54 protein-coding genes and 6 pseudogenes (1 of these 60 only partly in view) are annotated in these 57671 nt (G+C 43.4%); 29 read left to right on the forward strand and 31 right to left on the reverse strand.

Annotated features, from left to right (window positions below; translation table 11 throughout):
• Window positions 1-30: 30 nt before the first annotated feature.
• Complete coding sequence (gene rlmH, locus ACWGOO_RS14865; protein ID WP_452484607.1) at window positions 31-510, forward strand: 23S rRNA (pseudouridine(1915)-N(3))-methyltransferase RlmH; 480 nt, start codon at window positions 31-33, stop codon at window positions 508-510.
• A 281-nt stretch (window positions 511-791) separates the two neighbouring features.
• Here rlmH and ACWGOO_RS14870 read toward each other — a convergent pair whose 3' ends face one another.
• The 4 genes from ACWGOO_RS14870 to ACWGOO_RS14885 form a co-directional block, all read right to left on the reverse strand.
• The gene (locus ACWGOO_RS14870) at window positions 792-1166 is read right to left on the reverse strand and encodes a hypothetical protein (protein WP_452484609.1); all 375 of its coding nucleotides are present in this window, start codon (window positions 1164-1166) and stop codon (window positions 792-794) included.
• Between the two features lie 249 nt (window positions 1167-1415).
• Entirely contained in the window at window positions 1416-1802 is a 387-nt protein-coding gene (locus tag ACWGOO_RS14875; protein WP_452484611.1) for a hypothetical protein, read from the reverse strand.
• A 26-nt stretch (window positions 1803-1828) separates the two neighbouring features.
• Window positions 1829-2074 (reverse strand): hypothetical protein, encoded by a 246-nt coding sequence (locus tag ACWGOO_RS14880; protein ID WP_452484613.1) that lies wholly within the window; start codon window positions 2072-2074, stop codon window positions 1829-1831.
• A 64-nt stretch (window positions 2075-2138) separates the two neighbouring features.
• On the reverse strand, window positions 2139-2663 hold the full coding sequence (locus tag ACWGOO_RS14885; RefSeq protein ID WP_452484615.1) for a hypothetical protein: 525 nt from the start codon (window positions 2661-2663) through the stop codon (window positions 2139-2141).
• Window positions 2664-3014: 351 nt separating this feature from the next.
• Between ACWGOO_RS14885 and ACWGOO_RS14890 the strand changes: the two genes are divergently transcribed.
• The 6 genes from ACWGOO_RS14890 to ACWGOO_RS14915 all read left to right on the forward strand — a co-directional run bounded on the left by ACWGOO_RS14890 (window position 3015) and on the right by ACWGOO_RS14915 (window position 12072).
• Complete coding sequence (locus tag ACWGOO_RS14890; protein WP_452484617.1) at window positions 3015-5921, forward strand: ATP-dependent DNA helicase; 2907 nt, start codon at window positions 3015-3017, stop codon at window positions 5919-5921.
• On the forward strand, window positions 5911-7095 hold the full coding sequence (locus tag ACWGOO_RS14895) for a DNA cytosine methyltransferase (protein WP_452484619.1): 1185 nt from the start codon (window positions 5911-5913) through the stop codon (window positions 7093-7095). The genes ACWGOO_RS14890 and ACWGOO_RS14895 overlap by 11 nt, the downstream gene beginning before the upstream one ends.
• Window positions 7096-7521: 426 nt before the next feature.
• The gene (locus tag ACWGOO_RS14900; RefSeq protein WP_452484621.1) at window positions 7522-8859 is read left to right on the forward strand and encodes a DUF4062 domain-containing protein; all 1338 of its coding nucleotides are present in this window, start codon (window positions 7522-7524) and stop codon (window positions 8857-8859) included.
• A gap of 889 nt (window positions 8860-9748) precedes the next feature.
• Window positions 9749-11017 carry a hypothetical protein gene (locus ACWGOO_RS14905; protein WP_452484623.1) on the forward strand — a complete coding sequence of 423 codons (1269 nt, stop codon included), beginning with the start codon at window positions 9749-9751 and terminating at the stop codon, window positions 11015-11017.
• 37 nt (window positions 11018-11054) lie between these two features.
• Window positions 11055-11294 (forward strand): hypothetical protein, encoded by a 240-nt coding sequence (locus ACWGOO_RS14910; protein WP_452484625.1) that lies wholly within the window; start codon window positions 11055-11057, stop codon window positions 11292-11294.
• A complete protein-coding gene (locus ACWGOO_RS14915) occupies window positions 11284-12072 on the forward strand; it encodes a hypothetical protein (RefSeq protein ID WP_452484627.1) in 789 nt (262 codons plus the stop codon). The genes ACWGOO_RS14910 and ACWGOO_RS14915 overlap by 11 nt, the downstream gene beginning before the upstream one ends.
• A 471-nt stretch (window positions 12073-12543) precedes the next feature.
• Here the strand turns inward: ACWGOO_RS14915 and ACWGOO_RS14920 are convergent, their stop codons facing one another.
• Entirely contained in the window at window positions 12544-14175 is a 1632-nt protein-coding gene (locus tag ACWGOO_RS14920; protein ID WP_452484629.1) for a DUF2075 domain-containing protein, read from the reverse strand.
• A gap of 292 nt (window positions 14176-14467) precedes the next feature.
• Here ACWGOO_RS14920 and ACWGOO_RS14925 point away from each other — a divergent pair, with 292 nt between their 5' ends.
• The gene (locus tag ACWGOO_RS14925; RefSeq protein WP_452484631.1) at window positions 14468-15847 is read left to right on the forward strand and encodes an FAD-binding oxidoreductase; all 1380 of its coding nucleotides are present in this window, start codon (window positions 14468-14470) and stop codon (window positions 15845-15847) included.
• Window positions 15848-16137: 290 nt separating this feature from the next.
• Window positions 16138-16578, forward strand: a pseudogene (locus ACWGOO_RS14930) (Crp/Fnr family transcriptional regulator); the annotation flags it as partial.
• 282 nt (window positions 16579-16860) lie between these two features.
• Here ACWGOO_RS14930 and ACWGOO_RS14935 read toward each other — a convergent pair.
• A complete protein-coding gene (locus ACWGOO_RS14935; RefSeq protein ID WP_452484633.1) occupies window positions 16861-17286 on the reverse strand; it encodes an exosporium protein C in 426 nt (141 codons plus the stop codon).
• A 283-nt stretch (window positions 17287-17569) separates the two neighbouring features.
• A complete protein-coding gene (locus ACWGOO_RS14940) occupies window positions 17570-18262 on the reverse strand; it encodes a YetF domain-containing protein (RefSeq protein WP_452484635.1) in 693 nt (230 codons plus the stop codon).
• Between the two features lie 108 nt (window positions 18263-18370).
• Between ACWGOO_RS14940 and ACWGOO_RS14945 the strand changes: the two genes are divergently transcribed.
• From ACWGOO_RS14945 to ACWGOO_RS14955, 3 genes and pseudogenes are all read left to right on the forward strand, one after another.
• The gene (locus ACWGOO_RS14945) at window positions 18371-18535 is read left to right on the forward strand and encodes a hypothetical protein (protein ID WP_452484637.1); all 165 of its coding nucleotides are present in this window, start codon (window positions 18371-18373) and stop codon (window positions 18533-18535) included.
• Between the two features lie 19 nt (window positions 18536-18554).
• Window positions 18555-18818, forward strand: a pseudogene (locus tag ACWGOO_RS14950) (hypothetical protein); the annotation flags it as partial.
• A gap of 230 nt (window positions 18819-19048) precedes the next feature.
• Window positions 19049-19555, forward strand: coding sequence for a hypothetical protein (locus ACWGOO_RS14955; RefSeq protein WP_452484639.1), 507 nt, complete (start codon window positions 19049-19051; stop codon window positions 19553-19555).
• 67 nt (window positions 19556-19622) lie between these two features.
• Here the strand turns inward: ACWGOO_RS14955 and ACWGOO_RS14960 are convergent, their stop codons facing one another.
• The gene (locus tag ACWGOO_RS14960) at window positions 19623-19877 is read right to left on the reverse strand and encodes a hypothetical protein (RefSeq protein ID WP_452484641.1); all 255 of its coding nucleotides are present in this window, start codon (window positions 19875-19877) and stop codon (window positions 19623-19625) included.
• Window positions 19878-20054: 177 nt separating this feature from the next.
• Between ACWGOO_RS14960 and ACWGOO_RS14965 the strand changes: the two are divergent.
• Both ACWGOO_RS14965 and ACWGOO_RS14970 read left to right on the forward strand, forming a co-directional pair.
• Window positions 20055-21390, forward strand: a pseudogene (locus tag ACWGOO_RS14965) (SMI1/KNR4 family protein).
• Window positions 21391-21468: 78 nt separating this feature from the next.
• Window positions 21469-22071: a class I SAM-dependent methyltransferase gene (locus ACWGOO_RS14970; protein ID WP_452484642.1), complete on the forward strand. Its 603-nt coding sequence runs from the start codon at window positions 21469-21471 to the stop codon at window positions 22069-22071.
• A gap of 136 nt (window positions 22072-22207) precedes the next feature.
• Here ACWGOO_RS14970 and ACWGOO_RS14975 read toward each other — a convergent pair whose 3' ends face one another.
• Window positions 22208-23629: an MDR family MFS transporter gene (locus tag ACWGOO_RS14975; protein ID WP_452484644.1), complete on the reverse strand. Its 1422-nt coding sequence runs from the start codon at window positions 23627-23629 to the stop codon at window positions 22208-22210.
• Between the two features lie 315 nt (window positions 23630-23944).
• Window positions 23945-24184 carry a hypothetical protein gene (locus ACWGOO_RS14980; RefSeq protein WP_452484646.1) on the reverse strand — a complete coding sequence of 80 codons (240 nt, stop codon included), beginning with the start codon at window positions 24182-24184 and terminating at the stop codon, window positions 23945-23947.
• Window positions 24185-24595: 411 nt separating this feature from the next.
• Here ACWGOO_RS14980 and ACWGOO_RS14985 point away from each other — a divergent pair, with 411 nt between their 5' ends.
• On the forward strand, window positions 24596-24745 hold the full coding sequence (locus ACWGOO_RS14985; protein ID WP_452484648.1) for a hypothetical protein: 150 nt from the start codon (window positions 24596-24598) through the stop codon (window positions 24743-24745).
• Between the two features lie 402 nt (window positions 24746-25147).
• Here ACWGOO_RS14985 and ACWGOO_RS14990 read toward each other — a convergent pair whose 3' ends face one another.
• Together ACWGOO_RS14990 and ACWGOO_RS14995 are read right to left on the reverse strand one after the other, a co-directional pair.
• Complete coding sequence (locus ACWGOO_RS14990) at window positions 25148-25366, reverse strand: hypothetical protein (protein ID WP_452484649.1); 219 nt, start codon at window positions 25364-25366, stop codon at window positions 25148-25150.
• 73 nt (window positions 25367-25439) lie between these two features.
• Window positions 25440-25973, reverse strand: a complete 534-nt coding sequence (locus tag ACWGOO_RS14995) for a TetR/AcrR family transcriptional regulator (protein ID WP_025716458.1) — start codon at window positions 25971-25973, stop codon at window positions 25440-25442.
• A 117-nt stretch (window positions 25974-26090) separates the two neighbouring features.
• Here ACWGOO_RS14995 and ACWGOO_RS15000 point away from each other — a divergent pair, with 117 nt between their 5' ends.
• Window positions 26091-27146 (forward strand): SDR family oxidoreductase, encoded by a 1056-nt coding sequence (locus ACWGOO_RS15000; RefSeq protein WP_452484652.1) that lies wholly within the window; start codon window positions 26091-26093, stop codon window positions 27144-27146.
• 107 nt (window positions 27147-27253) lie between these two features.
• On the opposite strand, the gene ACWGOO_RS15005 is transcribed toward ACWGOO_RS15000, so the two are convergent.
• Window positions 27254-28297, reverse strand: a complete 1044-nt coding sequence (locus ACWGOO_RS15005) for a zinc-binding alcohol dehydrogenase family protein (protein ID WP_452484654.1) — start codon at window positions 28295-28297, stop codon at window positions 27254-27256.
• Between the two features lie 126 nt (window positions 28298-28423).
• Here ACWGOO_RS15005 and ACWGOO_RS15010 point away from each other — a divergent pair, with 126 nt between their 5' ends.
• Entirely contained in the window at window positions 28424-28801 is a 378-nt protein-coding gene (locus ACWGOO_RS15010; RefSeq protein WP_452484656.1) for a winged helix-turn-helix transcriptional regulator, read from the forward strand.
• A gap of 473 nt (window positions 28802-29274) precedes the next feature.
• Window positions 29275-30693 carry an anion permease gene (locus ACWGOO_RS15015; protein WP_452484913.1) on the forward strand — a complete coding sequence of 473 codons (1419 nt, stop codon included), beginning with the start codon at window positions 29275-29277 and terminating at the stop codon, window positions 30691-30693.
• A gap of 37 nt (window positions 30694-30730) precedes the next feature.
• Here ACWGOO_RS15015 and ACWGOO_RS15020 read toward each other — a convergent pair.
• From ACWGOO_RS15020 to ACWGOO_RS15035, 4 genes and pseudogenes are all read right to left on the reverse strand, one after another.
• Window positions 30731-30853, reverse strand: a pseudogene (locus ACWGOO_RS15020) (malic enzyme-like NAD(P)-binding protein); the annotation flags it as partial.
• Window positions 30854-31176: 323 nt separating this feature from the next.
• On the reverse strand, window positions 31177-32067 hold the full coding sequence (locus ACWGOO_RS15025; RefSeq protein WP_377880627.1) for an alpha/beta hydrolase family protein: 891 nt from the start codon (window positions 32065-32067) through the stop codon (window positions 31177-31179).
• Window positions 32068-32103: 36 nt separating this feature from the next.
• Window positions 32104-32976: an AraC family transcriptional regulator gene (locus ACWGOO_RS15030; protein ID WP_452484658.1), complete on the reverse strand. Its 873-nt coding sequence runs from the start codon at window positions 32974-32976 to the stop codon at window positions 32104-32106.
• Window positions 32977-33240: 264 nt separating this feature from the next.
• A pseudogene (locus tag ACWGOO_RS15035) lies at window positions 33241-33666 on the reverse strand (NAD-dependent malic enzyme); the annotation flags it as partial.
• A gap of 923 nt (window positions 33667-34589) precedes the next feature.
• Between ACWGOO_RS15035 and ACWGOO_RS15040 the strand changes: the two are divergent.
• Window positions 34590-36089: a malate:quinone oxidoreductase gene (locus tag ACWGOO_RS15040; protein WP_452484660.1), complete on the forward strand. Its 1500-nt coding sequence runs from the start codon at window positions 34590-34592 to the stop codon at window positions 36087-36089.
• 339 nt (window positions 36090-36428) lie between these two features.
• Here ACWGOO_RS15040 and ACWGOO_RS15045 read toward each other — a convergent pair whose 3' ends face one another.
• Together ACWGOO_RS15045 and ACWGOO_RS15050 are read right to left on the reverse strand one after the other, a co-directional pair.
• Window positions 36429-37757 carry an ArsB/NhaD family transporter gene (locus ACWGOO_RS15045; protein WP_452484662.1) on the reverse strand — a complete coding sequence of 443 codons (1329 nt, stop codon included), beginning with the start codon at window positions 37755-37757 and terminating at the stop codon, window positions 36429-36431.
• Between the two features lie 279 nt (window positions 37758-38036).
• Window positions 38037-38198 (reverse strand): hypothetical protein, encoded by a 162-nt coding sequence (locus ACWGOO_RS15050; RefSeq protein WP_452484664.1) that lies wholly within the window; start codon window positions 38196-38198, stop codon window positions 38037-38039.
• Between the two features lie 337 nt (window positions 38199-38535).
• Between ACWGOO_RS15050 and ACWGOO_RS15055 the strand changes: the two genes are divergently transcribed.
• Window positions 38536-38946 (forward strand): YjdF family protein, encoded by a 411-nt coding sequence (locus ACWGOO_RS15055; RefSeq protein ID WP_452484666.1) that lies wholly within the window; start codon window positions 38536-38538, stop codon window positions 38944-38946.
• Window positions 38947-39476: 530 nt separating this feature from the next.
• On the opposite strand, the gene ACWGOO_RS15060 is transcribed toward ACWGOO_RS15055, so the two are convergent.
• Together ACWGOO_RS15060 and ACWGOO_RS15065 are read right to left on the reverse strand one after the other, a co-directional pair.
• On the reverse strand, window positions 39477-40922 hold the full coding sequence (locus tag ACWGOO_RS15060; RefSeq protein WP_452484668.1) for a DEAD/DEAH box helicase: 1446 nt from the start codon (window positions 40920-40922) through the stop codon (window positions 39477-39479).
• Between the two features lie 363 nt (window positions 40923-41285).
• The gene (locus tag ACWGOO_RS15065; protein WP_452484670.1) at window positions 41286-41624 is read right to left on the reverse strand and encodes a DNA cytosine methyltransferase; all 339 of its coding nucleotides are present in this window, start codon (window positions 41622-41624) and stop codon (window positions 41286-41288) included.
• Between the two features lie 38 nt (window positions 41625-41662).
• Between ACWGOO_RS15065 and ACWGOO_RS15070 the strand changes: the two genes are divergently transcribed.
• A complete protein-coding gene (locus tag ACWGOO_RS15070) occupies window positions 41663-41881 on the forward strand; it encodes a hypothetical protein (RefSeq protein ID WP_452484672.1) in 219 nt (72 codons plus the stop codon).
• A gap of 233 nt (window positions 41882-42114) precedes the next feature.
• Here ACWGOO_RS15070 and ACWGOO_RS15075 read toward each other — a convergent pair whose 3' ends face one another.
• Window positions 42115-42621, reverse strand: a complete 507-nt coding sequence (locus ACWGOO_RS15075) for a hypothetical protein (protein ID WP_452484674.1) — start codon at window positions 42619-42621, stop codon at window positions 42115-42117.
• 605 nt (window positions 42622-43226) lie between these two features.
• Here ACWGOO_RS15075 and ACWGOO_RS15080 point away from each other — a divergent pair.
• The 3 genes and pseudogenes from ACWGOO_RS15080 (at window position 43227) to ACWGOO_RS15090 (ending at window position 45091) form a co-directional block, all read left to right on the forward strand.
• Window positions 43227-43457, forward strand: a complete 231-nt coding sequence (locus ACWGOO_RS15080) for a hypothetical protein (RefSeq protein WP_452484676.1) — start codon at window positions 43227-43229, stop codon at window positions 43455-43457.
• Between the two features lie 238 nt (window positions 43458-43695).
• Window positions 43696-43927: pseudogene (locus tag ACWGOO_RS15085) on the forward strand (GntP family permease); the annotation flags it as partial.
• A gap of 21 nt (window positions 43928-43948) precedes the next feature.
• Complete coding sequence (locus ACWGOO_RS15090) at window positions 43949-45091, forward strand: glycerate kinase family protein (protein ID WP_452484678.1); 1143 nt, start codon at window positions 43949-43951, stop codon at window positions 45089-45091.
• Between the two features lie 212 nt (window positions 45092-45303).
• On the opposite strand, the gene ACWGOO_RS15095 is transcribed toward ACWGOO_RS15090, so the two are convergent.
• On the reverse strand, window positions 45304-45933 hold the full coding sequence (locus ACWGOO_RS15095) for a DMT family transporter (protein WP_452484680.1): 630 nt from the start codon (window positions 45931-45933) through the stop codon (window positions 45304-45306).
• Between the two features lie 35 nt (window positions 45934-45968).
• Between ACWGOO_RS15095 and ACWGOO_RS15100 the strand changes: the two genes are divergently transcribed.
• The 3 genes from ACWGOO_RS15100 to ACWGOO_RS15110 all read left to right on the forward strand — a co-directional run bounded on the left by ACWGOO_RS15100 (window position 45969) and on the right by ACWGOO_RS15110 (window position 47690).
• Window positions 45969-46145, forward strand: coding sequence for an aldo/keto reductase (locus tag ACWGOO_RS15100; RefSeq protein WP_452484915.1), 177 nt, complete (start codon window positions 45969-45971; stop codon window positions 46143-46145).
• An 87-nt stretch (window positions 46146-46232) separates the two neighbouring features.
• Window positions 46233-47099, forward strand: coding sequence for an SDR family oxidoreductase (locus ACWGOO_RS15105; protein ID WP_452484682.1), 867 nt, complete (start codon window positions 46233-46235; stop codon window positions 47097-47099).
• 249 nt (window positions 47100-47348) lie between these two features.
• Complete coding sequence (locus tag ACWGOO_RS15110) at window positions 47349-47690, forward strand: zinc ribbon domain-containing protein YjdM (RefSeq protein WP_452484684.1); 342 nt, start codon at window positions 47349-47351, stop codon at window positions 47688-47690.
• A gap of 152 nt (window positions 47691-47842) precedes the next feature.
• Here the strand turns inward: ACWGOO_RS15110 and ACWGOO_RS15115 are convergent, their stop codons facing one another.
• Complete coding sequence (locus ACWGOO_RS15115; RefSeq protein ID WP_452484686.1) at window positions 47843-48598, reverse strand: AIM24 family protein; 756 nt, start codon at window positions 48596-48598, stop codon at window positions 47843-47845.
• A 248-nt stretch (window positions 48599-48846) separates the two neighbouring features.
• Between ACWGOO_RS15115 and ACWGOO_RS15120 the strand changes: the two genes are divergently transcribed.
• Window positions 48847-49899 carry an LLM class flavin-dependent oxidoreductase gene (locus tag ACWGOO_RS15120; protein ID WP_452484688.1) on the forward strand — a complete coding sequence of 351 codons (1053 nt, stop codon included), beginning with the start codon at window positions 48847-48849 and terminating at the stop codon, window positions 49897-49899.
• A gap of 153 nt (window positions 49900-50052) precedes the next feature.
• On the opposite strand, the gene ACWGOO_RS15125 is transcribed toward ACWGOO_RS15120, so the two are convergent.
• From ACWGOO_RS15125 to ACWGOO_RS15140, 4 genes are all read right to left on the reverse strand, one after another.
• Window positions 50053-50583 carry a DUF1036 domain-containing protein gene (locus ACWGOO_RS15125; RefSeq protein ID WP_452484690.1) on the reverse strand — a complete coding sequence of 177 codons (531 nt, stop codon included), beginning with the start codon at window positions 50581-50583 and terminating at the stop codon, window positions 50053-50055.
• 60 nt (window positions 50584-50643) lie between these two features.
• Window positions 50644-52152, reverse strand: a complete 1509-nt coding sequence (locus ACWGOO_RS15130; RefSeq protein ID WP_452484692.1) for an aminotransferase class V-fold PLP-dependent enzyme — start codon at window positions 52150-52152, stop codon at window positions 50644-50646.
• Window positions 52153-52287: 135 nt separating this feature from the next.
• A complete protein-coding gene (locus tag ACWGOO_RS15135; RefSeq protein ID WP_025686194.1) occupies window positions 52288-52764 on the reverse strand; it encodes a DsrE/DsrF/DrsH-like family protein in 477 nt (158 codons plus the stop codon).
• A gap of 97 nt (window positions 52765-52861) precedes the next feature.
• The gene (locus tag ACWGOO_RS15140; RefSeq protein WP_137060870.1) at window positions 52862-53500 is read right to left on the reverse strand and encodes a histidine phosphatase family protein; all 639 of its coding nucleotides are present in this window, start codon (window positions 53498-53500) and stop codon (window positions 52862-52864) included.
• 276 nt (window positions 53501-53776) lie between these two features.
• Between ACWGOO_RS15140 and ACWGOO_RS15145 the strand changes: the two genes are divergently transcribed.
• Complete coding sequence (locus ACWGOO_RS15145; RefSeq protein WP_452484694.1) at window positions 53777-54736, forward strand: radical SAM protein; 960 nt, start codon at window positions 53777-53779, stop codon at window positions 54734-54736.
• A 137-nt stretch (window positions 54737-54873) separates the two neighbouring features.
• On the opposite strand, the gene ACWGOO_RS15150 is transcribed toward ACWGOO_RS15145, so the two are convergent.
• The 3 genes from ACWGOO_RS15150 to ACWGOO_RS15160 form a co-directional block, all read right to left on the reverse strand.
• Window positions 54874-56814 (reverse strand): FtsX-like permease family protein, encoded by a 1941-nt coding sequence (locus ACWGOO_RS15150; protein WP_452484696.1) that lies wholly within the window; start codon window positions 56812-56814, stop codon window positions 54874-54876.
• A complete protein-coding gene (locus ACWGOO_RS15155; protein ID WP_452484698.1) occupies window positions 56804-57565 on the reverse strand; it encodes an ABC transporter ATP-binding protein in 762 nt (253 codons plus the stop codon). The genes ACWGOO_RS15150 and ACWGOO_RS15155 overlap by 11 nt, the downstream gene beginning before the upstream one ends.
• A 102-nt stretch (window positions 57566-57667) precedes the next feature.
• Window positions 57668-57671, reverse strand: the end of a protein-coding gene (locus ACWGOO_RS15160) for a sensor histidine kinase (protein WP_452484700.1). The gene runs 1001 nt beyond the window's last position; the window shows 4 of its 1005 coding nt (coding positions 1002-1005); its start codon lies off the right edge, out of view; it ends in the stop codon at window positions 57668-57670.

The following is a 57671-nucleotide window of genomic DNA, read 5'->3' on the forward strand; positions in this document are numbered from 1 at the left end:
TATCATTCGACATAGATAGGGGTATGGAATTTGTTTATTCAGCTTATAGGTGTTGGCAAGTTAAAAGAGAAGTATTTGGTCATGGGAATTCAGGAATACGCTAAACGGCTGGGGCCATACATCAAGTTTCAAATGATCGAAGTAGCCGATGAAAAGGCTCCCGATACACTGAGCGAGGTGGAGGTTCGACAGGTCAAGGAGCGAGAGGGCGAGCGTATTCTTGCCCATGTGAAAAGTGAAGCACATGTCATTGTGCTCGCCATCGACGGCAAACTCTGGAGCTCGGAAGAACTCGCAGAGGAATTGGACAAGCTCGGCACTTACGGCACAAGCCATGTTGTCTTTGTCATTGGCGGCAGCCACGGCCTCTCTGACGAAGTCCTCCGCCGCGCCCAGCAGAAGCTGAGCTTCGGAAGAATGACTTTGCCACATCAGCTGATGCGATTGGTGCTGGTGGAACAGATTTATCGGGCGGTGAAGATTAATCGAGGTGAACCGTACCATAAGTAGGGCGAAAATTTAGCATCAGTTGGAGTAAGTGATAGGAGCACTGTTTTTCGTAGTACATTGCATCAGTATTAGTAATCTGTATTGATTAAAATAAGGCGTAGCCAGTTATGATACAGATTACGCCTTACTTCAAGTTAAAGCCTTGTTTTTATATGATACTTACTAATATTTAAAATAATTACTTCAAGGGCTTTCTTGATGGATTCGATATATTGAGATATTGTAAAAAAGTGTTCCACTTCTCGAGCTCTATATATGTTATAGGTGGTGAAATATTGTTTTTATATCTCTTTCATAAATATACTTTGCACTTGATACAAGAGAGAATCTTTTAGATATCCTTGAACGAGTGTTTGCAATCTACTGAGATCATTTGGATGAATGTCAGCTTCTTGAGGTATGACCAGTGTCACGTATTCCCCTATTCTTTGTACGGCATTGTAAATCGGATCAGTTCTGTATAAAGAAAATGAAATTTCCTCAGGGTAATTAGCGTAGACCCTAGCATTGGTTTGGTGAATTAATTTGTATCTGAAAATACGGCAGTTAATGATAGCATCAATTGTTGTGAAGAAGAAGTACCTGTCAGACTTATTACCAAATTGCCTAGGGTTTTCATGACATAATATCAGATTATCCCACTGAGCCAGGGCCATCTTGTGATGCTCTTCAAAGAAGAACTGAGTCAATACTTTAACAACAGGATGATCTTCGAAAAAATGAAGTTGGAAAGGACTAACTGGAGAGACTCCTTTAATGATGTCCTGAATGGTGAATTGTTCAGGATTTCAGGCTGACTATCCAGCGCCAGCAGGAGGCAAGCGAACAGTCGATCTGCATCTGCTCTTTCGGTAATCAGATTTAGTTGAATTGTTGGTTGTTTGCTGTTTCCCAGTCCAGCGCCGTTATAATTGGTTCGGGTGATTCGGTGAACTTTCGGCCACTTTGCTGAGGACATCCCGGTATCCGTAGGCAAACAAAAAGCGACCGAGCTTCAAGGAAGCCTGACCGCCAAGGATGGATTGTATCTTTGGTAGGAGCTGATGGTGAAAGTCAGTGTATCGATCTACAGATGCAGCAACGTCTTCAAGCTCTACGCATTCATCTGGCAGCTCAGCTTCTGTGAGCAGGTCGTTCATGCCCTTAACTCGGTGCGAATCGGTAAGTTTGATTTGCTCGGAACATAGAAGATGAGTAAGAAAGGTGACCGTGTTGAAGGCGTACTCACCTTTTCCAAGCAATCCCGTCCAGTAGGAGATGACTAATGGCGGTTCAGGTTTATACTGTTCCACAAAGTTCTTCCAGTGGCTAATGACCGTCAGATGGCGATTTTTTTTTGTGGAAAAGTTGCGTTACTACGCTGCCAGAAGCCGCCGCGCCAGGACAGCGCAGCGCGAAGCGTCTCCGGGCTGACTGCCTCGGGGTCGGCGAACTGCTCGCGCCACCAGTCGAGCGGCTCTGCTGGGTACTTGGCGTAAGGGAAGTGGGACATGTGCTCATCGAAGTGGTCGTTGATGTAGGTGACGATGGCTTTCTTCTTGTTCTCACTGATGGTCAGGGACATTCGGTTAGTTCCTCCTTGTTAGGGGTTGTGGCGTCAGTGACGAAAGTGACGCAATTCTGTGTGGCTAGAAGAGGCCGTCGAAGTCGTCATTGGTTAGGTGTTTGGCGTCGTCCTTTTTGGTCGGCTGTTCCTGTGCCGATTTCATGTAGTCCTCGTCATGGCCGTTCAGGGCGATCCGCTGCTCGGGCGTAAGGAACGGGTCTTTGAGCTGGACGTAGAACGGCTCAGCGAGCTCTCGTACCCAGCGGAGCGTGTCGGGGACGGCGCCACCATGAAAAATGGGAGGCTCCTCTGCCCAGAGGTCCTCCCATACGAATTCTGGGGTCCTGGTGCCGCTGTCTATCCTTACATAAATGTCCGTTCCATCAACGTATTCGTTGGTTCCGGCTTCGTCAGTTGTACAAAGGAAGAGGCGAATGGTGAGGGTTGGCGGTTCCTCGTCTCCAGGTATGGGCGTAACATATTTCTCAACGTAAGGCATAATTGCTAGCGCCATTATCCATACATTTTGCTGGTAGGCACCTCGAAGATCATTGATTTCGAATCTGTTCTTGAGCGTTGGTAATATAACGTTTTGAAAGTGAGCCATAGCAATTCTCCTTTTGGTTACCCGATTAGTTTTATCGGAAGAAATCACGAGTGGGAAAATATACCCAAACATAGTAAGATGGATAGAGAACAACTAGAGCGAGGTTTGGTTAAGTGCGGTTTGATTCTCGGAATCTTTAACGAGTACGATTTTGGTTTCTATAAAAATTTTATACAATAGAAGTAAGAGCATATGCACTTTCATTTTAGGTGTAACCTTCCGAATGTGGAGAAGCCGCTTAACTGTGTTAAAACCGACATTATGGAGATTGAGCAAGAAAAGACGCTCGATGGAGAATTAACAATAACTCTATGGATGATTCGCTGCTTACATTAACAATAGGAGGTCACTATGACCACAGAAGAAATTCTTCGTGCCAATTTAACTGATGAGCAGTACGAGGCTGTTGTGGATGAGTCACGGCACATTTTATGTTTGGCTTGTGCTGGTTCGGGCAAGTCTCGGACGCTGGCTTACAAAATCGCCTACTTGGTATCCAGAGGTGAAGCACCCGAAGGTATTATAGCCTTCACCTTTACGGAAAAGGCTGCGGAATCTATTAAGCGCAGAGTTGCCGAAGCTCTGCGAAAATTCGGATTTCCCGAAAACTATATCGGAGCAATGTTCATTGGAACTCTGGACTCTTTCTGCCAAAAGCTACTCGGCGACATTAATGCCAAGTACCGGCAATACGATATCCTTGATAAGAACGGATTAATACTGTTTTTGATGTCAAGGTTTCGTCAAATTGGGCTGCGTTACGGAGAAGGACGTTACTTCAAAGGGAATATTCTCCCACTTGTCGACGCATGGCAAACGATGAATAACGAGAATATCGATTTGGCTAATATCGAGCAATACGATGCAATGCTATTCAATCGCTTGACTAAACTTGGTGAAATACTTGACGGCGACGGCTATATGGACTTTTCTTTCGCTATCCGATTAGGTGTGCAGGAGTTAAAGAGGATAACGGATAAGGCGAACTCATGCATTGCGAAATTCAAGTACCTACTAGTAGACGAGTACCAAGACATTAACCCCATTCAAGAGGACTTCATCAGGACGCTGGCAAGCCACCTTGATATGCTTCTCGTGGTGGGCGATGACGACCAGTCTATCTATGGATGGCGTGGTGCAAATGTGCAAAACATTTTGACTTTTAACAGACGCTATTCGGATGTTGCCGTTCATAGGCTTCTGGTCAATTTTCGAAGTACTGATGCCATAGTTAGTGGAGGAAACAACTTCGTGCAACGCACGATAAGTCTTGTTCGCTTGAGTAAAGAAATCAAGTCACATTCCGACGGCAATATCCAGGACTTGCGTAAGCTGTGGTTTGACGACCGAGTAGAAGAAGCCGAATGGGTGGCTCAGCGCATCGAAAGCCTTATTGGGACAAAATATGTAGAGGGAATTAACCCGGACGGTACGGAAAAATACCGAGGTCTTACCTACGGTGATTTCGCCATTTTGTTGCGAAGCATACATAATAGCAATGGTGATAACAGGGATAAGCAATTTGCCGATGCACTGACAAGACGCGGGATACCGTTCAAGAGTTCTGGGGAAGGTGGCATCTTTGACCGCCCGTATGCCATCTGTGTTCAGCAGTCAATGGAGTTATTACGCGAAGCTGGTTTGCCACGCGAGGAAGCGTTAAAATTCTTCGCTTCGAGCGTGCTTCCGGTATTTCCTAATGCCAATGAGAACAAGTTTATTACCATTCTGAATAAGTGGCATCAAAACATCCATGCATCGACTTCCGCTGCACGGCGAAAAGTTTATCCTCAGGCGTTTTTGCACGACTTAATCGATGTTTTCAACGTGAGAGATTTTGAGGATGAGACCGCGCTTCGTGACCTCGGATTGTTCAGCAAGATTATCCTTGACGTCGAAAAGACCTATACGAGCATCGACTCTTCTTTCAGGTACGCTGAGATGCTTAACTTTATAGGTAACATTGCCATAAACAGTTATGAATTGGAGTCAATCGATTACCTTGTTAAGGGAAATTCGGTGGATATTTCAACGATACACAAGGTCAAAGGGCTTGAGTACCCAGTTGTTTTTGTGGTCGACTTAATTGCGAGTAGGTTTCCGCACAAGAAAGCCACATATAACGGGGAATTGCCGCATGAATTAATGGTTGATGCAATAAACCGAGGAGCATATGGAACGCGACTTGAGGACGAAGCGCGTCTTTTCTACACAGCTATTACTCGCGCCGAGAGGGTTCTTTACCTTACGGGAAGTACGAACCACCAGGACTTGAAGCGTGCTTGCAAGCGTTCTACATTCATAGCCGACTACACAAGCCCCAAGATGCGCGAGGACAAAGCATTTGATGATTTGGCGGAGAAAGTCGAGCCGCAACCGCGCTTTGACGAGAGCCAATTCCCGACGGATTTTTCGTCGGTGAAAAGTTATCTGACATGCCCATACTCATATAAGTTGGCCACGATTTATGGTTACAACGCGGCGGTTCCAGAACTCTTTGGTTTTGGAAAAACAAGCCACACCATACTGGAGCGTATGCATCAGCAGTTTAAGGATAAGGCTCCATCGGCAGAGGAAGTGGCTGAGATTGTCGAGTCCACTTTTATGCTAAAACATGTCTTTCCAAGTAATGACCCGATTAACCGCCCCGGTTCGTATGAACGTGCGAAATGGCTTGTACAGAGGATCTTGACGGAATATTCTCAACAGTATGCTGCCGACTTTGGTCGTCTGCGGCAAGACGAGGCCCGTTTTGAAATTTCAGTTAAGGATGCTTTGATAACTGGCGCAATCGACTTGCTTCTACTTGAAGACTTGCAACGAGGAATCACTACAGCGGACGTTATTGATTTCAAATCAATGGAAACGCCAGAGGATGTCGCCGCTTATGACTGGCGGGATATGTCGATTCAGGTTCAGTTGTATTCGCAAGCCGCCAAAGAGGTTATTGGCGAAAATGTGGAGACAGGCTATATCCACACACTTAAGGATAACCGCAGAACGGCGATATCGGTGGATAAGCAATCGGTGGACAATGCCATTGGTGTTATCGAGTGGGCTGTAAGAGGCATTCTCGACGGCGATTTCCCTATGCGCGCTTGCCCGAAAAGCTGCGATGTCTGCGATTTCAAAGCCATGTGTGCACAAAAAAGACAATCCTTCAAAAACGAAACCTTGCCGCCTCAAATCAACACACCTGCTGGATTAAAAACCTTAGCCGCTTTTGAAGACGATGGAGGCAGCACGAATGAGATTTAAATTCGAAGCAATTGACATATTTTCGGGTTGTGGTGGGGTTTCATGCGGTCTGACCTTGGCAGGGTTCAAGGTTAAAGGTGCCGTGGAGATTGAGGATAGTGCTGTCGATACGTACCTTAGCTATCCGCCGCTCTCAAAAGTTAACGTCTTGCGCGGCGTTCCGAAAGGCGACATCTGCAATCTGAGTGGCGAAGCTATTCTGAAGGCCGCCGGGATTAAGAAGGATGATATTTACCTATTCGCGGGTTGCCCACCCTGCCAGAATTTTTCGAGGCAGAATCCCGAAAACAAAAACAAGTCACTTGCGGAGCGTAAGATGCTGTTGTTCGAGTTTTTGCGGGTCATCGAGGAGATACTACCGCCGTTCATCCTCATGGAGAACGTGCCGGGTATAAAGACCGAGTACAACAAGGTAATCCTCGACGAATTTCTTGAGCGCCTGAAAAAGCAGTATGTGGTCGTTGAAGGCATCCTCAACTCCGCTGACTACGGCGTTCCGCAGAAACGAAAGCGATTTGTGCTGCACGCCGTTCGAAAGGACATCTACGATGAATTGACGGCGGATAGCTATTCATTCCAACTACCAAAACCGACGCATGACAAAGCTGAAAAGAACGGGCTCAAGCCATGGAAAACGGTAAGGGAAGCCATCGGCGATTTACCGGCAATCAAAGCTGGTGAGGCATACCCCGACGACGGGGAAATACACAATCATAAGTGTGAGAATTTATCACCTAAAAATATCCTGCGTATGCAAATTATCCGTCAAAATGGAGGGTCTCGGACGGGCTTGCCAGATGATTTAGTTTTGGAGTGCCACAAGAAGAAAGATGAGAATGGCAATGTGTTCTCAGGGCATAAGGACGTTTATGGGATCATGGATGCAGACAAACCTTCACCGACCATGACAGGAGGATGCCTCCGCTATTCAAAGGGACGATACGGACACTACGAACAAGATAGAACTATTTCCATTCGGGAGGCGGCCCGGCTACAAACCTTTCCAGACGATTTTATATTTAGCGACTCGCTTACGGCGGCGGCTTTGCAAATCGGTAACGCAGTACCAATTGATCTTGTGAAGGCAAGCGGGACTGTGATAAAACAGGCGATGTATATTATAAAGGCAAAGAGGAACAACAATAAAAAAATTGTTGGTGGAAACTCATACTAGGAGATGAAGTGTATCTTCGGCAAGCGTTTATCTGGCAGATCATGGTTCGTGTATCAGCAAGCCTTGAAAAAGAAGCCGTTAATCTACATTATTAAGCATCCTAAAATACCCGGTTGTTTATTCGATTCGCTGATCTCGCTATAATTCAGTCGTTCTATTTGGAAAATTGCATCAATCAAGTACTTGACGCGACGGCGAACCGAGGATTTGAACTCCCACGGTTCACCGTTACCAATCCCCGTCCCAACTACCGAAGGCACCCAAATGGGTGCCTTTCAATTACGCTCTACTATTATTTATGATACGGAGAATCGTATCATAAATAATAGTAGAGCGGGTACTTAGGGGAATGTACACTCATTTATTAGATAAATTTGTTAAACTATAAGTAAGCAATATTACACAATACCTTGTTGAGGTGGAATGATGACCGAAAAGAAGTATCAAGTGTTTATTAGTTCAACTTACACCGATTTAATAGATGCAAGACGAGCGGTGTATGACACGGTATTAAGCCTCTACCACTTTCCTGTAGGCATGGAGATGTTCGGCTCAGATGATGACGAGCAATGGAAAATAATTGAGGATACTATTCGAGAGAGCGACTACTATCTTCTGATTATAGGTCATCGCTACGGTAGTATTAGTACTGAGGGTACTAGCTATACTGAGAAGGAATTTGATTTGGCTAAGAGTCTTGGCATTCCTATAATTTCTTTTATTCAAAATCGTGATGTTGCTACTACTCCTGACAAGAGAGAAATTGATGCTGAGCTAGTAACAAAGCTCAATATGTTTGTAGATAAGGCCAAAAACGGTAAGCTGGTATCTTTCTGGGACACTGTCTCTAAGCTTGAAGCGGAAGTTGCAAAGTCTCTTCCAAAAACAATGTCTAGGCACCCAAGAATGGGGTGGATAAGAGCAGATAAGGCTACCAGTCCAGAAGTAATGAATGAATTTGCAAAGGTAAACTCAGAGAATAGAGAATTGCGCGAGGAACTGGAAAAACTAAGGGCCTTGCAGGGGAACAGACCGTCTTTAGGTGTAAGTATTAACAACGATAATCCTTTAAAATTAGAGTTCAAACCCTGTTTCCTTAAATCAATAGAAGCTATAGACCTTGATGAAATTCCTGAACATCTTAATCCTTACCTATCACAAGATGAAGTTCATGCTTATAACAAGTTTATAGAAGAGAATCAGGGAGAAATAGCTAGGTTCAATAAAGAGACTTATGTAGCTGAGAGAATTAAGGGAAATAATTACGATATCAATATTGAAGTATTTAACAGAGGGAGAAGTGGTTCCAGTAATATATATGTTGATCTTCACTTCCCACCAGAATTAAAAATTATTGAGAAGGACGAAATAAACCAAGTTGTGGAAGAAATCGCAGGACTCCCTTCTAATCCTTTAGAAAAAGCTAGAAAAAATTATGAAAGCAAACTACTCAGAGACTTGCGTGTACCCTCTATAAGCTCTCTTTTTGCTGGTTCTTTACCCAATTCTATAAATGGTCTATCTAGTTGGAGTCTTTCGAACTCGGTATTAAAACATGCTACTTCCAGAACTAATTGGACCTCTTTGGAAGAAAATAAACTCTCTATTCATATTAATTCACTACTTCACACAAGGAAGATGGACTTTGGTGAGGAGTATGTAGTAGTACCATTGAAAAAAGGAGAGTTTCAGATACAAGGGACTATAGTTTGCCAAGAGTATACAGAATTAGAAAGCTTCCAGATTCCCGTAATCGTTTATTAAGAAATGAGTGGCGACATTTACTCTCATAATCAATTTTTACAAAGGAACTACGAAAAGCACTTTACTTGCAATTAGTATAATGGGATGAAAGTCCGTAGGTGATCTTGAACATTAGATCGGGGATCATAAGCAAGTTTAAGAATTTTGAGGCTGTATATAAGGCTAAGTATGAACAGAAGAAAGCGTTGATGAAGCCAATTATCCGAAAGTTGAGATGGAAACCTAACCGAAAGGAGATAAAGCGAATTTCCTTCTGATTCAATCATGTAAGTTATATTTTTGAAATGTGGATATCATAATACCTTATATGAAATACGAATAATTTGTATTTCTTGGTTTACTCACCACTTTATTCTAATTAAGGAATATATATAGTTCCCTCGGTTTTAAGGAGGGCGTAGCCCTCTCCCGCGTAGCGGGTAAGATTTAAAATAAGATTAGATATAAAGACCCCTCACGAGCTTTCATGGATAGCGTATGTGTATATCCAGATGAGCCGTAGAGGGGTTTTGCTTTTTCCACGTTTAACCTATGCAACAGTAGGTAAACGGGAATCAGCTTTCCAGTATCTGAGGAATAAATTGCCATTATTATCTCTTTGAATACCCGAAGTATCGTAAGAACTCCTTCTGTGTTTAGAATGAACCCACTCATTTAAATACTAGTAAATTCATCCTATTTCTGATATGCTTTTCACTAGGTAAACATAGGAAAATAAGAGTGAGATACTAGATTTTGTGGGTATATAGACCTTACGGTTTGGGTTTAGAATAAATAAATTCATTAAACGTATTGTTAGATAAGAGGGATTATACAATAAAAACAGGTGCTTTTTTCCATATAAATACGTATACTTATACTATAAATAGGGTAATCGGGGGTACATGAGGTGAATTGGGACAACATCGAAAAGATCTTGGGAATGTATACTCAATTTAAGCACTATCAGATCCTCTTTGACAAGTACAAGCTTCCAAAGAAGATATCTGGAAAAGAGATGTTTGCTTCATTAAAAGAGCAAGTGACAAACGCTGGTTTTCTAGAGCCAGTTATTTCTGAAGAAACTTTCAAGGAATGGTTATCCTATCATCAAATAGATGGGAATAATTACAGCTACGTTTACTATCTTGAAAAAAAGCCAAGAATCGAACTACTTGCAAATCTGCAATTTAAGCAAAGCGAGCTAGTAAAAATAAATCTATGGGATATTGATCCCAACAATGAATCAGAAAATATTGATGATGTTATGCCGAATTTGACAGATACTAACCTTATAGGTATTCATCATGATGACAAACTGAAAAAGTATATCTTCTCTTTTATTGCACCATGCGTGGTGACCGGGAAAGACAAGGATGGTCTAGTACGTTTATACAAAAAAATATTTTTTGCTCATTGTGTACTATTTGAAGAAAGCCACTATTGTAAGATAGTTTTCAACCCAACCACAAATTTGCTTAATGTGAACGGAGTTGAGAAAGAAAATAGAACTGATTGGTCGCCTATAGCCGATTTGTTTTTTAGTAAGTTGCAGAAATTGATTGGGAAACAAACTATAAAGTCTCCGAATTGGATTCCGCAGGGTTTACACAAGTTGGCGGAAGAAGCAACCAATCATAATAATCCTGTCATTGCAACACACTCTTTTAATGTGGAAAAAATGGTTTCGAAGTTTGCAAAAAAACTCCTTGAAGGTGCCGATATTGAAGTGGAAACAAATACAGCTCTTCACATTAAACTCACACAAGATATTCAGCAGTCTTTCGAAGCCCAATTAGTGGAAAAGTATGGGGTTATAGATGCTGAAAACTCCTTTAGTGCTTTTAGACAACGATCAGACGGAGTTACTCACTTAATTAATGTCGAATCAACATTTGGACTCCGTCAAGGTTTAGCAGCAGAAGCAGCTCGACGTTCAAGAACAGATAATGATATAGACTTGTTGGGCATAATACTGAAGACCGAAGACAGTATGTACAAATTTCTAGTTGAATGTGAATTACATGCATACTCAGTACGAGGAAAAAACACTTTTATTGAAGAGGAGGTTGTAAACATTGTCATCAGAAAACTTAACGAATATCGCGATGAAATACAATCTGCCCTCTTTAATAACAAAGAAAATTTCACAGGTGATCCAATCGCTTCGTCCCAGTGATATTTTAACTAAGCATACACTGGCACGTAAATCTGTTATGGATATAGAATTAGCAGAGAAGATCTTGATGAGTTTAGTTAATGAAGGAATTCTTGATGTGGTGATTGTTTTAGAATGTTCAAACGAGGAGTCTCCCCATCAAGTAGTACTTTTTTCACTTACAGAGTATTATCAGTATGATACACGTAATAACTGTTCTGAATGTGGAGAGAAAATAAAATTTAAAGAAGCTAAAGTAGGTTTTAGAAAAGGGGGGCAGATTGTAAGTGGAAATTAAAAATTTTTCAGATCTTTCAAAAGTGATTAATATGTTTAGTGACAACTATTTCTGGAAACCGATTTGGGAAGACTCAGAGGCCATTAAAAAGTTTGATACACATATCAAGACAATTGAAGAGTCAAAGGGCTGGGACAGAAGTAGAAATTATGAAAAAGGGAAAGTACTAGAAGATTTTGCAGTATTTCTTTTTGAGCGCTTTATAGATAGTAAAGTTACTAAAAACAGGCGACCTGCTGACAATGAAATGGATGTAGAAACAGTGCTTAGTGAAAAGGAAAGGCCAACTTTTATGAGTGATTATATGGCTCCGAAGGTTATCTGTGAGTGCAAAAATAAAAAGTCTGCACCCATCGATGTAGGAATGGTTGCAAAACTATATGAGTTATTAGGTTACAGAGGATCAAAATTCGGCGTTTTCATATCTTTGAATGGGATAAGTGGCTATGGATGGCGATTCGGAGAGGGTAAACGGAAAAAAATATTATTAAGATATGGAATACCTTTAATTTCTTTCAAAGTAGATGAATTAGAGAGTTTAAGCAGTGAGGGAAATTTCTATACAATGATTAAAGAGAAGGTGCACAGGTTGTATGATGAGGCAGACGACGAGACACCTGATTTCCCCAATCATGATCACCGTGAATTACCAATTAGGCTTTTTGAGATAGTAGGGCATTTCAAAAAGTTTGAATTAATTGGGGATAGCGAAGAGCACCAGTTAAGAGAAAGAATTACCATGAGGTATGGAACACTACAAGCAGAAAATGATGATTGAATAGAGACCTATTCCGAGTATACGGAAAGGTCTTTTAGTTTCTAAATGGAGATATATTCGGCCTACTACTTAATAAGTTACGGTGAACCGTACCATAAGTAGGCGAAATTTAATCTGGCAGATGAAGTGTTTAAATATATTTGGAATAATCAGCCTTATAAAGGTTTGCAGGTTATGTGAGCTTGTAAACCTGGCTATTTACAGGAGAAGTAAAGGATCATAGCAGCCAAAACACATTGAATAGTTTGTGCCGAAGTATTGCCACCCTCCCTTAACTCAGTGAGTGAGTTCAGATAGGATCCGAAAAGTTATTCAATAACTTTCCTGAGGCTCGAAGTCTTCAATATTACCCACAACTTGAATTACCCGTAGGGCAAGCAGAAGAGATAAAGGAACTAAGCAAGCTGCAAGGCAATAGCATAAGCGACGGCCTTTTATGAGACCACCGCTTATGCTTGGTGCATCGGCTCCTTACCTTTTAACCAAAGACAATAGCTTCTTTCTTAGTTTAGGGTCTGTAGCATAAATATAGAGTCCATGGATACCGCGCTTCATCAACACATTAATTGAATTTAAAATGATATCTTGTTTAGCTTGTTGTATTTCCTGCGCAGAGAGATCACTTCGTGAGTTAAAGGCGCCGACATCCTTATATTTAGTTGTATCAATAAGGATTTGGTCCGTATGTTCATCATACCCGACTGAAGGACCTAGTATAACACCTACATAATTTAAATCAAAGCCTTGGATGGTATAGATAGAACCTACTTCATGAATCGTATCCTCTTTCTCCGCCCAGGTCGTGCCGCTAACTGGAATATTCCAAGGCATTTTCAATCCGTCTGTCTCAACGTAGTATATCTGCCCGTCCTTTTTGTGTTCATAATCAAAGGTCGCAACTAGTCGGGACAAGCCAAACTTTTTGTTTTTATCCTCAATCGCTTTCTTCATTTCAAGAGCATTGCTGAAAATCTGTAAGTCATATGTATTTTGACTTACGTGTGGCACGCTAATCAGCTCCTTCGATACAAATTTGTTAATCCAATCAACAAACTTAGGATCGGCAGACATTCGGAACTGATCTTTTAAACGAAAGGTTTTAGGATGATACTTTTCAGTAATTTCTTCTAACATTTTGCTGTTCCAGTAGCTTTTAATTCTTAGAACCTGATTCGGGTCAAAAATGACGATCGTTACTTTGCTTTTCTTAATAATTTCCTCGAGATGATTATTCCCTTTGAAGTTGTTATATCGATCTTCCTTAGTTAAAAGCAAATGGGCTTCGTCTACTAAGACAATATTAGCTGACGTTATTTTTTGATCATTAATGAATGTTGTGGGCTTCATAACTTTGTTCTTTTTAATATTAGGAAGGCTTTTAGCCAGACTATGATAAGTCTTTAGCATCTCGCTATGGTTCACTAATAAGTAATTATTTGTACCATAGAGAACAGAGTCACTGTCATTGGCATAGTCCTGAATAGTATTGAACAGAGAACTTATTAGCACACTTTTTCCGGTTCCTGCTTCACCTTCAATAATTAATACTTGCGATTCCGTTTTTTGAATATTTTCCTTGCAGAAATTAAGGATTTGATTCTTAATCTCAAACTGCTGATCGGATAATTCTTTAAAGGGCGATATCTTATAGGTATCCCTATTCTTTAATTTTTCAAGAGGTTCTTTTACAATTTCTTCGTCTCTGAGTTTTCCCCATATTTCTGTAAAAACACCTTCATTGTAGTAATGCTTTCGATAGTAATTGTGTACCTCACTTTTTACCGTCTGGCTGACATTCTGAAGCCTGTATCGATTTTCTGCGATCAAATAGTTAATTAAATTAGTCTCAATATTATAGGTCGCAGACTGGTGGAATCGCTTATGTCCAATAAGTATGGTTTGCTTAAGGCCCTTGCGCTGGCGATTACCCAAATGCTCTTTTAAGCGCCGTTTAAATTGAACCGTTTCGCCAACATAAGCCTGGAGCGAGTGCTGATTATAAAGAATGTAGACAATGGGATGGTTGGTTATCAAATCTTCCTCTATTTGTTGCGCGTCATGTGAAGAAAAGCCTATTTTTTTAAAAATAAGTTTATTAGTCATGTTAGCCACCTGTAGAATCTAGGAAATTAGTAAAGACTACTACAGTATACTACATTTAGATTCTCTGTAAGATGTGCAGCTCTTAAATGGTTTTACTTAAAGGAGGTTTATTACAGGATTGATTGAGCAAAAGGTGGGCTACCTGATAAATGAAGAACTTATACACCTACCACGTCTTTGTTCTACTTTTACGATATAAACTGGGCGTTTGCCGTTACTAGGACAGGTGTCCCTACATAGAAATAGGTTGATGAGAAAGGCTTATGTCATAAGCAGGGATGGTGTAAAGTAGATGGCACAAAAGTTGCAAAAGAAAAGTACACGATTAACCGGAAGGATCGTAATTCCGGGCAATCCGTCATACAATACGGCCAGAATGGAGTTCAATAGGCGCTTTTCCAAATTTCCAAGGGTCATTGTTTTTTGCCAACGAACTCAGGATGTGATCAACGCAGTCAAATGGGCTCGTGAGCGGGGCATACGTCTGCGAGTGCGCAGCGGGCGGCATAGCTATGAAGGCTTCTCGGCTGTAAATGGCGGTATTATTATCGATGTGAGCGAGATGAATAAGGTTAAGGTTGATCGAAAAAATAGAGTGGCTATTGTACAAACGGGAAATCCACTTGCCCGTGTGTACAAAAAGCTGTGGGATAAGCGTGTGGCCATTCCGGCGGGGACTGCGCCCGACGTAGGCGTAGCTGGGCTTACCCTGGGAGGAGGCATTGGACTTCTTTCCCGCAAATATGGACTTACGTGCGATAACTTGAAACAAGTGAAGATGGTCGTAGCTTCGGGACGGTATGGGGCAAAGACGATTGTGGCAAACAGGAAGAAACATTCCGATCTGTTGTGGGCATCACGAGGCGGAGGGGGAGGGAACTTTGGTGTTGCTACAGAATATACATTTCGGGTTAGACCGATTTCATCGGTTTCTATATATAGTATTACGTGGAAATGGAGTGATCTTGAGAAGGTGTTCCCGGCTTGGCAGCGCTGGGCCCCGTCTGTCACGAACCGCTTAACCTCAACAATTGAGGTGGCTGCCAAGCAGGTGGGAACCATTGTATCTACCGGGCAATTGCTTGGCGGTGCAGAGGAGCTGCGTCGATTGATTAGACCGCTCTTGCGAGCAGGGACTCCGGTGAAGGTGATGGTGAAGACAGTACCTTTTATTGAAGCAACCAAATTTTTTGCCGAATCGGACCTGAATTTGGAACCGAAGTTTAAAATAACCGGGGCCTACGGGTTCCAAGCTTTGCCGCCTGGAGGAGTACGAATTATACGTGACTTTTTATCCAAAGCACCCAACAGGCATTCTAGCGTGTGGAGTCAAAGCTTAGGTGGTGCAGGAAGCGCGGTGAGTCGAGTATCGCCTACTGCAACGGCCCATCCTCATCGGAAGGCTGAGACAATCTACGAACTGTCAGCCCGCTGGAGAAACAACAGGGAGCAAGAGCGGAATATTAAGTGGGTGGAAAGGTTCCGTAGAGCGTTGCGTCCCTTTGTTAAAGGGGATTATGTGAATTTTCCCGATCTGCAGATTAAGAATTGGCCCAAGGCGTATTATGGCGTGAACTTTGGCAGATTGAAGCAGGTGAAACGAAAGTACGATCCTCATAATGTGTTTCGTTTTGCTCAGAGTATTCCAGTGGATAAACAGGTCAAAAAATGATAATACGCACACCAGATCGAATTAAAACAAGGAGCTGACGGCGGCAGCTCCTTTAGCAATTTCGCTGATAGCGACGTTAAGCTGAACCGTATCATAAGTAGGGCGAAATTTATGGTTTTGAACGTTTGCAGGGCAAGAAATGGATTTATTATACTAACAAGCAGATTATATCAATAATAACCTGATCAACAAAGATGTCTGTGTGTTTTAAAGGAGAAGGAAGTATTAGAATTCCATATTTGAAACGGAGGCACAGTCACTTGGAACTAAACAATATACTATTTAGCTACATGAGCAGGTTCACTTCTCTTAATGAAGCAGAGCAGCAGGCGATTATGAAGGAAATTTGCATAGAAGAGTTTAAAAAGGGGAGTGTGCTTTTTCGGCAAGGGGATGTCCCTACGAAATGTTATTTTGTTTTAAAGGGTTGTGTGAGGCAATATTCGATCGATGAGGGTGGAAGAGAGGTCACATCCAATTTCTATACAGAGGAGCAAGCAATCGCTTTATTTAATCATCATAAGGCTAATAAAGCCTCGGACTATACCTTTGCTTGTGTTGAGGATTCTGTCATGGTTGTTGGTGAGCTTCAGATGGAACAAGATATGTATGCTAAGTATACCCAGTTGGAATCCATGACTCGTCGCATGATTGGACAAAATTTTAGTGAGGTGCAGGAGGATTTTGCTGCTTTCATCGCATCTTCACCAGAAGAACGATATAAGGCGCTGGATAGACCCACCCAAATTAAAGAATTAGTATAAATAGAATCTACCACTATCTCACTTTATTTGTAAAAATTTAATGGGGGTTTCATGCGGCAATGTTTCCCCCATGTGGAAAAACTGAATATGGGCTAGTTAACGGTTATGAAGATGGTACATTTAGAATCGTATTCCTTTTAGGAAACCAGAGCACCTCCTAATTGAGGTGCTCTGGTTTTAGCAGCAGTGATTAGTTGTTTTGGACGTGAACTGCCTATTTGTGCGTGACATCGATGATAAGAGGCGATGTTAGTTTCTGGTTTTAACAGCTAACCCACTAAATGATATTGGTCCTACAACATCTACTCTTGTATTTGCAGTACGGTTTTCTGCTGTGACTGTGTAAGAATGAGTACCTGCTTTTACATTTCTATCTTCAGCTTGGAAGGTAACTATATAATTTTGCTCTGAACCCGTAGATTCGATACCCTGCTGTGTGTTGAAAATTTCTGTATTACCGCGGAAGACTCTAAAGCGAACTTGCCCAATGCCTTTGACACCTCTGACACCAACGGATGCTATCAATTCTACCCGGTTCGGTTGAGAATTCACTGGAATCCGTATTGCGATCGTTGCTATGCCAGATTTTTGTGGGGAACGTCGAATAGTAAACGATTTGGCCGGGTTAAAGCGACTAAGCGACTGTACGGCCGCTTTATCAAGGATACGTACCACAATATCAACTCCTCTTATGTGATGCTCCAATTTATGTGAGATTCAGAGAGAATGATTGGGCAAAACTAACATAAATTAATAGCTTGTTGTTTTCTTGACGATAAACGAGTTAAGCTGAACCGTATAAATAATTGCAGGTTTTGTGCGATAGCATGATGAGGTACCTAAAGAAGGGGCTTATGCTTGCAGAAGTAAAAGCCCCTCCGTTTTTTTTGGTTGGATGGGGCCAATTCTAAGGTTGTTGAAGGTTGGGTTGAACTCAAGTAGTCGCTACTGGGTCTTTTTATGGGATCGAATCCTGGTATTTGTCGATATACAGCGCCCCGTCCAATTGGAGCTCTGCGTAAAATACTTGATCCAAAGAATGAATGCTGGCTTTCTTTAATTGTTGGTTGAGCCAGGCAACGGAGACATCCATTTTTATAAGATTTTTTTCTACGATTTTGCCGTCAATGATAAGCTCAGTCGGGATTTTTAGAATAGGCGTAACGGTTGCTTTGATATCTTTTTTTGTTGCAGGCAGTAGTTCTTCTTTTCTCAACACACTGAGTTTACCGTCAGGTTCCAGAATTGCAAATTCGACTTCTTTAGGTGAGAAGACATCTTTGTTCCGAAGCAACATGACTAAATCGTCGATGTTGAGGTGCTGTTTAGCCAATGCCTTTTCCAAAATCTCTCCTTTTTTGATGAGAATCGTAGGCTGGCCGTCGAGAATCTCACGAGCTTTGACGGAGTACAATCCGATCAATGCGACGATGAACGCCAAGAGCGACCATAAGACCAAGCTAGATATTCCTTGCAGCAGCGTGATTTGTCTGTTGACGATAATCTCGGCAGTGGTGGAGCCGAAGGTGATCCCAGTTACATAATTGAAAAACGTTAGATGTCCGACTTGTTTTTTACCGAGCAGACGCGTCAAAACGAGTAGAGCAACGAAGGACGTTGCCGTACGAAATAGAATTTCTCCATATGTCATGTGCTGAACTCCTTGCATAACAGATAGTTTTAGATTGGACTTCATTTCCATCTCCTATACAAGGGTCCAGGTAAAAAGTAGGTAGATTTAGGACAAATAATCTTTATAGTGGAAATAAGATATATATTTTATAGGGCTAAGGGGCGATGGAGCTTCGATGATGTTAATGTCGAGGTCATGCCGCCGGATGAGATCAATACCGAAATCGCCCTGCGTTTGAATCGGGCGGAGTCTCCGGCTATGCAAGCATGGCTGGCGGAAGCGGCGGAGTAAGGGCATTCGCATTTAAGAAATTTTAACTTGTATTCTTTATTATGCCGAATCTGGCCTATCGAACGAACAGGGTGCAGGCTGGATCGGCGGGAATGCACTCGAATTTTTTGACGATCAATCAGACCTCATTCACGAAGGTAACCAAAAATATGTTTTTTACTTGAGCCTCGTCCATCCCTTTAAACCGGAGATCATGATTTCGATCTTCGTCCCTGAAGACTATGAGGAGTATTTGGAAAATAACATTTATCCTAATTGCTCGATCAAGGTGATTGAGCATCCCAGGTTTTTGGCAATTCTCTTAATTTAGCGTAGGGGCCCCTTTTTTAGTGAGATGTTTTCGGCTCAGAGACCCCAATAGTGTGGTTGTGGCTAGCAGTGTTATTCTTGGGAGGAATTGAACGGCGGCGATATCATCAAGCGATTTTTGGCGTGCGCATGCCCCATTCGCACAAGCAAGCAGCTCGCCCCTGGCGTAAACTGAGTTATAATCAGTGAGCGAGGTGAACTTCCATGGCACAATCGAAAGAGATGCGTGCACGGGCTAAGAAGTTTCAGGGCCGTCCGGTCTACGTCACCCTGCACAGCGGAGAGACCTACGTCGGCTACATCACAGACGTTAATCACGGCGGGTTGGTACTTGCCAGCGCTGGAGTCCCCTCACGCGCTTCTTCCGGGAAGCAAGACTCCCGATCTCTCAAACGCAGAGCTGGTGCGCATGCCCCGGGCGTCCGTCTCGGCAACCGGAAAAGCGGCGAGCGTAAGCAGTCTGGTCGTTCGCGCTCCCGCAAGCCGGACGCCAAGGTGTCGGCATTCCTGCCGATGATGGGCTCGCTGTTAGGCGGCCTGGGCGGGCTTGGCGGTATGCTCGGCGGCGGTTTGCGGCTGTTCGGCATGATCCAGAAATTTGTCCCGGTCGTGAAGATGGGCTACGGCATGATCAAGTCCATTCGCCCGTTTCTCGGCGCCGTTAAAGGCTTGATGCCCCCGGCCAGTCCGGCCACGCCGGATAACGAATAATCGTATACCTGCTGACGTTAAGCTCCCTTTGAGTGGTCAAAGGGGGCTAGCCCACAAACCATTACGACTACCACTGTCTAATCCAAATCGGATTTAACTCGGAATAGCCCATTTCTTTTAGTAAATCCCAGGCATTATCCAGAACTTGAGGCTTCCCCTGGATCCAAAGCTCTTGTCGTGTTGCCATCAAGTAAGAGATGATTTCAGCGATATGCTTGGGTTTACCCAGATGGATGATAGTTTCCAGATCATTATTTTGTGCTGGAATGTCATAAACGAATGCATAACCGTCGACCGTAATATTTCTTAATTGGCTTTTCATTATTCTCCCCCTCACTATATGTTGGTTAAAAATGATCTGCGTTTGATGAGTTTAGTTAAATAATTATGTCGTTGAAATACATATCATTGTAAAGAGGTAAGATCCATAGAAAAAATGTCGAAATTGCTGGATGAGCAAGCAAAGGAAACCTGGCTATGGTCAACAGGAGGGTTCAATATGTGGTTTGGGAAGAAAGAAACGCAACTGGATCGAATAAAAAACAAACTGAATCAAGCCATGCGCAAAGACACGGCTTTCTCGGTGTTTGGAGCATCCTCACATCAATACAAGGTTAATGAGAAGCTTACTGCAAAAGAGTTGGCGGACTGGCAAGCCCACAATCAGGTCACTCTTCCTGAGCCTTTCGCGCAGTTTTTAACGAAAGTCGGCAACGGAGGCGCCGGACCCTATTATGGAATTTATCCGATTGAAAAGGCAGCTTCCTATACCGAGCGCCAGGCACTCCTTGCAAAATCTGTTCTGCATCCCGGGATGACCAAAGAGGAATGGAACCATCTGATTGAGCCCCTGACCAAGGATGGGGACATCCCCGATGAGGAATACGACGACGTCTGTAATAAGGTGCTGGGCGGTATGTTGTACATAGGCACCCAAGGCTGCGAATACGACATGTATCTCGTACTTGAAGGGAAATACAGGGGGAGAATTGTGTACACCTCCGATTTTCATCCCGATCATCCTTTTTTCTTTGTCTATGAAGACAGCTTTCTGGACTGGTACGAGCGCTGGCTGGATGAAATTATTCTGGATTATGATATCGTATGGTTTGGCAGTCGAATGCCGGGTGATGAGAATGCGCTGATCCAGATTTATCAGAGCGCTCCAAACGAAGAAATCCAAGCAAAAGCGCTTGATGGAATGTTCAAGTTTAAGAAAGTCTCTCAGCCAACCCTTGGTTTTTTGGAAAATATTGCGGAGCAAAGCCCAAAAAATCGGACCACAGCCATTTGGCTAATCTGCAAAACTTCTTTTGACATGGGTAGAAAATATCTTCTGGAGCTGTTGCAATCGGATGGGCATGAGGGTTTTCTGCAAGGTTTACATATTCTTCATGCTTCCAGTAAAACTGTGAATTTAACGGAATTTATTCCAGCGATCTTGCAAAGGCTTGACAGGATTCACGATCCAGAAACGTTGCGTTATGCAGGGTATATCTTGGAAGATTACGGTGCGATTACTCTCTAGAACTTTGCGCCTTTCTTGTGTCACGCCGACCCGAGTATGCAAACCACTGCCATCTATGCCGCGCGCAGTTGCGAAAACAAGCTGGGAAGCTGGCAGATCATTGAACAGATGTTGATGGGGGGGCGGCCCGCAGGTTCTGAACAACTCGATTTTATACTGGGGCATTATTCCACATGAGAAGTTGCTGCCTTACTATAAGGCGGTATGGCCGGAATATCAAAGCGATCTGAAATTCAGAGAAAAGTTTATCGGCTGTTTGCGAGAATTGCATTTGCCAGTTGATTATTTCGACAAAAACGAATCGTGAGGAAGGTGTACCTGAATCACCATATCATTCTATATTGTTGTATTCAGGATTTTATTAATACAGATTGGAGAGGTAATCATGGGAAATACGGATAAGTTTGAAATGATAGCTAATATATATGACACTTCTGAAAGAATTCAAATTGCAAAGGCATCATCTGATGCCATTCGTGAATATGTAGTTGACGCTGATAGTAAGAATGCTGTTGATTTCGGGTGCGGAACGGGTCTTGTCGGAATGAACTTGTTAAATGATTTTAATTCTATGCTTTTTCTGGATGCTTCACAAAACATGATTAATCAAATAAAGCAAAAAGTTTTCGATTTTAATATTCAGAATGCAGATACATTATGCTTTGATTTTGAAAAGGAAGGTCTATCGGATTTGCATGCTGACTATATTTTTATGGCTCAGGTTCTACTCCATATTCATGATGTTGAATTCGTTTTATCAAGATTATTTGATGTTCTAAATGAAGGAGGACATTTATTAATCGTAGATTTTAATAAAAATGAAAAAGTAGTTTCAGATATAGTTCATAACGGATTTAGTCAAGAAGAGCTGACGGACATTATGACTAAAATAGGATACAGAGATATTCAGTCCAAAACTTTTTTTAACGGAAGTAAAATATTCATGGGACATGATGCATCTATGTTTATTCTTGATTCTCAAAAATAAACTTTTAGGCAGAAATCAGATCTCCTTATAGTCGGAGTTCTAAGGTACAACGAAATAAAAGGCCGCCCCTTAGGAGACAGCCCCATGCTTCTTGCACGGTTTTAAACTTATGATTTAATCTGTGCTTAGTAATGAATTAATTATGTTCAGGTGGTTTTTTTATAAACCAACCCAGCACTATAATAAGTATTGCAAGAATAAATTCAATCCAAAAAACTGTTTGTAGACCGGAAACCACGCTTTGTGTCTTCTCATGCATTGCAGTGGGATTGAGCGAATGATGAAGATAACGATTGGCTCCAGACGACATGATGCCGACGAACAATGCGATGCCAATTCCCCCTGTAATCTGTTGGAGCGTATTGTATATGGCTGTGCCATGAGGAACCAGGTGACGTGGAAGTTGATTCAATCCTGTCGTCTGAGCCGGCATGACGACGAACGACATGCCTAAGAATAAGAGGATATGATTGAACAGAACGGAACCTTGTGTTGTATCACTGTCGATGCCGGTAAACAGCCACAACGATATGACGATCAGGAACAGTCCGGGCACAATGACGGGTCTCGGCCCGAATTTATCGAGTAATTTCCCCGATACCGGCATCAGCATCCCGTTCAAAATGCTACCTGGCATTAGAAGTAAGCCTGTCGCAAATGCTGTCAACTTCATCACATCCTGCATATAGAACGGCAGCAATGTTGTTGAGGCGAATAGAACCATCATCAGAATTACAATCAATACCGCAACCAGAGAAAAAGTGGAATGACGGAATACGGAAAGATCGATCAACGGCTCTTTGATCTTAAGCTGGCGCCATACAAGCAAGAGCAAGAAAAGGCTGCCTATTGCAATCGATCCGTAACCTTCAGGCTCAAGAGAGACACTTGTTTGGCTGAAGCCATAGGTGACGCAGCCAAAACCGATGGTTGACATCACAATGGATACAAGATCGACCCTTGGCTTGGTCAGTTCTGTCACATTCTTTAAGTACACGAATGCATAAATCATCGAAAACAGTGCGACAGGAATCACCATGTAGAACAGCCATCGCCATTGAAAGGTATCGATAATCAAGCCAGACAAAGGCGGCCCGATGACAGGGGCGACCATGATGACCAGCCCCATGAGACCCATGGCGGCACCCCGGCGTTCTGGAGGATAGAGGGCGAGAATCGTATTCATCATCAACGGAATCAATAATCCTGTCCCGCAAGCCTGAACAACCCTGCCCACCAGCAAGATTCCGAATCCCGGGGATACTGCACACAAGCAGGTACCGGCCAAAAATAACGCCATCGCAGACATAAACATCTGGCGAGTCGTGAACCATTGCTGTAGTAATGCGGTCACCGGCACCAGTACGCCGATCACGAGCATATAACCCGTCGATAACCATTGTATGGTCGAAGCAGCAACGTTAAATTCTCTCATCAATGCAGGAAACGCATTGGTAAGTAAATTTTCGTTAAGAAACGCGACAAATGTACCGATGAGTAGAGTGGTTAATATTGCCCCTCTCTTCATTCCTCTTGCATCTTGAGCCTGATTGTCCATCTTCTACCTCCCGATTGTTCATGACGTTCCGTCCATTGTTTGTATATCGCTTATCCCGCAACGCCTGAAGATCATTCTACGTGAAGTGGGATGAATTGGAAAAAGCGAAATTGCTCATCATACTCGGAAATTCATTCATATTTCGAAAGCAAAAGGGGGGCCCCCCACGGTGTCGCTCATTCGCGCATTATTTCTTGACAAGATGAGGTTAGGGGATTATGATAACGTGCCGGTCAACTCTATAAGGCAAATAAAATTAAAAAGGCTGACTTTTCGTAGTGCCTTGGCACCGGAATCGTCAGCCTATCGTGCAGATTATCCTACACCATCACTTTCTAACAAAGAATAAAAATTATCACGGTCTTGGTCATCAAATTTGCCAAGTGTCCTTACCCTAACAAATTCATGTCCGCCATACATGTCTATTTCCTCACCGTACCTATTGTAGAGCGCGATCATATTGCCATCCTGATTCAACTCCAAGTACCCGTAACAATTTGCTTCAGGCGCTTCACCGTAAAAGAGTGTAAATTTGATTTTGATCACTCTGTGCATGCAGATCCTCCTTCCTGTCTTTCGTATTGGCTTTGAATATATACAGTATTACCCATAAAATGTCAAGGAGTAAGGTTTCTACGTGACAACGGCGGAGGAGTGTACCAGCAAGTTGTGGACGCAGAACCATACCACAAGTAGGGCGAAAAACTGGAATATCAAAAAGGATATAGAGACCTGTAGGAGTGATGGAGGAAGTTACAATCTTGCAACATAAAAACGAAAGTTCGATAAACTCCATCATGGTCAGATATGGGCACATCATACAATAGGTAGGATAGGAACAACGCTATAATTTTCGTGAATGCTACTTCCATGATATGATCGAACGAGTCTATCTTTGTGTTATATCAAAGTCCTTCCACTGCCGAAACCTTCTCAGATTGGTATGAGGCATGGGGGACTGAAGCTTTGAAAAAACATGGTGGAGGAATGATCCTAGTAAAAGTTATTGGAGGAGACCCAAATAGTAAGGAACGCCGAGGGAATGTTACGACTGCCCGTATGGAGCTTTGCAATTTAAGTGTTCAAGATATTAAGGATATAGATGTCGATTGGTAATGACGAGGATTCAATCTATTGAAGCAACCTTTGCTGAAGGAACGGCATCATTGGAGAAAGCTCCAGCTATAAAGCAAAAAACAATTGCTCATGCTATAGAAGTTGCCAAACGTTTCTAATCGGGTTGTCATCGTTCTTGAACCTCCAAAAAAAGTAATGCTTCGAAACTGATTCCTATTACTTTTTGGGGAGCCCCGTCCCTATAAATTAGGTTACTAACTTTGGATTCTACCAACTAATAATCCGTTTTACTAACTAAGCAATCGCGGTGAACCGTATCACAAGTAACGGCAACGCAGCATTTTGGACAGAAAGTTAAAACATTTATATACGGTACTACAGCCTTTTTTTGATTTTTACAGATATGATTCGAATGTTCTTTCTTTAGTAATAGAGATTTCTTTAATTAATGCATGTACCAACCTGCTTTTTTCGCTCATTGCTCATCTGATCAAACAGCCGTGTGAATTCCCCGAGCATACCCTGAACATGGGCCAAACTCACCGGGTTGTTACTCTCATTACTACGCATGTCTTCAATATCCGCTTTTTGCCTCAACATTGCCGTTTCCTGCTCAGCCAGTTCACCTACTCGTTCCTTAAGCAAATGAACCTCTAGCAAATCTTCCTCGGAGATGGCGAAAAGCCAGTTTGCTATGTCCTGTTTTGGACACTCATCGTATTTCCCTGTATTTTTATTTATGAAAAAGTCGGATGAGTGCGGATATTTCTTCTATGGTTTCTTGTTGACCATTCTTTATCCACATCACCCAAATTTCAAAAACACCGGCACTCATAAAATGAATCCAATAATTTCGTTTCGCACCTGTCCAGTCTGGAAAGGGAATAAGCTCATCATAAAATTGGGTAATATGATTTTTGAAGATTTGATAAAGTAGCCCTGTGTAATCACTCTCAATGGCCAATCGAAAATCATCAGAGAATGTTAGAAAAAAGTTGGTCAAATCTGTTATTTTTTGCTCGTGATTCTTTTTGTTCGCAATTTTATTGAAAATATCTGCAAATTTAGGCTCGTAGTACTCCACTAATACCTGTTCAAGGCTTTCATAATTTCTATAGAAGGCCATTCGGCTGACGCCGGCTTTTCTAACGAGTTCTGAAATCGTCAGCTCTGATATTCTTTTCGTTCGCAATAGCTCCAGCAATGCAATAGTAATCCATTCTTTGGTGTCTTTTTTAATAATTTGTGCGTGATCCGTTGCTGCCATTACACTTCCTCCATTCTGTCACACATGCTTGTTTCTTGCTTGCTATTGATAATGCCTAGTCCTATTATAGTGTAAAAATCGTTACAAGTGTAACACCACTTGAAGGGAGTATTTAAGATGGCAGACTCTAGCAAACCTGTAGTGCTGGTGACCGGAGGTTCAGGATTTATCGCAGTTCATATCATTGTGAAATTACTGGAGAAGAAGTATCGTGTGCGGGCAACCCTGCGTACAATGAGCAGACAAGATGAAGTGAAAGCTATGATTATGTCAGGTGGAGTGACAAATATGGAAGATTTGTCATTTGTTCAAACGGATTTGACTTCTGATAAAAACTGGAATAATGCGGTTAAAGGAGCGGATTATGTCATCCATGTGGCTTCTCCAACCCCCAATAGAATTTATAAAGATGAGAATGAAATGATTGGGCCGGCACGTGAAGGTGTTTTACGAGTGTTGAGGGCAGCACGTGATGCAGGGGTCAAGCGTGTTGTTTTAACTTCTGCTTTTGGAGCCATTGGTGTGGGACATAAGCATCACATAGGGCCATATACCGAGGATGATTGGTCCAATACAGACGCAAAAATTCATCCATATCAAAAATCCAAGACACTTGCTGAAAAAGATGCCTGGGAATTTATTCAACAAGAAGGGAAGGGTTTAGAATTTGCGACCGTAAATCCTGTTGGTGTGATGGGACCAATTCTAGGCAATGATTATTCGCATTCAAATGATATTGTCCGCCAAATGTTAGAAGGCAAGCTAAAGTCTGTCCCCAAAATTTATTCTGATTATGTGGATGTTCGAGATGTTGCAGAACTGCATATCCTGGCAATGGTTCATCCCGAAGCAAGTGGAGAGCGGTTTATAGCTTCTAGTGCAGAAAATCTCTCAACACTTGAGATCGCAAATATTCTGAGGAAAAATTTAGGGGAAGATGCGAAGCGCGTGCCCATGAAAGAAATTCCAAATCCTATCGTTCGTGTTGCGGCGGTTTTCAATCCTAAATTAAGAATGATTGCAACACTCTTGGGCCAAGACATGTCAACGAGTAATCAAAAAGCCAAACGTTTACTGGGATGGGCACCACGCCCGGCAGAAGAAGCAATTATAGCCACTGGTAAAAGTATGATGAAAGTTATCAACGGACAGATGAAGGAGAAATTGTCATAGATAACTAGAAAATCACTGACTGATACACAAAGAGGCCCCATAGGGGGCCTTAGTCTTGTCTATACACATTACCGCTTTTTGGAACCAAACGCGCCTTCTTCGTAGTATCAGAAGTTTTCTAAAACAATTTTTCCAATAGACCGTCCAGTTTCCAACTTCTCATGTGCTAAACGTAGGTTTGCTGCATTAATGGGTTCTAGTCGTTCATTTAGCGTAGTTTTTAATTTTCCATCATCGATTAAGTTCGCCAGGTCATTCAGCAATTCGTGTTGTTTAATCATGTCTTTGGTATGAAACAAGGACCGTGTAAACATGAACTCCCATACAAACGTTACACTTTTAGAAAACAGCAAGTCCATTTTCAGGCTCCCTGCCCAGGTAGTCTTATCTGCAGGAACGATACAGCAAATTACACCTTGAGGGGTAATGACCTCCGCCATATTCGCTAGATGTTGTACAGTATCATTCAAGCAAAAGATATAATCTACGGTGTCTAGACCAACTTCCTTGAGCTGAGGTTGAAAAGGGTTGTTGTGGTTTATTACAAAATCCGCACCTAGACTTTTGACCCATTGAGTGGACTCTGGACGCGAAGCAGTACCGATGACAGTCAAACCTGCTAATTTGGCAAGTTGAATAGCAATCGATCCCACCCCTCCTGCTGCACCGATAATAAGTATACTTTTGTTTTCATTTGCGTTTAGGCTAACTCCTAAACGATCAAATAGGCCCTCCCATGCAGTTATCGAGGTAAGCGGTAATGCGGCTGCGGCTGCGAAATCCAAACTTTTCGGCATATTTCCTACAATTCGTTCATCAACCAAGTGAAATTCACTATTACTGCCTGGTCGAGATACACTGCCCGCATAATAGATCTTGTCCCCGGGTTTAAACAATTGACAGTCAGGACCAACTTGTTCTACGATTCCAGCAGCATCCCAACCAAGAATTTTTGGTGATTCGGCTTCGTAGTTATGGTTTTCGCGAACGCCTACGTCTGCAGGGTTGACAGAGATTGCCTTTACATTTACAAGCAAGTCACGGCCCGTAGGTTCCGGTTTATCCAAATGCAGATCAATAAGGCTTTCCGAATCGGATATTGGGAGATATCGGTAAGCACCGACTGCTTTCATCTTTTGGTTGGTATTCATGGGTATCCATCCTCTCAAACAGGAAATGTTGTACAGTTGCATTGTAAATCAATTCGATTACTTTAAGTAAGTACGCATATTTTTATGATATAGTATTAAAAATCAAACCTTTAGGGAGATAAGCTGATGGGAGACCGAAGAAACAAATATGGAGCGAGTCCGGATATGCAAGCATGTCCGGTTGAAACAACGCTGGATGTTATTGGTGGAAAGTGGAAGGGAATCATTCTCTATCAGCTCCTGGACGGAACAAAAAGATTCAATGAATTTAGGCGCCTCAATCCGGGAATTACGCAGTTTATGCTCACATTACAGTTAAGAGAGCTTGAACGGGATGGCATCATTCACCGAGAAGTATATAAAGAGATTCCGCCAAAAGTGGAATACTCCCTTACTGATTTCGGAAGGACTTTGGAACCGGTCATTATCTCTATGAAAGCATGGGGGGAGTCTTATAAAATGCGGCTTGATGAAAATCGAACGATACAAGGGGAGGAGAGTTAAAGGCAAGACATAGCTTCTTTTGCCAAAGATGCTCAGATGCCGAATCTTGCACGGTTTGTTGCGGCCGTCACGCTTCACATCTTGTTCGGAATGGTAGATAGGGCAAGGTTGTTTGTAGATTACTGGCGATGCCTCCAGATGAACTTCTCGGGCATCCATATAGATGATATTATTTTGAGCCGATTTTTCACGGCAGATAAATTTGACGATATATGTTTGGTGCGTGATGTTGATATAGGTGATAATACTGAGCTAAAAGATTAAAAAATCAATGGAGGATACGGGTTATATATGGGATAATATTCTTTCTATAGATTTTTTTTCAATTGGTCGTTGATTTTATGACTGAGATATGTGAAAATAATAATTTGGAAATGCTAGTCTTGGCTTAAGTTTTTCTTATCAACGAGACGTCTCAAGTATGGAGGGGTATTATGTCTGCATCATCAACTACAGGACAATCGAAGAAGGCCATGAAAACGGAAGGAGGCTTAAAGCTCCTGCCGCTTTTGCTCACAATAGCTATTGGTACGGGGATTTGGTTTATTTCTCCGCCATCAGGTGTTCAGGTTCAGGTATGGCATTTGTTCGCCATATTTGTAGCGACGATTATTGGATTTATCATGAAGCCACTGCCGATGGGGGGCGTAGCTATATTGGCACTGGCTACAACAGCTTTAACCGGCACGCTGACGATCAAAGAGACGCTTAGTGGTTTCGGCAATACAACGATCTGGTTGATCGTCATTGCCTTCTTCATTTCTCGCGGTTTTATTAAGACCGGATTGGGAGCTCGCATTTCGTATATTTTTGTACAACGTTTCGGGAAAAAAACATTGAGTCTTTCATATTCCCTGCTCTTTAGCGACCTGCTGCTTGCTCCGGCCATTCCGAGCAACACGGCCCGTGCTGGCGGGGTTATCTATCCGATTATTCGGTCGTTGTCCGAGACGTTCGATTCCCGGCCCGAGGACGGAACCGAGCGCAAAATTGGCGCTTTTTTGCTCAAAGTCGGCTTTCAAGGCAATTTGATCACCTCGGCGATGTTCATGACGGCCATGGCGGCGAACCCTCTGATTGCGACGTTCGCAAGGGATGTGGCACATGTGAACGTGACATGGACCAGTTGGGTGTTAGCTGCTCTCGTTCCGGGAATTGCAAGCCTGATTATCATTCCCTACATGATCTACAAGTTATATCCTCCGGAAGTTAAAGAGACGCCGAATGCCGCTGTCATTGCAAGGGAGAAGCTCAAGGAAATGGGGCCGATTAAAAAGTCGGAACGGTATATGATCGTTGTTTTTTTCCTTGTCCTGATCCTTTGGATTTTCGGCGAGACCTGGAAAATCGATGCCACGACGACAGCGTTGATCGGGCTCTCCGTACTGCTGCTGACGCAGGTTTTGAGCTGGGATGATATTAAGAAGGAGCAGGGAGCCTGGGATACTCTGACTTGGTTCGCGGCTCTGGTCATGTTGGCGAGCTTTCTGAATAAGCTGGGTCTGGTGGGCTGGTTCAGCGGCACCATGAAAAATGTGGTGAGCGGCATGCCATGGATGTGGGCCGTACTCTTGCTTGCTTTGGTGTACTACTACAGCCACTATTTCTTTGCAAGCAGTACCGCACATATTAGTGCTATGTATTCTGCCTTCCTCGCAGTTATGTTGGCTGCTGGAGCGCCTCCGATGATGGCTGTTCTGCTGCTTGCCTTCATCAGTAACTTGTTTGGTTCCACGACCCACTATGGGGCTGGAGCGGCTCCGGTCTTTTTCGGCGCAGGTTATATTACGCAGAATCGTTGGTGGTCGCTCGGACTTCTGATTTCGTTCGCGCATCTTATCATTTGGCTCGGGCTTGGCTTCGCTTGGTGGAAAGTACTCGGGATTTGGTAATTTCATCTTTGCCGCGGCTATTGATGGATTCGTCGCAACCCGCGCCGAACGCTACAATACGGTGATTGCGTAAGGGAGTTTTGGAGACATGCACGGCGGATAACATGACTGCAAGTGAGATCGCTCCTGTACCCTGTATGTCATCATTGAATGTGCAGATGTTTGCCAAGAATCCTCTCGGCGTCGGTAGCCACGATCAGATAGATATCATTTGGATTTGCTGTTCGTTGAAAATAAAGTTCTAGACTGGAGTTGTTGATCTAATGTGGTTTTTCAATTATTAATTTGGCAGCCTTCGCAAAATAAGTTTTAGACTGTTCCAATAAAGTAAGCAGCGGCGGACTAAGACGTGAAAATAAAGTCTTAGACTGCCGCTGCTGTTGCAGCCTGATATTGAACTAACATTCCCCAGTTAGCGTAACGATTAGTTAATCGAACACTCAGTTAACATTTGATTTCGACGGAAAGTGATTGTTCCTAATGTTAAGTCAACAGAAACTCTACTACTTCAGCCTTCAGCGTTTCGTGAAATTGCACGCGATCAAAGCCGGGCGGGTCTTGCGAGGGGGGAAAGTCTGGTGAAATCATCTCAGCTGGGAAAGGAGTCAGGAAGGAATAATGTCCGGCATTCTCCACCGTCCGATAGCGAATCATTTGCGGTTCAGCAACACTATTCATGATGATCTGCGCGTGAAAAGGAAGTGCGTAAGGGTCTCGCTCGGCATCCAACATGAGAATGGGGAGCCGAACGTTGTTTAATGCTCCCTCATTACGGAACCAAACGGACGCCGGGGCTAGCAAAATCAGGGACCGGATGCGTGAATCATGAGGGACATCGATCTGCTGCGGCTTCCCATCCGGGCTCTCAGTAGGGAAGGAGGTCGGGATACCACCAGCTGCTGCAAGCGCGGTGTAGCCCCCCATGGAATGCCCGATGACCGAATGGCCTCCCGGCTGTAGAAGCCCCTTAAACCTCTCATCTTCAAAAAACCAGTCGGCTGCCATGCGAAGGTGCCGGGGGCGATAGGTGAGGTTTTGGACAGTACCTTCCAAACTATTATCATTGCGGTTATTAAATGGATGTTCGAGAAGGCCAACGATAAAGCCGCTGCGCGCCAAATGCCGAGCGAGCGACCGGTACACAAGCGGTGAACCGCCTGTACCGTGTGAAATGAGGACTAGTCTAAATTTTCCCTCCAGCGGCGCTGCGTCTCTGGCCACCTCCAACGAGTACGGCCCTAACCTATCAGTCTGTTCCGGTGCATCTGTCGGATACATCACGATCATGGGAACGGTCACCTTCAATGCGTTGTCGGTAATTTGTACCTCACAGCAACCTGCATATCCTTCAACAATGTCTTCTATTTTGTTCATCTTGATTTCTTCCTCTCCTTGAGCTACATGCTCCTATTATGGCGAGCCAACGGGAATATATATGTCTAATACCGAATCCTCGTTCATCGGTCCTAGATATCGATGGTCGTAACGCACAAACTCCGGGTAATTCGTACGAACGCTGCCTGACTGGGGTAACCAGGTTTCATAAATGTACTGCAACGTATCGTTGAGTCTCGATAATGCCCCCTTATGAGTAAAAACCGCATAAGTTACAGCTGGGAGCAGCTTAGCGACCATTCCCAATGGAACTACACTCTCCTCGCTAGCCACCTCGACACAAGCGATATACGTGACTTCCCATTGCCTACCTGTAAGTTCAATGACCGCATAAAATATGTCTTCCGTATCCGGCTTTCGCTCAATTTCAAACAAACGCTGCCTAAAGCTCCGCCATAGCTTTCCGACTTCGTCCGAATTGACACCCGGTATCGACATGCCGACCAGATGCAGCTTATTCAGGCAGACAATAGCTGGCACGAGGGAGACGCTCTTATTCAAATGCTGTAGCCCCACTTCATCCAAAGGAAGCTTCTCCATTGCCCGGAACAGCGTGTCCTTCATGTCCCTTTGCTTTCGAAATTGTCCAGGCGAGATGGAGAACATTTTCCCAAAGGCTCGGGCGAAGGATTCCTGAGACTCGAACCGGTACAGGATGGCAATATCTATGATCCTTTGGTTGGTATAAAATAAATCGTATGCTGCTTGTGTCAATCTCCGCTTGCGTATGTACTCCGAGACGGAGTTTCTCGTAACCGATAGGAAGATCCGGTGAAAATGGTACGGCGAATAGCCCGCAGCCTCCATAACCTTGGTGCTTAATCTCTCATCGGTCAGATGATCCTCAATATAGGTAATGGCCTTGATTACCAAATCCTTATAATTCACTTTAATGCCTCCATATCGATATACTCACTTTACGACAGATGGAACGCTCTGTTTTGATATTTTTTGCGGAATTTCACTTTACTCAACAGCTAACATTACTTTCCAAGCGCAGATAGTTTCCTGATCAGCCACACTCTTCGGTTCGCCAAAAGAGCGATCTCTGGAAATTGCTCAGTCTCGCTGGTTTTAAACAAATCTGCCCGTCCCTCGGTTAATGATGCATCGTTAGTCTAATACTTTATTTTCTTTCTACATTTGCGCCCAGTTGGAGAACGCCTCCTCAATACCATCGGGGTCGTCGATCGACAGGTAAATCCCGCGAGGGCGTCTAAACACATGGCTATAACGTTGAATCACTTGACCCACGGTCGGCGTATAGACAATGGGCAGCATCTCATGCAAATGATCGGTAAGCAGCCGATAAAATAGTACCTCATTGCGGTCGGCCAGAGCCGTCAAATAAACACGTTTGCTTAGGTCGTCGGGCTGTAAATGGTATTGCTCGTACGAAAGTCAGACCTGTTCCTCCAAAGTCAGCATCGCCGACGGCAGCAGCCCCTTTAGCCCAAGTGTACCTCTTTCTTCCTGTGTGAATGCTGTCCCCTTGTTCAGCAGCGGCATCGTTAATAGCTCTGCGCCAAGCAAAGCGCTCTCCATATTTTTATCTGGGAAAGTGGTGAAACTGTGCATTTGATCGCTTCCTTTCAAACTTACTTTTATATAGCCTTCTGCAGAGTGTTTTTAAAAACAATTGGAATTATTGTTTAAATATATAATACTGTATTTCATCCAAGCTGCGCTCATTATACTCTGGCCAGCATGATTCAGATGGTGTAGAAATGATGTCAAATTGCATAACATTAAATATATAGAGTCGTGGTTGCTTCTAAGGCCTTAACTAGCGACATGCCTACAACTGCGGGTTGCCTTTGTTTGAAAGATTCTACCCAGGATGTGCATTACTCGCCCGACAGGATACTGGAAAAGATCATTTTATTCAGCATGTTTTACAGATTGCGAAGCAAACTTAGGAGTTAAATCCAATTTTGTTTTATTTGAAGCAAACCAATGCTCGTGAGACGATTGAGCGAGTTAAAACAATGAGATCTCAAGAATGGTTAGATTCCATGATTTGGTATTATACTGAGCAAATTTACGGAAAGAAAAAGGGCCTTCACGGGTACGAAGGATATATCAAGTTCCTTGAACATCGACAAGGGCTAGAATTTCAAATTATTGAGCCGTTGCAGACAACGAGATGAACCGTACCACAAGGATAATAGGCCGGGATGTTGAATTAGTCCTACATAATGAGCTGTTTAGTACCTTCTTCATGTTTACACTAAAGCAAAAATTGCGGTTAAAATGGTTATAATAAAGGAAAAATTTTTCTATATATTTTATGTTTATAGATACTTAGAACCCTGCGGAAAATTTATCACTTTTTTTTCCATATGAAAATGGTTTATAATCAATGATAATAGTCATATAATTTTTAAAAGACTATAATGGAGACAGAAAGGTATGTTCCTGAGTGGAGCCTCGCTTCTTGTATCCCTTAGGCAGGAGGGCCTGCTCTTTTTTTGCAAATATAAGAGATAAGGAAGGTTTTTATGAGCAGCATTCAGAAAAAAACAGACGTTATCTTAATTGGTGCCGGAGTCATGAGCGCCACTCTGGGTTCATTGCTTAAAGAGTTAGCACCAGAGTGGGAAATCACAGTGTTTGAGAAACTCGCAAGCGCAGGAGAAGAAAGCTCTAACGAATGGAATAATGCCGGTACGGGTCATGCTGCACTGTGCGAGCTGAACTATACATCCGAGAAACCTGACGGATCTATAGATATTAGTAAAGCTATAAACATTAATGAGCAGTTTCAGCTCTCCAGACAGTTTTGGTCTTTTCTTGTAAACAGCAATTTGATTCATAATCCGAAGGACTTTATCAAGCCAATACCTCATATGAGTTTGGTGATGGGGGAACAAGATGTATCTTTTTTGAAAAAGAGATTTAAAGCGCTATCAAAAATCCCTCTGTTTCAAGGAATGGAATTTTCTGACGACCCTGAAAAGTTGAAAGAATGGATTCCGCTGATCATGGAAGGCCGTACATCGAATGAACCGATTGCGGCTACCAAAATCGACTCTGGAACAGATGTCAACTTCGGCGCCTTAACCCGCCTGCTATTTGACCAATTAAAAAGTAAAGACGTTGAGATCAAATACAAGCATATTGTTAAGGATATTAAACGTACGAGCGACGGCTCGTGGGAAGTTAAAGTGCATAACCTTGATAGCCGTAAAATCGAAAAACATATTACTAAATTCGTATTTATCGGCGGTGGGGGCGCAAGTCTACCTTTACTACAAAAAACCGGTATTCCGGAGTCCAAACATATTGGAGGATTTCCGGTAAGTGGACTATTTATGGTATGCAACAATCCTAAAATTGTCGAGCAGCATCATGCAAAAGTGTACGGTAAAGCCAAGATTGGTGCTCCTCCCATGTCTGTTCCGCATCTGGATACAAGGTATATCGGCAACCAAAAAGCACTGCTGTTTGGACCGTTTGCCGGCTTTTCGCCAAAGTTCTTGAAAACCGGTTCGAATTTGGATCTGATCGGTTCTGTAAAACCAAATAACCTCTTCACGTTGTTGGCGGCAGGCGCAAAAGAAATGGCATTGACCAAATACCTGATCCAGCAAGTGATGTTATCGAATGAAAAGCGTCTGGAAGAATTACGCGAGTTTATTCCAAACGCCGAAATCGAGGACTGGGAGATCGTGGTAGCGGGTCAACGTGTGCAGGTAATTAAAGATACAGAGGGCGGGAAAGGAACACTTCAATTTGGTACGGAAGTGGTTTGTGCCGCTGATGGCTCGGTAGCTGCATTGCTCGGCGCTTCTCCGGGTGCTTCTACTGCAGTTCGGGTTATGCTGAAAGTATTAGAAAAATGCTTCCCACAACATATGAAAGAGTGGGAACCGAGAATAAAAGAGATGATTCCTTCTCATGGCGTGTCACTAGCGGAAAACCCAGAGCTTTTCCAAGAAATTCATGCTTCCACAACGCAGACGCTTGGCCTGAGCGAAAAAGGACCGCTCCATCCTTAATTTTTGGATGTAGAAACAAAGATATCTCTGGCTTGTATTCCTTTCTTTAGAAGCTGTTCGTTGATATACAGTGTAACAATGTGAAGTATTAATTCAAACTGATAAACTGGTTATCAAAAATATTTGGCTGTCGGGAAAAATCCCGACAGCCATCTTTGTGCAATAGAGAAAGCATCATCGCATAGCGTAATACATTGCTTTATGCTAATCATAGGGTTGAACGCTTTTTAAAGTCAGGCCGTATTGGGGAATAATGCTCTCCAACTTCGTTATATCGGAACCGTTTGACATGCCGCGCCCTCCGTTCCCTAACGTAAAGCGATTATTCTAACAATGATGCTAAAATAGCCATTTCACCCAGTATGCCAAGAAAACCAAAGTAAAGAGTACTGTAGGCGGGATAGTGATAATCGTTACCTTCACATAATCTTTCCAACTTATTTTTACGTTGTTTTGCCTAATTATGTGCAACCAAATTAATGATGCGAGAGTACCGATCGGTAATAGCAATGAGCCTACATCGCTCCCGATAACGCTTGCTAGATAAGCTACTTTTAAATGGAGAGGATCTAGATTCATACTTGTAAGGGAAACCGTTCCAATCATTAATGCCGGGTGATTATTAAATAAGGAGGACATAATCGTTAAAAGAACTCCCATTATCAAACTGGCGGTGAGCAGATCTCCTGCAATCAGTGGTTGAGTTAGGTGAATTAACATACTTGTTAACCCAATGTTATTTAAGCCAAAAATGATGATATAAATGCTAAATGCAAACACGAATATATACCATGGTGTTTTTTTCAACATATCCAATGGAGGTATTTTAATATAAATCCAACGCCACCCAAGTAAAAGCACGGAACCTAACACAGCCACAATTTCAATTGGAATGTTATAATAAGAGGCAATAAAAAGACTTACACGTACGGAAAATACAAAGAGTAGAATATTTCTCATTAATCGGTTTCGTTCTTTCCCGGATTTTTGTGAAGGATGCGGATAGATTTCATTATGAAACTTTTGGTTAGATATGTTCCGGGGCAGTTTTTTGTAGAAGCATAAATATAATAGGCCTGAGAACAATAGCAGTCCTGTTACAGAAGGAACAAACATCATCAGGAAATTGGTGAAGAGATCAATCCCTATAATTTTTAGTGCAATTAAATTGACGATGTTGCTTACTCCGATTGGAGCGCTTGATGCGGTTGCTGTTAATGCGCCCGAAAGCAAATAGGGGATCTTTTCGTGATTTTTCAGCTTTAGATGATTCAATAATAAAATTAAAATAGGTGTTGTAATAAAGATGCTCCCGTCGTTATTGAAAAATAAAGTCATAAGAAAGCAAACTGCATTGACGTACCAAAACAGACGAATTCCAGAACCTCTTGCTTTGGCCAACAGTCCTTCAGCAGCCCAAATATAGAATCCAAAGCTCTCCAATATAATTGCCATTGAAATAGTAGCTATTATGGTTATTGCAGCTCCGCTTACCATTGTGGAGATCTTAACCAAATCTGATAATGTCACGCTTCCGCTTATTAGTACTAATATCGCTCCTGCTGTTGCGGGGATTGCTTCATTTAAACCTTTTGGCCTCCAAAGTATGAACACCATGCTGAGAAAAAAAGCTATGATTGTTAGGAAAAACTCGACTGATTGGAACATTATCTTTCACTCCTGAGTCGAGAACCCTCTTCATACAAATTTATATTAATATGCCTAGCTACGTCACCATCCTGTTTTACTGGCAGAAGGGTACCACTTTCGCTGATCAAAGAATCGTCACCGTGAACCTCAACTGGAGGCTTTAGTATGAAGTACAAAAAAACGAAAGCAGCGATTATAATAATCAATTGGAGTATCAAGACTTCCCCCCCCCTTGTATTTGACCTGTAAACTGTTGCTCCATCGAGTACATTTGTTTTCCGTTTTAATTAGTTATTATTATTTTTTGCGGCCAAGGGTGGAACGTAACTCATCATTTAAACGAAGTAATCCTGTACATAATCTTCTCAAGCCTTCTGCTAGCTCTTTATCCTTTACTTTTCCAAAATGTTTACGTGCTTTTCTAAAGTGATTTTCGGCTCTGTTAAATTTTATTCCCACAGCATTCACCGTCCCCTTTCTGTCCATTTATAAGTAATATATGAGTATTTCTCACACTTTGTATGAGCTAATGCCCGGGGATACTGGGATTTTTTAGAGTGGAAAAATGAGAGTAGTCTAGATTTACCCAATATGGTTCTACGTTGAACAATTTCATGCAGAATTAATTTTGCCTTGCTGTTTTCCAGTAAGGTAACTATAATTTTTTTTGGAACGAAAAAACACAGTCTGGTTGGTAGTCCAGACACATGGATGACTCTATATTCCAAGAGCGCCATGTCAGTAACCTTCCCCCTCGGGATGTCCATCGTTTCGATTTAAAATGAGGGGGATTAATATGAAGCTTACGGTTTATCACGATGGACAGTATTGGGTTGGAGTCGTGGAAGAGCAAGACCAAGGGAAATTGAAGGCAGCTAGGTACATTTTTGGTAAAGAGCCTCAGGATGAGGAAATTCTCCATTTTATCCGTGAGGAAATGTGGATGCTTGTCAGTGGACTCTCACAAGAGGTGGCCGTAAAGTTGTCTGAAACGAAGAAGGTCAATCCGAAGCGGCTAGCAAGGCAGGCAGCGTATGAATTAAGGAGGAAAGGGGTCTCCTCCTACGCACAGGAGGCCCTAAAGTTAGAGTATGAGAAGCGCAAGCTGGAGAAACGGGCCTACTCTAAACAGCAAAGGGAAGCAATAAAGGCACAGGTAAGGGAATTGAAGGAGAAGAAAGCGAAAGAAAAGCATCGCGGACATTAATAAGACTTCCACACTTCATCATCAATTGAATCGGCATGTTTCCATATCCGCATGCATGAAAACATGTGTTACGCACAAAGGGCACCTGATTCGGTGCCCTTTGAACTTGCCGTTACAGCCAGCGCGGAGAACCGTATCATAAGAATGGCAAGCTTTTAGAAAAGTTCCTTGCAGCAGCCCGCCATCCTCGAGGTTCGGTCCTATGTTGCTGAGTTGCAGACATTTCTCACGCTTTGGGAACAACGATGTAGCCGTGCTCGGCCAAGCGGAATTCCCTTCCCAACTTCGCCCTCCAGCGCATCCCCTAAATGTTGGAAGTAGTGCCCGATCTGTCCTAGGTGCCGCAGGAAATGCTCCGGCGTGGGCAGTGAGTCAATTTCTTGCTGTGTTTTGACAATTCTCATTAAAGAAAGGATTTTTCCTAATGAAGACAACCGAATACCCGATGAGGAATTATTCCCTTTGTTGAATAAGTCGTTTTCGGATCCAAACTTTTCTTTAACAGGAGGAGAGTTTAATCAGCGTACCTTCTACTTATTTCCCTTACGGACCTTTAACAGCTTGCCTTTAACGGTCGTATTTTTCATAATCTCCAGCACCAGTGGACCCTTGCCATTCAGAATTTCAACATCTGTCACATTATCAAGAATCGTAATGATCCCGATATCGTCTGCGCTTACCCCATCCAGCTTAGCAATTGTCCCAACAAAGTCGACAGCTCTGAATTTCTTCTTCTTGCCGCCATTAAAGTTCAGCTTCATAATTTGTTGGTTTAATTGCTCGCGCTTATCTTTTTTGAGTGCAGTTTTTACATGTAGCTTCTGCTCAAAATCTTCTCTACGGAGATCAACAGCCTCTTCTGAGGGAGCTTTTACTTTCGGAATCGGGAATCCAATATATGCTTCAATATCGGCTAATCGTTTGCCATCCTTAGGAGTGACCAGAGTAATTGCTTTCCCCGTTTTGCCTGCACGTCCCGTACGTCCCGTGCGATGAACATAGCTTTCCTTCTCAAGGGGAATATCGTAGTTAATGACATGGGTGATATTGGTAATATCGATACCCCTTGCAGCAACATCTGTCGCGATCAAGTAGCGGAATTGCCCTCTTCTGAACGCGTTCATCACCTCAAATCGCTCATCTTGCTCCATTCCGCCATGAATCCGATCACATGGATATTCAAGATCAGCCAATGCTCTGAATAATGTATCTACATTCTCCTGCGTACGACAGAAAATAATGCAGCTATCAGGATTCTCAACAATGAGCAGATCTTGCAGCAGTGCCAGCTTGTCTGACTCCTTCATCTGAATAAGAGAGTGATCAATTGTGGCGGTCGTTATACCAGTCGCTTTAATTTCAATTTCAACAGGATTGTTCATATACTTACGTGACAGCGTGGCTACATCCTCAGGAAAAGTAGCGGAGAATAACATCGTAACCCGGTCACCAGGCAGCGCCTGAATGATCGACTGAACTTGCTCGATAAAGCCCATATTCAGCATCTCATCAGCTTCATCAATCACGAGATAGGTAATCCGATCTAACGATAGCGTACCTCGTTCAATATGGTCCAGTACACGTCCTGGTGTACCTACAGCCACATGCGTTCTTTGCTTTAACTCGGCCTTTTGTATATGAAAAGGATGTTTCCCATAAAGAGGCGTTGCTTTTATCCGCTTAAAGCGTCCAATATTCGTGATGTCTTCAGTAACCTGTAACGCGAGTTCACGAGTTGGCGTCAGGATTAAAGCCTGGGGCTTATTCTCATTCCAATCTACTAGCTCACAAAGTGGAATACCATATGCCGCTGTTTTGCCGCTACCTGTTTGCGATTTGGCGACAAGATCCTTCTTCTCAAGCGCAACTGGAATGACTTCCGTCTGAATCTCGGTTGGCGTCTCATAGCCCAAGCTATTCAACGCCCTCATAATTTCTTCGCTTAATGGGTAATCTGTAAAATTCTTTCGACTCATTTTCAACCTCTTCTGCGCTGTATTTGGATACCATTACATATATAATGTCATCGTGTATCGGACTTATACTCATATAGTATACTCTATATCCAGGTACACTCTCATACATATCAATGATTAACTGTATTGCATAACATTGATCATGTAGAGGCAGCGCGGGCGGGAGTTCGCATCAAGACTCCGTACGAAGCCCGAGAGGCTTTCTTCATTAAATCACAAAAAAATTACATTTCCTGCATCGGGGGTTGATTTGTTGCAAAATTATTGTTCAATATATCCGCAAAGTGAATTCTTGTCTTCTCAGTTGCATCCTTTTTCATCTTGTCTATGACGTGTGTATAAATCTTTAGAGTTGTTTCTGGGTTATGCATTAAACCATTGGGAATTAATCTGCTCTGCAATCCGCTTCATCATGACAGGCGGAACACTCATGCCACATACATATTGAGCGTTAGCATCCACAAAATCGTAGTCGCTTGGGAAAGTCTGCATCCATATAGCGTCCGTATCGGTGATATGCTCAGGAGTATTGTCACGCAAGAAAACGGACAAACTGGCGAGCGTGTTGGCCACTTTCTGATCCTTGAGCAGAATGGTATTAAAGTTGCTCATCGTACCTTCTTCGCGTTCCGTCACATCACCCATGTTCAGATCCGGCGGGCGCTTCTTGTGCCAGCGCTCATGCTTGCTATTCCCATACACAACCTTTGTATTTCTTCGGCTGTTTTGGTGGTCTTTTCATGTGTAGCAAAATTCCTTTCTTCTTCTTTAAACCATTTCAACCTTTCAAGGTAATAAAAAAAGCCACCCCAATGAGTGACTTGTATCTGCCCATGTATTTACAGCGCCAAATGAACACAGGCGCTTATTTAAAACCCGAAAAAATAAACAGCGATAAGACTATTCCCACAAGCGGGATGCAAAACGCTGCGCTGTTGCATAAAAGCATTTGTACTTAGTTGCTAAGGAGGAATGACAAGATCATTTTACTGATTAGCGAAAATGTCCGTCAAACGGTCATCTAAGAAAATATCTTCAAATGAAGTAGCTGGCAATGTACATTCTTTGAAATGCTCACTTTGTTAGAGTTATCCTTACTTACAATAAATGCCCCTTACTACATAATATAAAACTACGCAGCAGGGGCATACAATTCAATACTAAATCAGTTTACAACACTTGCATGTTTGAATTATAAACCACTTCTTGACGAACCTAGCTTACCATAAGACCGACCTTTCATATTAGTATTACTTGTGTTAAAAGTAGCATAAAAATCACCAGTCGACAAAGCTGAGGAGCTTATCCACTCAAAAGTGGAGCCCTTCGCAATCGTTGCTTCTTTTACAACCGGACCATTAGCTGATCCCTTGTGTAAAGCGAATTTAATTTTCTCACTTCCTGTATTCTTCACCCATATTTTAATGTAACCCATTCTGGCTGGGACACTAAAAGACGCTTCTGATTGTTGACCGCCCAATGTAATGTCAAACGCAGGTTGTGTGGATTGAGGAGTGATAACGTGATCCCCTGATGTTGGTGTATTTACCATAGTCGATTCGTTTGCAGATTGGGAAACTGCTACTGAGTCAGTTGTGGCTGGTGCAACATCGGTCGTAGCTGCGGCAGAAGCAGTTAATGGAATTGCAAGAGCTAAAGACAAAACGGATAATAAAGAAGCTTTTTTAATATTTTTCATATTCATATCCTTCTCTCTCATTAAATTTTGTTTTTGCCTAAACTGATCTTAACTTACCTTATTGAATTGAATGAATAAGATTGACCCCCTCTTTCCAAGACAAAGAATGGTCTTTATTAATCAACTTCCAGTATGTATAAGTTCCAATTTTGCTATATGACTAATAAAGAGTTTGCTGCAGATGTTTGTCTTCAATTACATTATAAGTTTCTTTTTGTAATTTTCCAATAATAACTTTGGACAATCCTACCAGTCTATCATAAGACACGCTACGGAATTGAACCGCGCAAGGGTTCTGTCCGGGTCTGTATGACGTTTATATAGATTCAAATCCTATATGTAAATATTATTGATAAAGTCGGTTAGACAAAGTTGAGGAAAAGGGTTCTTCTGATCGTCGCAACTAGCTTTTTGTTTATCTTAGCTATGCCTGTGTCGACTAGTCATAAGGTTATTAGTTATTCAACTTCAGGAAACAATTGGGGAAATGTAAGCCGATATACCCGCTAACCTTAACTGGTTGGCGGGGTTGTTTTGCCTATTTAATTTAAGTTACTCAAATACCTCGACAATTAAGGTAACTTAAATTGATCAGAGGTAGCGATATGAGCGCAGACAAGCGTAAGGTAGGCAGACCAGCACAGGGCATAACAAAAAAGGTTTCTATCACACTTACGGAGTCGGAGTGGTCTGATATACCTGGGAACACTACTGTTGCAGCATACATAAAACATATGCAGGAGCAAGTCAAACTTCTGCAAGCGGAAAATGAACGTCTGAGTAGTATGGAGCGCCGAGACGCATTGGAACGAGGAACCGAGGATCGCCTTCTCTGACGACGCATTAAGCGGTAAACTGGCAAAGCCGGCAGAGTCGGCGTAAAGTGGATAGTATACATTAGGTGACTTTAATTGGATGCATGTAAAAAGCTCTGCCGACCCTAAGGTTAGCAGAGCTTTGTTTTTGGGAGCCATCGCAGGGATTTACTGGGTGGAGCCAATTTGGAGCAGACCATCAGTGTATTGATTAGCGGCGCGCGGATTCAATCTGGATTTAAGCCACGTTATGCTGGTAGGTGTGGTTCCTGCAATATGTGGTTTAATCGTGACCGTTCTGATGGCGGCTGCCACGGCTTCAACCTCGACGGGAGTTATTTTGGCGACAGGCTCGTTTGGAAAAGCGATTCTGAACATGGGGACAGCCCCGTTGGCCGCTGCTGTAATGGTGCATACAGGAACTACGGTAAGCTATTGTGGGTGGAACAATGGCAATTGTAGCGTCATTAATGTATGGATTTTTACTTTAATATTCATGATGGGGTGAGAAGATGAGAGAGAAGACATTTGTGCTGGCACCGGATTCCTTTAAAGAAAGTATGACGGCTAAAGAAGTGTGCATCGCGATGGAGAAAGGACTGCGCAAGGTCTATCCGTTGGCAAATTATATCCACGTCCCCATGGCGGACGGCGGTGAAGGAACCGTTCAGTCACTGGTGGATGCGACAGGTGGGCAGATTCGTTATAAAGAGGTGACCGGACCGCTGGGAGAACCCATAACTGCTGCATACGGTTTGCTGGGAGACGGCACAACTGCGGCGATTGAGATGGCATCCGCCAGCGGAATTCATCTGGTCAACAAGGATAACAAAAACCCGCTAAAGACAACAACCTACGGTACGGGTGAGTTAATCCGTGAATGCCTGAATCAAGGGATTCAAGGTATTATTATTGGCATTGGCGGAAGCGCGACGAATGACGGCGGGACAGGGATGGCAGAAGCGCTAGGGGCCAGATTTCTTGATGCAAAAGGGAATACTCTTCCACGCGGCGGCGGCAGTCTGGGCGGCCTGGTCCGCATAGATATCTCATCTCTGGATGACCGCTTGCAGCAGGTACAATTGATTGTAGCCTGTGATGTGACGAATCCGTTGTGCGGAGCGCATGGGGCATCTCATGTATTTGGTCCGCAAAAAGGAGCAACCCCGGAGATGGTACAGCAATTGGATTCTAATCTTGCCCATTACGCGGATGTGGTGAAGCAGCAACTGGGCAAGGATGTACGCGATCTTCCAGGAGCGGGGGCCGCAGGAGGATTGGGTGCGGGGTTGCTGATTTTTACTCAGGCGGTACTGCAAAAAGGCATTGAAATTGTGATCGAATACACCGGATTAGAGCAGAAGCTGGCGAATGCGGATATCGTTTTTACGGGAGAAGGCGGTATTGATTTTCAGACCAAATTCGGGAAAACGCCATATGGAGTAGCTCAAGCGGCCAAACAATCCGGTAAAAAGGTCATCGCGGTCGCAGGCTATATCGGGGAGGGGATCGACACGTTGTACCAGAAAGGAATAGATGCGGTATTCGGCATCGTGCCGGGAGCATCCGAACTGGATAAGCTGTTGGTCGAAGGGCCGCAAAACGTAGAGCGTACGTGCGAGAATATCGCAAGGGTGCTTCAATTAAGCGAGTAACGGTAAGCGGGAAATATGTTTTTACTACAAAATGACTTGGCACGATACCTCAGACCCCTGATGATTTAACGCCTCGTTCATTCATAATATTGATGTTGTATGGAATAATGTTAACCCAAGAGCTACCCCCAAATGGGGTCACCTAAAGAGGAGTCGACATGCCCGTAAAAGGGATGCAGGGAGGAAAAGCCGTCGCGAGCAGTCTGCTTGAGTCAGTGGCGTTCACCGCGTGAAATGAGCATGATGCCAAGCGAGATAAAGCCTGCACCCGCCAGATGAGCAAATGAAAAGGGCTCTCGGAGGATAATATAGGACAGCAGCAGTGTACTGACCGGAATACACCCGGTGTATACCGCTGCCGTACTGGCTGGTACCCTTGACACGCCCCGGAACCATAATACGTAAGCTAATGCTGTGACAAAGATACCATAATATAAGACAAGTCCAATATCACTTGCACCAACGTCGTTGAAGTTGAACTGTCGTGCCTCCCCAAAGGAACAAGCCAGAAACATGAGGAAAGAAAAGAGTGTGATATACATGGTTCCAAGCAGGGAAGAGACATGGCTGGATAGCATCTTGCGTAATACCGTTAGCGCTGCTTCCCCGAACACGGCAGAGAGAACAAGCAGCATGCCAATGAATGAGGTTGCCTTGGGAGCAGAAAAACCGAACGCGGATATGTGAGGCCATTGCAGCGCCAAAACGCCGAGCAGTGGACATGCGATCCCGAGTCCAGGGCGCAGGGTGATCTTTTCTCTCAGCAGCACATACGAAAGGAGTGCAACGATAGCTGGCGTCAAGCTTTGAGGATATAGGAAGGAAAATTTTTCAGGACGCACTGGATCTTGGCATTGACTTTATTGATACAGCCTACCTGTTTGGCCTAGGCAGATCGGAAGAGCTGATCGGCGGAGCGCTTCATCGCAAGGGAAACCGTGAACGGATTGTAATTTCGAGCAAAGCGTCTCCCAATCCACAATTCGTAGACGGGTCCGTAGAAGTGGACAATAGCCTCTCCGCCCTGCGCCAAGCCGTTGAGGACAGCCTTTAGCGCCTTTGCCATCTCCTTGATATTAGACAAGTGTCATACTTATAGTTACTATAGAAAGGTGAATAAAATCTGAATGGAGGATTTCATATGAAAATCGCATTAACAGGAGCAACTGGGCAACTGGGTTCCATCGTAGTAGAGACGTTGCTTGCATCCGTATCGGCAGAAGACCTTATTGTTAGCGTGAGAAATCCGGAAAAAGCAGAAAACTTGCGTGCCCGTGGCGTTGACGTTCGCCATGGCGATTTTGACAAACCGGAGACGCTGGACCAAGCGTTTACGGGTGTAGACCGACTGCTGATTGTGTCCGCGGACGGGGATAATGACACAAGAATCCGCCAGCATAAGGCTGCTGTGGATGCTGCTGTACGTGCGGGAGTAGGCTTCATCGCTTATACAAGCGCTGCCAATGCGGCAGACAGCACTCTGTTCCTTGCACCTGTACATCGTATAACGGAAGAGTTCATTCGCGAATCGGGCATCCCTTACTCTTTCCTGCGCAATAACTGGTATCTTGAAAATGAAGCAGGCACGATTCAATCCGTGCTGGCGGGTGCTCCTTGGCTGACCTCGGCAGGCTCTGGTAAAGTAGGTTGGGCCACCCGTGCAGATTATGCGCAAGCGGCGGCAGTCGTTTTGTCCGGCGAAGGGCATGAGAATACGATATACGAGCTCTCCGGCAAGCCGATTACCCAAGAAGAGTTTGCGGCGATTCTTGCTGAGGTTCTGGGCAAGGATGTGCCTGTACAACAGGTAGACGATGCTGCGTATGCCGACATTATGCTCAGTGCGGGAGTACCGGAAGCCGCAATCCCTATTGTGGTCGGTATTCAACAAGCGATTCGCGAAGGAGCTTTGGATGTCGTAAGCAACGATTTCGAGAAGCTTCTGAAACGCCCGCTTACGCCGCTTAGCCAAGGAATTCGTGAGCTGGTCAAGCAAACAAAGGCATAAATTCACCATAAAGTACATTTTCAATATATGATTTTACTAATGATGAAGGATGCTACCCTAACAAGGCGAGCATCCTTTTTTAATCCTCATAATCATTCAAAAGGAAAGAGAAATCCCAAAATAATTTCCTTCATGAGTGGAATCGTTGCTGATTATCCAATATACTTGTAAGGAACTCCAAGGAGGGCTTGGAGCAAGGTTTGGACGATCACAGGTGTAGAATTGATAATGAATGGAGTACATACGATTATGTCTAATTTGCCAAATTGCCCGGAATGTAATTCAGAATACACCTACGAGGATCGGAGTCTTTTCATTTGCCCGGAATGCGCTCATGAGTGGTCTTCCAATTCAGAAGCAGCAAATAAAGAAGATGTAAAAGTCATCAAAGATGCCAATGGTAACGTCCTGAAAGACGGTGATTCTGTAACCGTTATTAAAGACCTTAAAGTCAAAGGAAGCTCATCCGTCTTGAAAATTGGCACGAAAGTAAAGAATATCCGTCTGGTGGAAGGCGATCATGATATTGATTGCAAAATTGATGGTTTTGGAGCGATGAAATTAAAATCGGAGTTTGTGAAAAAGAACTAAAGACTTGGGCTAAGGAGGAAAGTAGCGCCTACCCCAAATTCAAGGAATTCTTCAGTCTAGAGGATTTTGTACAGCATTGCAGGGACACCTTTCAATTCAATGGACATTAAGAAGAGGAGAAGCGCTCAGCTTCTCCTCTTCATATACATCGCTTATAACGGTGCCAGCCAAACGGTTCCGGTTCCCCTGTACACATTGACCAGACCTTCGCCGGAAGCGGCAGAGCCAAGTTTGGTCTTTCCAGATTTCTCGACGGTAAACTGTAAGGTATTGGACCACATGAGGGCAAAATGGCCGTCCACTTTTAGCACATCGTTTTGCAATTCAACAACGACGGCTTCTTCGGATGGGATAGGCGCTTGCAGGGCAAGAACTCCTTTTCCCCGAGCACTTAAATTAAATAATCCTTCTCCACCCAGTGCGGCTGAGGAAAGGTTGCTGCGGGCAACGACGGATATGTCCAGTGTGGTTTCACAAGCTAAAAACAAGCCATCTTCAATGGCAATGTGATCATTATCGACATCGATGAGCCAAATGTAACTATAAGTAGGTTCCAGCATAATCGTACCCGTACCCTTATAGTGAGGTTTGATGGCACCTGTTCCTGTTACAGCACCGGACACCAAATTTCGCATTAAGCCTCCCACACCTTTTACACCGGTAGTCATCTCCATACTACCCACAGTATATTGCATGGCGCCCGCCTTCATCATAATTTCACTATTGTTGATTTCGATCATGAGCTGCTTGCGGCGCATGTTACCTTTACTCATATAGTAATTGGCTTGCGCAGCCGCAACCGAGGTGCAGCTCAAATCCGATATGTATTCCAGTACGGTAAATCCACCTAATTGGTCTGTGATGGCAACATTGCTATTATCCTTTAAATTATTAATGACAAAAGCCATAAATGTATGCGCCTCCTTGTTGTATTCATGTTGTGAGGATGGAAATCTCTTTTATTCCGTAAAATATTCGACAAAAAGATTTTGTTTCCTGCGGTAAGTCCTTCAGGTTCTCTTTGGGCGTTTCCAGGCTCAGCAAGCAGAACTTGAAAAAGTCATGCAAAAGGTTCAAAATAAAGATATCGGTTTTTAAAATGGTTTGCTCGCAAACAGCCGATGGAAACGAGACATTGAATTAGGGGGCAGGGCAAGTGGAGATAGGTATCAGCACATTTGTAGAAACAACGCCGGATACACAGACGGCTGAGGTCATCAGTCATGCGCAACGAATACGTGAAGTTGTTGAGGAGATTGTGCTTGCAGATCGGGTAGGGCTGGATGTATATGGCGTGGGAGAGCATCATCGTAAAGATTATGCGGCATCTGCTCCTGCGGTAATACTAGCTGCTGCTGCTTCGCAGACCCGGCGGATTCGGCTGACCAGCGCGGTCACGGTGCTTTCCTCAGATGATCCGGTACGTGTATTTCAGGATTTTGCTACGCTGGACGGTATCTCGAATGGACGGGCTGAGATTATGGCAGGCCGGGGTTCTTTTATCGAATCATTTCCGCTGTTTGGCTATGATTTAGATAACTATGACGAACTGTTTGATGAAAAGCTGGAGCTGTTATTAAACATACGGGATTCTGAAAAAGTCACCTGGAAGGGCGGACATCGGCCTGCGATAAATAATCTGGGCGTGTATCCACGTCCGGTTCAAAATCCGTTGCCCGTATGGATTGGTAGCGGGGGCAATCAGGAATCTGTAGTCCGTGCCGGTTTACTTGGATTGCCGTTGGTTCTTGCGATTATTGGCGGTAGCCCTGTGCAGTTTGCGCCGCTTGTGGAGCTGTATAAAAAAGCGGCTGCGCACGCAGGGCACGACGCATCATTACTTCCGGTTGCATCACACTCACATGGTTTTATCGCAGAAAATACCGAGCTTGCAGCCGACAAGTTTTTCCCTTCCACCCAGCAGAGTATGAATGTGCTTGGGCGGGAGCGTGGATGGGGGCCTTACACTCGTTCCAGCTTTGATGCCGCGCGTAGCTTTGAAGGGGCGTTGTATGTAGGCGATCCCGATACGGTTGCCAAGAAAATCATTCACCTGCGCAAGCAGGTAGGCATTACACGCTTTCTATTGCACGTACCTGTAGGCACGATGCCGCACGAGGATGTCATGAGAGCCATTGAGCTATTGGGAACAGAGGTAGCGCCACGGGTTCGCGAGGAAATATCCAAGTGGGAAGCTGAGAGTAAATAAGTGGATTTACCTCCATAGATAAAAGAGAAAGGAGTAGACCCATGGGGATGAGGTCGCTCCTTTTTTGGTTCTAAAATAATCTGTATATGTGTGCTTGAAAAGGCAACTCTTTAGTTTGGCTTAGATAGCCTGTTTTCCGAGATGTTCAGTTATTTATTTCGTCCGTTTTTTGTGCGCGATGCGTTTCGGCAAATCAGGTGTCCCTTGTTTTAATCTTTTAGGTGTCTTAGGGACTCTACGTAAGGCAGGTTGTTCTTCTTTCGTTCTTGTAGGCAGTGTCGTACGAAGATTGCCAGATGCAGGTTTTCTTTGGCTACCACTCGTTATAAAGTCAATAGTGTGGTTCAAGACGAACGGGCCGACCGTGACTCTTCGCAGCCCCAGATTTCTACAAGTGGTGCAGCCCGTATTCCAGCACCAATGGAAGGCCTGCTGAGGAATTTGGGTGAAGTATGAACCCCGCCACTCGCGTCCAAAATGATCCTCGGCATAATAATAGAACGTGCGACCTCCTGCAAAACCACTCCAAACCTGAATGGTCTGACCGGGGTTAACACGGAACCAACCGGTTTTAGAGTAGTTGACAGGACTACAGCTGAAGTCCGGGTAGGCGTAGACAACATAGATAGCTGCATTGGTACTGTTGCGAAAATTGAGACCCACTGTCGTCACTTCTTTCCTCATATATTAATCTCACTGTGTATAGTATGAGAATTTTGAAAGTGGGGAGTGGACAAAGGTTTCTTAATCGCTAAAATTGAACCATTTGCTGACGTCTATTTTTCTTTGTTCATACCTATATCGCCACTCGTTGGAGTCGGGTTGATACGTATAATCCTTTTGCCACGCTATGATATTTTCCACAACCGTTTGTATGGAAGAGATCAGATAGGAGACTTCCTGATTCGTCATCATGGGATGGAGGGACAGGCGCACCCAGCCGGGTTTTCTCGATAGATCTCCCGCATGGATGAGGTCTGACATTTGATTAGAGGTTTGTTGGTCAATACCCAGCAAATAGTGTCCATACGCTCCTGCACAGGAGCAGCCGCCGCGGACCTGGATTCCGAACCGATCATTCAGTAATTTTACAATCAGATTGTAGTGGATATGGTTGACAACGAAAGAAACGATTCCGAGCCGCTCTTGGCTTCTTCCACCTAAAACGTGCAGGCCTGGTATTTTGTCCAACCCGTTTAACAATAACGGCGTTAGTTCCTTTTCGCGCTCTAAGATTCGTTTTTGGCCCATCTGTTCTTTCAGTTGAATGCAGAGCGCCGTTCGAATGGCCTGTAGAAAGGCAGGAGTTCCCCCATCCTCGCGCGCCTCGATATTGTCTTTATATGCGTACCCACCCCAAGGGTTGGTCCAGCTTACCGTACCGCCACCAGGCTGATCCGGGGCATGGTTGGAGCTTAGCCTCGAATCCATGATTAAGACGCCGCTTGTACCGGGCCCGCCGAGAAATTTGTGGGGAGAAAATACAATCCCGTCCAGTTTTTCAAGGGGCTCTGTGGGGTGCATGTTGATCTCGGCATAAGGAGCGTTTGCGGAAAAATCAATGAAACAAACGCCGCCATGTTCATGCATTTTGCGAGATAGCCGGTAAATCGGCGGTTCAAACCCAGTAACATTGGAACAGGCTGTAAAAGCGCCGATCTTGATTGGGCGATGACGGAATTGAATCAGTAAGCGTTCCAGATTTGCAGGATCAACGGTACCACTGGGACCGGAAGGAATGCACACGACGTCTCCAATCGTTTCCGCCCAGGAGATATGATTCGAGTGATGCTCCATATGGGTGACAAAAATAACGGGACGTTCTTTTTCAGCGATAGGGTAGTGATGCTTTAATTTTTCATGTATTTTCAAACCCAGCATGCGTTGAAGCTTATTTATTGCCCCTGTCATACCGGACCCGGCAAACAGAATGATATCGTGTTCGTCAGCATGGACGTGGTTCTTAATGATTCGCTTCGCCTCTTCGTAGGCTTGAGTCATTAGGGTACCTGTCAAATTAGACTCCGTATGGGTATTCGCTACAAAAGGGCCAAAATCGTTAGCTATTTTGGACTCAATAGGTCCATACAGACGGCCGCTGGCGGCCCAATCCGCATACATCAGCTTTTTTTGCCCGTATGGGGATTCAAAGGTTTGATGATATCCGATCGTGCCTTCCCGATACCGTGTGAAATAAGCCTCGCTAGAAGGCTGATACGCACTATTGTTGCTTCCGATTCGAGCCTTGAGCATACGGGCGCCTCCCATGTGGTTCTGTCATTCTAGGGTACGTAGGAAGACCTAAATGGGTTAAGAAAAATAGGCGAATGTCATCCTTTTGTCAAAATAAAAGCCTCATCCGAGAGTCGGACAAGGCGTGCGTACATCTTATATGAACAGCTGCATATCGGATTCGAGCGCGTCTTTGAGATACGTTTTAGCCTCGATAATTTCTAGTTCAGGTATGAATTCTTCGGGTTTAAAACCCATAATGTCCACGGATAGCTTACAGGCATAAAATTTGACGTTCTTTTTCCGTGCCCCCTTCAAGAAATGAATCAGTTTCGGGGCTTCGTTATCTTCGATCATTTCCGTCAGCATCAGCTTGCCCAGACCGCTAAAATTCATTTTGGACAACGGCAGCTCCTCGGGTCCTTTTGGAGTCATCCAGCCCATGATTTTTTCATAAATCGTCTTGTCCTCAAGTGTCATCTTATCAGGATCACGAACCAGAAATAGTCCCCAGAATGCGAAAAACATCGTCACGTCCACGTCCAATTCCCGAGCCGTATTCGCCAAAATCAGTCCAGCCATCGCCTTATCGTAATCCCCGCTGAACATGAGCAGGTTCATCTTTTTGTCCACTACATTCCGCCTCCATTACCAACAGATATATTCAGTATGGATTTGGAAATGAAAACTATGCATGGTTCACTGTGTTGTCTGAAGCCGCAAATTTTTCTCACGGCACACTCGACAACTCAGCAAAAGATATCCTGTCTACAATATCAAAACCGTTTCCCTGTCCTCTGGGCTTCACAACTACAGTACCCAAGTTCGGAATCTCGCCCAAACCAATGCCTTGAGGGAAACTGTGAGCAATGATAACTTTGTTGGTCCCGGAAGGTGGAACTTTCTCTAACACAGAAGTCAGTTCGGCTAATGTACTTTCCTTCTCTGCTGCGGTTACATCCCCACTTAGATTGTAAATTCTAACCCAGAAGGGATCTACATGAACATTTTCTGCTCCAAAAGCTAATTCTGCCGTTTCCCTTGTTCGACAAAAGGGACTTGCTATAACTGGAGTTTGAATGGGGATTTGTAAGCTCTTTATCCTTTCCCCAAAAAGTAAGGCTTGTCTTTTACCTTCCTCGGAAAGATTCCTTTGGAGTGAGCAATCGCCTAAGACGAGATTAGGTTGATCTTCTCCTAGCGTTGCTTCACCGTGCCTAACGAACAGAATGTATCCACCCTGACGAAGAGAACTTAGTAACTCTGGTTTAACTGGTCTAGCTTCCGCTGTATTACCAGCTGCTCCCACGATTTGTATCGGAGTCATAAGGAGTAAAGAAAGCATGCATGCATAAACTAACCTTTTCATCTTCGCATCTCTCCCCCTAAGAATACAATTTTGAGATATAGTATATGTATTGAGGGAAGAAAAAAAACGGGGAATAGTATAAGTTATTGTTTTCATAGGCTAGGCGGTATGCTTCCAATCCTTTTCTACGCCTTTTCTGGAGTTCCCTACCCAAAACATGACGCTACTTATGTAACGGTTCGCCGTTAGCAATGTCATATCTCTAAGCTGCTCCTATTCTGTATAATCTCAAAGGTATTTAAGACACAAGCCTGAGATCGGGAGGATCATGAGAAAGTGAGTATAGAGAACAAATATAAAGCACTTGAACTGGAAAAGCCGGGCATCTACGAGCTGGAGGGATTGGAAGTCGGGGTCACCTCCAATTGCAACTTCAAGTGTGATTATTGCTGCGCATATCAGCGAAACGACGGGCAATGCATCAGCAGCAATGAGGTCATTGGTATTATTGATGACATTCCAACGTTAAAACGTGTGCGACTGTCCGGGGGAGAAGTGACCTTGAAGTATGAGGATTGTCTGCACATTGTGACTCATTGTTCAAGCAAGGGAATCGCAACCCAACTTAATACCAATGCCAGCTTGCTCAGCCCTGAACGAATTGAGAGACTGCGTGACGCGGGACTTTCCAACATCCATATCTCCTTCAACTTCACAGACGCCGATAAATATGCAGCCTATTATCATGTTCATCCTCGCATGTATGAGACAATCGTACAGAATATTCGATTATGTACCGAAGCCAAGCTGGAAACGGTGCTGGAGACTTTGCTATTTGCCGAGACGCAGAACAATATGCCGGCGATCAGTGAAAAAGTATATGAACTCGGTGTACGAATTCATGAAATCCAAAACAGCATCGTGATGGATCATACCAACTGGAACGCCATCTCCACTAAGGAAGCACTTGTCCATTCCGTCCATGACTTGATTGCACATAAAAAGGACGATACCGTGCTGTATTTCACCTGTATGGATCGTTTCGCAGAAGCTTTAGGCTTCAAGGAGCAGCCGGGCGTATATTTTTCCAACTGTGTTGATGGTAAAAAGCAGCTTCATCTTCATGGGAACGGGGATATCCTGATTTGTGAGCTATGTCATCCTGTTGTTATCGGCAATATCTACAATGGAACGTCCTTAAAGGATATTTACAAACATAAACCGAAGCCGCTTCAAGAGTTTCTCGACAAACTGCCTTGTCCTGCATATGATGCACTTTTCCCTGTGAAAAGCTGAGAGAGGAAAGATGTAAGCAACAGAATAGACCGTCCTTAAAAGCGGCTGTTGCTAAAGAGCAGGGATGTTAACGCATCCTTGCTCTTTCTTTATTATGTTCTTCTTAACCAGTGCTTTCGCCTGGAGTTTTTGACCGATTATAGTGCTGCTTTAATGACTTTTTTATAATACAGGATGGACAGTATACCGAAAATGGAATATAAGGCGGTGTATAGTACCATAACGATGATCATAGGCATCCAAATTTCAGTTCCAAACAAGAACCAGCCGGATTGGACGGCGAAATAGCTGTGTGACAGGCCGATCACTAATGGAATGCCGAAGTTAAAGATTTGTTTTATTTTAATGCCTCTAAGCAGGTCACCTTGTGTGAACCCCAACTTTCTTAATACGGTATAATTGGCTTTTTCGTCTTCGCTTTCATCCATTTGCTTAAAGTAAAGGATACAGCCTGATGTAATGAGAAAGGTGAGCCCTAAAAAGCCAACTACAAACATAATCACTCCCATGTTTCTCTTCTGATTATTGCTCATTTCAAGGCGTGATGTTTGTTGATCATTAAAATTTGCAGCTGTAAAGAGGCGATTTGCTTCTTCAATCTGTTCTGCATTAATCATATCAATTCCAATATATAAGGATGATTTCTTTTGAATCTCAGGATTTATATCTTTCTTTAACCGCTCAAATATGGTTTCGTCTACAATGGCAGTGGGTAGTCCCCCGGCTGTAAAATAGTAGGGAATAATATAGTCCTTTTTTAGACCCAAATATTGTTGGTGTATGACTTCTTTTTTTCCCTTCAAATCCAATGGACCAGAGTTTTTCAAGGACATGAATTTCTGTAACAGATCGTTATAGCCCGTTAAAACCGTTTGACCTGGAGATACATCCGTACCCTCCACAGATTGATCGCTTATGACAGGCAGCGTCATGGAATTCGCACCGATATTTAATCCTTTTAGAGGTGTCTCCATGATTTGTGCTGTGTTCACACTGACTTGAATGACTTCAATTTTCTTTTCACGATACTGTATATCATGCTCCTGAAGTAACGTTTTGAATTTCTCTGCATCCGGTACATTCGTCATTGCAAAATGGGAAGGCACATTGTCCTCAGCTGCTTTATCCGCAGAATAATAGGCAATATAGCTTAGGGAGAGTAAACCGATCGCAAGTGCCGATACCGTCGTAATAATGGTCAACAACAAAGCATTCGATTTCATGCGGAACATAATGGATGAGAGAGACAGCACCTCATTGATGTTTAAATAGCCGCCTTTACTTTTTCTAATGATATTGGAAATAAAGCGGATGGATCCTTTATAAAAAAGAAGTGTTCCGATGATGACAGAGCCTAGAATAAACACCATAGCCATAAATAATTCATTCATGGATGTAGAGTCTCCACTAAACAATTTGGAAGAAACATAGTATCCTGAAGCGATGAAAGAGACTCCAATGATCCCAATGATCATCTCAAAGATAGATATTTTCTTGATTTTCCCTTCGGTGGTTGAGGTCACTCTGAACAAAGACAAAATACTCTGTCTTTTGATAAAGGAATAATTCATGATCATAATCAACAGGTAGATGATACAAAAAACGATGAGTGTTTGAACAAGTGCTTGGTTAGAGAAATATAGAGTGGCAATGGCTTCGACGCCCGTCGTCTTAAATAAAATCATGATCACTAATTTGGAAAATGAAAATCCAACCACAATGCCGATGAATAGGGAACTGAAGTATAGAATTAAATTCTCCGCACTCAGGATGCGAAAAATTTTATTTTTGGTCATTCCGATTAATTGAAATAGGCCAATTTCTTTACTGCGTCTTTTTATAAAAATATTATTAGCATACAAAAGGAAGATGCAGACAATGGCCACCAGTAAAATGGATGCTGTCCGTATGGAAGCCGCACCTTTAACCGAACCCTTCACTTCATCCATGGAGGGATCGTATTGTAATGTGACAAAAGCGAAATAGAGCGCAACACTGAAAATGAGAGCAAAGACATACAGGTAATAATTTTTCAGGTTTTTTTTCAAATTCTTTAATATGAGTTGATTAATGTTCATATTGAACCCCACCTAAGACCCCTTGGGTTTTCATGATATCCTGGAAGAAGCTTTGTCTTTCCTGCTCACCTTTATGAAGCTGCGTATACATTTGTCCATCCTTAATAAAAATGACCCGACTGCAATGGCTGGCAGCAACAGGATCGTGCGTGACCATAATAATGGTTGCCTTGCGCTTTTGGTTTAATTGGCCCAGCTTGTTTAATAAATCCGAAGCCGATTTGGAATCCAGCGCACCCGTAGGTTCATCGGCAAAAATAATACTGGGCTCATGAATAAACGCTCTGGCCGCAGATGTACGCTGTTTCTGTCCGCCCGAGATTTCATTAGGGTACTTATCTTTAAGCTCATAAATCCCCAGCTCTGTAGCCACTTCCTGAAATCTTCGGTTGGCTTCTTTTTTAGGCGTTTTGGTGATGGATAAGGGGAGGAGAATGTTTTCCTTCACGGTTAGCGTATCCAGCAGGTTATACTCTTGAAAAATAAAGCCTAAATGCTTTTTGCGGAATTCGGCCAGCTGCTTTTCCTTCATTTTTGTCATTTCGATGTCATTGATTTTAATGGACCCGTGGCTCACCTGATCAATGGAGGAAAGGACATTGAGCAGAGTGGTTTTACCTGAACCGGAGGCTCCCATAATACTGACAAATTCCCCTTCTTCAATATGGATATCAATTCCTTTTAATACCTCTTGAATATTTAGTTTGTTGCCGTAGCTCTTATGAATTTTATTTGCTTCTAAAATATTCACTTCGACGCACTCCTTATTGTTCTTGTAGCTTTATTATAAAAATAGGGCCGTTGTTTTTCCTTTGATTGGGCGAACAATACATAAAAGCATGTGACATCTCTGTCAC

The sequence above is a fragment of the Paenibacillus sp. NPDC055715 genome, assembly GCF_053617595.1.

What these genes read in the sequence shown, in the direction of transcription:
- ACWGOO_RS14870 (WP_452484609.1), bottom strand. Translation starts at nt 1,166, where the DNA reads ATGGCCCTGGCTCAGTGGGATAATCTGATATTATGTCATGAAAACCCT.
- ACWGOO_RS14880 (WP_452484613.1), bottom strand. Translation starts at nt 2,074, where the DNA reads ATGTCCCTGACCATCAGTGAGAACAAGAAGAAAGCCATCGTCACCTAC.
- ACWGOO_RS14885 (WP_452484615.1), bottom strand. Translation starts at nt 2,663, where the DNA reads ATGGCTCACTTTCAAAACGTTATATTACCAACGCTCAAGAACAGATTC.
- ACWGOO_RS14890 (WP_452484617.1), top strand. Translation starts at nt 3,015, where the DNA reads ATGACCACAGAAGAAATTCTTCGTGCCAATTTAACTGATGAGCAGTAC.
- ACWGOO_RS14895 (WP_452484619.1), top strand. Translation starts at nt 5,911, where the DNA reads ATGAGATTTAAATTCGAAGCAATTGACATATTTTCGGGTTGTGGTGGG.
- ACWGOO_RS14900 (WP_452484621.1), top strand. Translation starts at nt 7,522, where the DNA reads ATGACCGAAAAGAAGTATCAAGTGTTTATTAGTTCAACTTACACCGAT.
- ACWGOO_RS14910 (WP_452484625.1), top strand. Translation starts at nt 11,055, where the DNA reads ATGGATATAGAATTAGCAGAGAAGATCTTGATGAGTTTAGTTAATGAA.
- ACWGOO_RS14920 (WP_452484629.1), bottom strand. Translation starts at nt 14,175, where the DNA reads ATGACTAATAAACTTATTTTTAAAAAAATAGGCTTTTCTTCACATGAC.
- ACWGOO_RS14925 (WP_452484631.1), top strand. Translation starts at nt 14,468, where the DNA reads ATGGCACAAAAGTTGCAAAAGAAAAGTACACGATTAACCGGAAGGATC.
- ACWGOO_RS14940 (WP_452484635.1), bottom strand. Translation starts at nt 18,262, where the DNA reads ATGACATATGGAGAAATTCTATTTCGTACGGCAACGTCCTTCGTTGCT.
- ACWGOO_RS14955 (WP_452484639.1), top strand. Translation starts at nt 19,049, where the DNA reads ATGGCACAATCGAAAGAGATGCGTGCACGGGCTAAGAAGTTTCAGGGC.
- ACWGOO_RS14960 (WP_452484641.1), bottom strand. Translation starts at nt 19,877, where the DNA reads ATGAAAAGCCAATTAAGAAATATTACGGTCGACGGTTATGCATTCGTT.
- ACWGOO_RS14970 (WP_452484642.1), top strand. Translation starts at nt 21,469, where the DNA reads ATGGGAAATACGGATAAGTTTGAAATGATAGCTAATATATATGACACT.
- ACWGOO_RS14975 (WP_452484644.1), bottom strand. Translation starts at nt 23,629, where the DNA reads ATGGACAATCAGGCTCAAGATGCAAGAGGAATGAAGAGAGGGGCAATA.
- ACWGOO_RS14980 (WP_452484646.1), bottom strand. Translation starts at nt 24,184, where the DNA reads ATGCACAGAGTGATCAAAATCAAATTTACACTCTTTTACGGTGAAGCG.
- ACWGOO_RS14995 (WP_025716458.1), bottom strand. Translation starts at nt 25,973, where the DNA reads ATGGCAGCAACGGATCACGCACAAATTATTAAAAAAGACACCAAAGAA.
- ACWGOO_RS15000 (WP_452484652.1), top strand. Translation starts at nt 26,091, where the DNA reads ATGGCAGACTCTAGCAAACCTGTAGTGCTGGTGACCGGAGGTTCAGGA.
- ACWGOO_RS15005 (WP_452484654.1), bottom strand. Translation starts at nt 28,297, where the DNA reads ATGAATACCAACCAAAAGATGAAAGCAGTCGGTGCTTACCGATATCTC.
- ACWGOO_RS15010 (WP_452484656.1), top strand. Translation starts at nt 28,424, where the DNA reads ATGGGAGACCGAAGAAACAAATATGGAGCGAGTCCGGATATGCAAGCA.
- ACWGOO_RS15015 (WP_452484913.1), top strand. Translation starts at nt 29,275, where the DNA reads ATGAAAACGGAAGGAGGCTTAAAGCTCCTGCCGCTTTTGCTCACAATA.
- ACWGOO_RS15025 (WP_377880627.1), bottom strand. Translation starts at nt 32,067, where the DNA reads ATGAACAAAATAGAAGACATTGTTGAAGGATATGCAGGTTGCTGTGAG.
- ACWGOO_RS15040 (WP_452484660.1), top strand. Translation starts at nt 34,590, where the DNA reads ATGAGCAGCATTCAGAAAAAAACAGACGTTATCTTAATTGGTGCCGGA.
- ACWGOO_RS15045 (WP_452484662.1), bottom strand. Translation starts at nt 37,757, where the DNA reads ATGTTCCAATCAGTCGAGTTTTTCCTAACAATCATAGCTTTTTTTCTC.
- ACWGOO_RS15055 (WP_452484666.1), top strand. Translation starts at nt 38,536, where the DNA reads ATGAAGCTTACGGTTTATCACGATGGACAGTATTGGGTTGGAGTCGTG.
- ACWGOO_RS15060 (WP_452484668.1), bottom strand. Translation starts at nt 40,922, where the DNA reads ATGAGTCGAAAGAATTTTACAGATTACCCATTAAGCGAAGAAATTATG.
- ACWGOO_RS15070 (WP_452484672.1), top strand. Translation starts at nt 41,663, where the DNA reads ATGTGTAGCAAAATTCCTTTCTTCTTCTTTAAACCATTTCAACCTTTC.
- ACWGOO_RS15075 (WP_452484674.1), bottom strand. Translation starts at nt 42,621, where the DNA reads ATGAAAAATATTAAAAAAGCTTCTTTATTATCCGTTTTGTCTTTAGCT.
- ACWGOO_RS15080 (WP_452484676.1), top strand. Translation starts at nt 43,227, where the DNA reads ATGAGCGCAGACAAGCGTAAGGTAGGCAGACCAGCACAGGGCATAACA.
- ACWGOO_RS15090 (WP_452484678.1), top strand. Translation starts at nt 43,949, where the DNA reads ATGAGAGAGAAGACATTTGTGCTGGCACCGGATTCCTTTAAAGAAAGT.
- ACWGOO_RS15105 (WP_452484682.1), top strand. Translation starts at nt 46,233, where the DNA reads ATGAAAATCGCATTAACAGGAGCAACTGGGCAACTGGGTTCCATCGTA.
- ACWGOO_RS15110 (WP_452484684.1), top strand. Translation starts at nt 47,349, where the DNA reads ATGTCTAATTTGCCAAATTGCCCGGAATGTAATTCAGAATACACCTAC.
- ACWGOO_RS15115 (WP_452484686.1), bottom strand. Translation starts at nt 48,598, where the DNA reads ATGGCTTTTGTCATTAATAATTTAAAGGATAATAGCAATGTTGCCATC.
- ACWGOO_RS15125 (WP_452484690.1), bottom strand. Translation starts at nt 50,583, where the DNA reads ATGAGGAAAGAAGTGACGACAGTGGGTCTCAATTTTCGCAACAGTACC.
- ACWGOO_RS15130 (WP_452484692.1), bottom strand. Translation starts at nt 52,152, where the DNA reads ATGCTCAAGGCTCGAATCGGAAGCAACAATAGTGCGTATCAGCCTTCT.
- ACWGOO_RS15140 (WP_137060870.1), bottom strand. Translation starts at nt 53,500, where the DNA reads ATGAAAAGGTTAGTTTATGCATGCATGCTTTCTTTACTCCTTATGACT.
- ACWGOO_RS15150 (WP_452484696.1), bottom strand. Translation starts at nt 56,814, where the DNA reads ATGAACATTAATCAACTCATATTAAAGAATTTGAAAAAAAACCTGAAA.